Origin of the sequence: Halobellus inordinatus (genome assembly GCF_024464655.1) — an archaeon.
GTDB lineage: Archaea > Halobacteriota > Halobacteria > Halobacteriales > Haloferacaceae > Haloquadratum > Haloquadratum inordinatus.
This window is the reverse complement of record NZ_JANHAV010000004.1, coordinates 1-56,070: the sequence shown is the minus strand read 5'-3', so window position 1 is coordinate 56,070 and position 56,070 is coordinate 1. Positions and strand designations below refer to the sequence as shown.

57 protein-coding genes and 1 pseudogene (1 of these 58 only partly in view) are annotated in these 56,070 nt (G+C 63.5%); 35 read left to right on the top strand and 23 right to left on the bottom strand.

Annotation, left to right across the window (positions count from 1 at the left end; genetic code table 11):
* The 3 genes from NO347_RS09130 to NO347_RS09120 all read right to left on the bottom strand — a co-directional run.
* Positions 1-593 carry the 5' end (the start) of an aldehyde ferredoxin oxidoreductase family protein gene (locus NO347_RS09130; protein WP_256289305.1) on the bottom strand. 1,225 nt of this gene lie to the left of the window's left edge, so only the first 593 of its 1,818 coding nucleotides appear in the window; the start codon lies at positions 591-593; the stop codon falls past the left edge of the window.
* A 160-nt stretch (positions 594-753) separates the two neighbouring features.
* Complete coding sequence (locus NO347_RS09125) at positions 754-1,134, bottom strand: Rid family detoxifying hydrolase (protein ID WP_121570016.1); 381 nt, start codon at positions 1,132-1,134, stop codon at positions 754-756.
* A gap of 128 nt (positions 1,135-1,262) precedes the next feature.
* On the bottom strand, positions 1,263-1,676 hold the full coding sequence (locus tag NO347_RS09120; protein WP_256289304.1) for an EamA family transporter: 414 nt from the start codon (positions 1,674-1,676) through the stop codon (positions 1,263-1,265).
* Between the two features lie 209 nt (positions 1,677-1,885).
* Here NO347_RS09120 and NO347_RS09115 point away from each other — a divergent pair, with 209 nt between their 5' ends.
* The 13 genes from NO347_RS09115 (at position 1,886) to NO347_RS09055 (ending at position 18,298) form a co-directional block, all read left to right on the top strand.
* Entirely contained in the window at positions 1,886-3,166 is a 1,281-nt protein-coding gene (locus tag NO347_RS09115) for an NAD-binding protein (RefSeq protein WP_256289303.1), read from the top strand.
* Between the two features lie 80 nt (positions 3,167-3,246).
* Entirely contained in the window at positions 3,247-5,112 is a 1,866-nt protein-coding gene (locus NO347_RS09110; protein WP_256289302.1) for a BCCT family transporter, read from the top strand.
* Positions 5,113-5,460: 348 nt separating this feature from the next.
* Complete coding sequence (locus NO347_RS09105; protein ID WP_256289301.1) at positions 5,461-6,354, top strand: bifunctional methylenetetrahydrofolate dehydrogenase/methenyltetrahydrofolate cyclohydrolase; 894 nt, start codon at positions 5,461-5,463, stop codon at positions 6,352-6,354.
* A gap of 220 nt (positions 6,355-6,574) precedes the next feature.
* Entirely contained in the window at positions 6,575-7,000 is a 426-nt protein-coding gene (locus NO347_RS09100) for a VOC family protein (RefSeq protein WP_256289300.1), read from the top strand.
* Positions 7,001-7,179: 179 nt separating this feature from the next.
* Positions 7,180-7,347 (top strand): hypothetical protein, encoded by a 168-nt coding sequence (locus tag NO347_RS09095; protein ID WP_199723065.1) that lies wholly within the window; start codon positions 7,180-7,182, stop codon positions 7,345-7,347.
* Positions 7,348-8,334: 987 nt separating this feature from the next.
* Positions 8,335-9,594 carry an orc1/cdc6 family replication initiation protein gene (locus tag NO347_RS09090; protein WP_121570022.1) on the top strand — a complete coding sequence of 420 codons (1,260 nt, stop codon included), beginning with the start codon at positions 8,335-8,337 and terminating at the stop codon, positions 9,592-9,594.
* A 456-nt stretch (positions 9,595-10,050) separates the two neighbouring features.
* Positions 10,051-11,433 carry a phosphopentomutase/phosphoglucosamine mutase gene (locus NO347_RS09085; protein WP_256289299.1) on the top strand — a complete coding sequence of 461 codons (1,383 nt, stop codon included), beginning with the start codon at positions 10,051-10,053 and terminating at the stop codon, positions 11,431-11,433.
* A 464-nt stretch (positions 11,434-11,897) separates the two neighbouring features.
* The gene (locus NO347_RS09080) at positions 11,898-12,401 is read left to right on the top strand and encodes a hypothetical protein (protein WP_256289298.1); all 504 of its coding nucleotides are present in this window, start codon (positions 11,898-11,900) and stop codon (positions 12,399-12,401) included.
* On the top strand, positions 12,398-14,017 hold the full coding sequence (locus NO347_RS09075; protein ID WP_256289297.1) for a UbiD family decarboxylase: 1,620 nt from the start codon (positions 12,398-12,400) through the stop codon (positions 14,015-14,017). The genes NO347_RS09080 and NO347_RS09075 overlap by 4 nt, the downstream gene beginning before the upstream one ends.
* A complete protein-coding gene (locus tag NO347_RS09070; protein ID WP_256289296.1) occupies positions 14,014-15,558 on the top strand; it encodes a UbiD family decarboxylase in 1,545 nt (514 codons plus the stop codon). Before NO347_RS09075 ends, NO347_RS09070 begins: the two co-directional genes overlap by 4 nt.
* Positions 15,559-15,560: 2 nt before the next feature.
* Positions 15,561-16,607, top strand: coding sequence for an MBL fold metallo-hydrolase (locus NO347_RS09065; protein WP_256289295.1), 1,047 nt, complete (start codon positions 15,561-15,563; stop codon positions 16,605-16,607).
* A gap of 98 nt (positions 16,608-16,705) precedes the next feature.
* Positions 16,706-17,860, top strand: coding sequence for an acyl-CoA dehydrogenase family protein (locus tag NO347_RS09060; protein ID WP_256289294.1), 1,155 nt, complete (start codon positions 16,706-16,708; stop codon positions 17,858-17,860).
* A gap of 6 nt (positions 17,861-17,866) precedes the next feature.
* A complete protein-coding gene (locus NO347_RS09055) occupies positions 17,867-18,298 on the top strand; it encodes a pyridoxamine 5'-phosphate oxidase family protein (protein ID WP_256289293.1) in 432 nt (143 codons plus the stop codon).
* Positions 18,299-18,447: 149 nt separating this feature from the next.
* On the opposite strand, the gene NO347_RS09050 is transcribed toward NO347_RS09055, so the two are convergent.
* The 5 genes from NO347_RS09050 to NO347_RS09030 are packed head-to-tail and all read right to left on the bottom strand — an operon-like array spanning position 18,448 to position 20,989.
* On the bottom strand, positions 18,448-18,720 hold the full coding sequence (locus tag NO347_RS09050; protein ID WP_256289292.1) for a PaaD-like zinc ribbon domain-containing protein: 273 nt from the start codon (positions 18,718-18,720) through the stop codon (positions 18,448-18,450).
* Positions 18,717-19,496, bottom strand: coding sequence for a Phenylacetic acid catabolic protein (locus NO347_RS09045; protein WP_256289291.1), 780 nt, complete (start codon positions 19,494-19,496; stop codon positions 18,717-18,719). Before NO347_RS09045 ends, NO347_RS09050 begins: the two co-directional genes overlap by 4 nt.
* Positions 19,493-19,696, bottom strand: coding sequence for a phenylacetic acid degradation PaaB family protein (locus tag NO347_RS09040; RefSeq protein WP_256289290.1), 204 nt, complete (start codon positions 19,694-19,696; stop codon positions 19,493-19,495). Before NO347_RS09040 ends, NO347_RS09045 begins: the two co-directional genes overlap by 4 nt.
* On the bottom strand, positions 19,693-20,067 hold the full coding sequence (locus NO347_RS09035) for a metal-sulfur cluster assembly factor (protein ID WP_121570034.1): 375 nt from the start codon (positions 20,065-20,067) through the stop codon (positions 19,693-19,695). The genes NO347_RS09040 and NO347_RS09035 overlap by 4 nt, the downstream gene beginning before the upstream one ends.
* A 1-nt stretch (position 20,068) precedes the next feature.
* Positions 20,069-20,989 carry a Phenylacetic acid catabolic protein gene (locus tag NO347_RS09030; protein WP_256289289.1) on the bottom strand — a complete coding sequence of 307 codons (921 nt, stop codon included), beginning with the start codon at positions 20,987-20,989 and terminating at the stop codon, positions 20,069-20,071.
* 260 nt (positions 20,990-21,249) lie between these two features.
* On the opposite strand from NO347_RS09030, the gene NO347_RS09025 reads away from it, so the two are divergent.
* The 4 genes from NO347_RS09025 to NO347_RS09010 all read left to right on the top strand — a co-directional run bounded on the left by NO347_RS09025 (position 21,250) and on the right by NO347_RS09010 (position 23,951).
* The gene (locus tag NO347_RS09025; RefSeq protein ID WP_121570036.1) at positions 21,250-21,735 is read left to right on the top strand and encodes a GNAT family N-acetyltransferase; all 486 of its coding nucleotides are present in this window, start codon (positions 21,250-21,252) and stop codon (positions 21,733-21,735) included.
* Between the two features lies 1 nt (position 21,736).
* Positions 21,737-22,021, top strand: coding sequence for a 2Fe-2S iron-sulfur cluster-binding protein (locus tag NO347_RS09020; RefSeq protein ID WP_256289288.1), 285 nt, complete (start codon positions 21,737-21,739; stop codon positions 22,019-22,021).
* 322 nt (positions 22,022-22,343) lie between these two features.
* Positions 22,344-23,165 (top strand): enoyl-CoA hydratase/isomerase family protein, encoded by an 822-nt coding sequence (locus NO347_RS09015; protein WP_256289287.1) that lies wholly within the window; start codon positions 22,344-22,346, stop codon positions 23,163-23,165.
* 6 nt (positions 23,166-23,171) lie between these two features.
* Positions 23,172-23,951, top strand: coding sequence for an SDR family NAD(P)-dependent oxidoreductase (locus NO347_RS09010; protein WP_256289286.1), 780 nt, complete (start codon positions 23,172-23,174; stop codon positions 23,949-23,951).
* Positions 23,952-24,205: 254 nt separating this feature from the next.
* Here NO347_RS09010 and NO347_RS09005 read toward each other — a convergent pair whose 3' ends face one another.
* Positions 24,206-25,846: an acetate--CoA ligase gene (locus NO347_RS09005; RefSeq protein ID WP_256289285.1), complete on the bottom strand. Its 1,641-nt coding sequence runs from the start codon at positions 25,844-25,846 to the stop codon at positions 24,206-24,208.
* Positions 25,847-26,195: 349 nt separating this feature from the next.
* On the opposite strand from NO347_RS09005, the gene NO347_RS09000 reads away from it, so the two are divergent.
* The 6 genes from NO347_RS09000 (at position 26,196) to NO347_RS08975 (ending at position 31,525) form a co-directional block, all read left to right on the top strand.
* Positions 26,196-27,473 (top strand): ABC transporter substrate-binding protein, encoded by a 1,278-nt coding sequence (locus tag NO347_RS09000; protein WP_256289284.1) that lies wholly within the window; start codon positions 26,196-26,198, stop codon positions 27,471-27,473.
* Positions 27,474-27,630: 157 nt separating this feature from the next.
* Complete coding sequence (locus NO347_RS08995; protein ID WP_256289283.1) at positions 27,631-28,494, top strand: branched-chain amino acid ABC transporter permease; 864 nt, start codon at positions 27,631-27,633, stop codon at positions 28,492-28,494.
* Positions 28,491-29,516, top strand: coding sequence for a branched-chain amino acid ABC transporter permease (locus NO347_RS08990; protein ID WP_256289282.1), 1,026 nt, complete (start codon positions 28,491-28,493; stop codon positions 29,514-29,516). The genes NO347_RS08995 and NO347_RS08990 overlap by 4 nt, the downstream gene beginning before the upstream one ends.
* A gap of 113 nt (positions 29,517-29,629) precedes the next feature.
* A complete protein-coding gene (locus NO347_RS08985; RefSeq protein ID WP_256289281.1) occupies positions 29,630-30,358 on the top strand; it encodes an ABC transporter ATP-binding protein in 729 nt (242 codons plus the stop codon).
* Positions 30,355-31,047 (top strand): ABC transporter ATP-binding protein, encoded by a 693-nt coding sequence (locus NO347_RS08980; protein WP_256289280.1) that lies wholly within the window; start codon positions 30,355-30,357, stop codon positions 31,045-31,047. The genes NO347_RS08985 and NO347_RS08980 overlap by 4 nt, the downstream gene beginning before the upstream one ends.
* A gap of 1 nt (position 31,048) precedes the next feature.
* Positions 31,049-31,525, top strand: coding sequence for a MaoC family dehydratase (locus NO347_RS08975; protein ID WP_256289279.1), 477 nt, complete (start codon positions 31,049-31,051; stop codon positions 31,523-31,525).
* A 57-nt stretch (positions 31,526-31,582) separates the two neighbouring features.
* Here NO347_RS08975 and NO347_RS08970 read toward each other — a convergent pair whose 3' ends face one another.
* A complete protein-coding gene (locus tag NO347_RS08970; protein ID WP_256289278.1) occupies positions 31,583-32,077 on the bottom strand; it encodes a VOC family protein in 495 nt (164 codons plus the stop codon).
* A 182-nt stretch (positions 32,078-32,259) separates the two neighbouring features.
* Complete coding sequence (locus tag NO347_RS08965; RefSeq protein ID WP_256289277.1) at positions 32,260-33,105, bottom strand: acyl-CoA thioesterase; 846 nt, start codon at positions 33,103-33,105, stop codon at positions 32,260-32,262.
* 556 nt (positions 33,106-33,661) lie between these two features.
* Here NO347_RS08965 and NO347_RS08960 point away from each other — a divergent pair.
* The gene (locus tag NO347_RS08960; protein WP_256289276.1) at positions 33,662-33,886 is read left to right on the top strand and encodes a helix-hairpin-helix domain-containing protein; all 225 of its coding nucleotides are present in this window, start codon (positions 33,662-33,664) and stop codon (positions 33,884-33,886) included.
* 245 nt (positions 33,887-34,131) lie between these two features.
* Positions 34,132-34,728, top strand: a complete 597-nt coding sequence (locus NO347_RS08955) for a hypothetical protein (RefSeq protein WP_256289275.1) — start codon at positions 34,132-34,134, stop codon at positions 34,726-34,728.
* 69 nt (positions 34,729-34,797) lie between these two features.
* On the opposite strand, the gene NO347_RS08950 is transcribed toward NO347_RS08955, so the two are convergent.
* Entirely contained in the window at positions 34,798-36,465 is a 1,668-nt protein-coding gene (locus NO347_RS08950; protein WP_256289274.1) for an aldehyde ferredoxin oxidoreductase family protein, read from the bottom strand.
* A gap of 113 nt (positions 36,466-36,578) precedes the next feature.
* Here NO347_RS08950 and NO347_RS08945 point away from each other — a divergent pair, with 113 nt between their 5' ends.
* Complete coding sequence (locus NO347_RS08945) at positions 36,579-36,956, top strand: cupin domain-containing protein (protein WP_256289273.1); 378 nt, start codon at positions 36,579-36,581, stop codon at positions 36,954-36,956.
* 83 nt (positions 36,957-37,039) lie between these two features.
* Here the strand turns inward: NO347_RS08945 and NO347_RS08940 are convergent, their stop codons facing one another.
* From NO347_RS08940 to NO347_RS08930, 3 genes are all read right to left on the bottom strand, one after another.
* Positions 37,040-38,323: an MFS transporter gene (locus NO347_RS08940; RefSeq protein ID WP_256289272.1), complete on the bottom strand. Its 1,284-nt coding sequence runs from the start codon at positions 38,321-38,323 to the stop codon at positions 37,040-37,042.
* Positions 38,324-38,394: 71 nt separating this feature from the next.
* Positions 38,395-38,814 carry an EamA family transporter gene (locus tag NO347_RS08935; RefSeq protein ID WP_256289271.1) on the bottom strand — a complete coding sequence of 140 codons (420 nt, stop codon included), beginning with the start codon at positions 38,812-38,814 and terminating at the stop codon, positions 38,395-38,397.
* Complete coding sequence (locus NO347_RS08930) at positions 38,814-39,233, bottom strand: EamA family transporter (protein WP_256289270.1); 420 nt, start codon at positions 39,231-39,233, stop codon at positions 38,814-38,816. The genes NO347_RS08935 and NO347_RS08930 overlap by 1 nt, the downstream gene beginning before the upstream one ends.
* A 138-nt stretch (positions 39,234-39,371) precedes the next feature.
* Between NO347_RS08930 and NO347_RS08925 the strand changes: the two genes are divergently transcribed.
* On the top strand, positions 39,372-39,596 hold the full coding sequence (locus tag NO347_RS08925) for a hypothetical protein (RefSeq protein ID WP_256289269.1): 225 nt from the start codon (positions 39,372-39,374) through the stop codon (positions 39,594-39,596).
* Between the two features lie 99 nt (positions 39,597-39,695).
* Positions 39,696-40,571: an NAD-dependent epimerase/dehydratase family protein gene (locus NO347_RS08920; protein WP_256289268.1), complete on the top strand. Its 876-nt coding sequence runs from the start codon at positions 39,696-39,698 to the stop codon at positions 40,569-40,571.
* Positions 40,572-40,640: 69 nt separating this feature from the next.
* Here the strand turns inward: NO347_RS08920 and NO347_RS08915 are convergent, their stop codons facing one another.
* The 3 genes from NO347_RS08915 to NO347_RS08905 all read right to left on the bottom strand — a co-directional run bounded on the left by NO347_RS08915 (position 40,641) and on the right by NO347_RS08905 (position 43,203).
* Positions 40,641-40,853 (bottom strand): hypothetical protein, encoded by a 213-nt coding sequence (locus tag NO347_RS08915; protein ID WP_121570056.1) that lies wholly within the window; start codon positions 40,851-40,853, stop codon positions 40,641-40,643.
* Positions 40,854-40,974: 121 nt separating this feature from the next.
* Positions 40,975-41,853 (bottom strand): mechanosensitive ion channel family protein, encoded by an 879-nt coding sequence (locus NO347_RS08910; protein ID WP_256289267.1) that lies wholly within the window; start codon positions 41,851-41,853, stop codon positions 40,975-40,977.
* Positions 41,854-41,952: 99 nt separating this feature from the next.
* The gene (locus tag NO347_RS08905; protein ID WP_256289266.1) at positions 41,953-43,203 is read right to left on the bottom strand and encodes an outer membrane protein assembly factor BamB family protein; all 1,251 of its coding nucleotides are present in this window, start codon (positions 43,201-43,203) and stop codon (positions 41,953-41,955) included.
* Positions 43,204-43,403: 200 nt separating this feature from the next.
* Between NO347_RS08905 and NO347_RS08900 the strand changes: the two genes are divergently transcribed.
* Both NO347_RS08900 and NO347_RS08895 read left to right on the top strand, forming a co-directional pair.
* Positions 43,404-44,846 (top strand): hypothetical protein, encoded by a 1,443-nt coding sequence (locus NO347_RS08900; RefSeq protein ID WP_256289265.1) that lies wholly within the window; start codon positions 43,404-43,406, stop codon positions 44,844-44,846.
* A gap of 109 nt (positions 44,847-44,955) precedes the next feature.
* Positions 44,956-46,032, top strand: a complete 1,077-nt coding sequence (locus NO347_RS08895; protein WP_256289264.1) for a DUF7350 domain-containing protein — start codon at positions 44,956-44,958, stop codon at positions 46,030-46,032.
* Between the two features lie 123 nt (positions 46,033-46,155).
* Here NO347_RS08895 and NO347_RS08890 read toward each other — a convergent pair whose 3' ends face one another.
* A complete protein-coding gene (locus tag NO347_RS08890) occupies positions 46,156-46,953 on the bottom strand; it encodes a LolA-like protein (protein ID WP_256289263.1) in 798 nt (265 codons plus the stop codon).
* 180 nt (positions 46,954-47,133) lie between these two features.
* Here NO347_RS08890 and NO347_RS08885 point away from each other — a divergent pair, with 180 nt between their 5' ends.
* The 3 genes from NO347_RS08885 to NO347_RS08875 all read left to right on the top strand — a co-directional run bounded on the left by NO347_RS08885 (position 47,134) and on the right by NO347_RS08875 (position 50,842).
* On the top strand, positions 47,134-47,280 hold the full coding sequence (locus NO347_RS08885; protein WP_158599356.1) for a hypothetical protein: 147 nt from the start codon (positions 47,134-47,136) through the stop codon (positions 47,278-47,280).
* A 281-nt stretch (positions 47,281-47,561) separates the two neighbouring features.
* Positions 47,562-48,674: an NAD(P)-dependent alcohol dehydrogenase gene (locus NO347_RS08880; protein ID WP_256289262.1), complete on the top strand. Its 1,113-nt coding sequence runs from the start codon at positions 47,562-47,564 to the stop codon at positions 48,672-48,674.
* 248 nt (positions 48,675-48,922) lie between these two features.
* Positions 48,923-50,842, top strand: coding sequence for a beta-CASP ribonuclease aCPSF1 (locus NO347_RS08875; protein WP_121570078.1), 1,920 nt, complete (start codon positions 48,923-48,925; stop codon positions 50,840-50,842).
* 152 nt (positions 50,843-50,994) lie between these two features.
* Here the strand turns inward: NO347_RS08875 and NO347_RS08870 are convergent, their stop codons facing one another.
* Entirely contained in the window at positions 50,995-51,396 is a 402-nt protein-coding gene (locus tag NO347_RS08870; protein ID WP_121570079.1) for a helix-turn-helix domain-containing protein, read from the bottom strand.
* Between the two features lie 737 nt (positions 51,397-52,133).
* Between NO347_RS08870 and NO347_RS08865 the strand changes: the two genes are divergently transcribed.
* Positions 52,134-52,283: a DUF7512 family protein gene (locus NO347_RS08865; RefSeq protein ID WP_256289261.1), complete on the top strand. Its 150-nt coding sequence runs from the start codon at positions 52,134-52,136 to the stop codon at positions 52,281-52,283.
* A gap of 3 nt (positions 52,284-52,286) precedes the next feature.
* Positions 52,287-53,327 carry a sulfite exporter TauE/SafE family protein gene (locus tag NO347_RS08860; protein WP_256289260.1) on the top strand — a complete coding sequence of 347 codons (1,041 nt, stop codon included), beginning with the start codon at positions 52,287-52,289 and terminating at the stop codon, positions 53,325-53,327.
* 337 nt (positions 53,328-53,664) lie between these two features.
* On the opposite strand, the gene NO347_RS08855 is transcribed toward NO347_RS08860, so the two are convergent.
* The 3 genes and pseudogenes from NO347_RS08855 to NO347_RS08845 all read right to left on the bottom strand — a co-directional run.
* Positions 53,665-53,958 carry a DUF7967 family protein gene (locus tag NO347_RS08855; RefSeq protein WP_343217979.1) on the bottom strand — a complete coding sequence of 98 codons (294 nt, stop codon included), beginning with the start codon at positions 53,956-53,958 and terminating at the stop codon, positions 53,665-53,667.
* A 455-nt stretch (positions 53,959-54,413) separates the two neighbouring features.
* Positions 54,414-55,589, bottom strand: a complete 1,176-nt coding sequence (locus NO347_RS08850) for an inorganic phosphate transporter (protein WP_256289258.1) — start codon at positions 55,587-55,589, stop codon at positions 54,414-54,416.
* Positions 55,590-55,811: 222 nt separating this feature from the next.
* A pseudogene (locus tag NO347_RS08845) lies at positions 55,812-56,070 on the bottom strand (MBL fold metallo-hydrolase); the annotation flags it as partial.

Below are 56,070 nucleotides of genomic sequence, written 5' to 3'. Positions count from 1 at the left end.
ACGACGGCTTTCAGCCCCTTTGCCCCCATCACCGCGCCCGCCCCGCCGCGACCGGCGTGGTGGTCCCCGCCGTTGGAGGCGATCGTCGCGTATCGCACGCGGTTCTCGCCCGCGGGGCCGACGCAGGCGACCGAGCTTTCGAAGGCGTCGCAGGTCTCGACGACGTCGCGGCCCCAGAGATCGGGTTCCGGCGAGAGCGTCGCCTCGCCGTCGTCGAGTTCGAGCACGGTGGGCTCTTCGGCCTGCCCGGTGATCGCGACGCCGAGCGCGCCATCGAGCGCGCCGACGAGGTTGGCAGCGAAGTCGCCGCCGCTGTAGGAATCGAGGAACGTACCCGTCAGCGGTGAGCGGGTGATCGCCGCAAACTGCGGTTCGCCGGGAAGGAGGCCGCTCAGCGGCCCGATCATAAACAGAAGGTAGTTGTCCGGGCCGAGCGGATCGGTCCCGGGTGCGAGTCGCTCGTAGAGATAGCGGGCACCGAGCCCTTTGCCGCCCACGTACTCGGCCAGCCACCGCTCCGGGATCGGGTCGCGCTCGACCGTGCCGGCGCTCAGGTCGACCCGGAGAAGATCGGTGGGAGCCGCGTCGCTCATACGAGAGACCGTAGCAGGGCGAGATTCATTAAGCGTTTGCTATGGGTAGGTTCGTGTCAGCCGCTGGACCGGGTGAGGTGTGTCGAGCGGTTCAGCGGGCGAGGTGTGTCGAGCGATTCGACAGGTGTTCGGTGCGGCTCGGCGGGTGCTTCGGAACGCCTCACTCGGTCGTCGCGATCGCTTCGATCTCGACGGCCGCACCCTTCGGGACGGCGCCGGCTCCAACAGCGCTGCGTGCGGGCGGTTCCTCGTCGAAGAACTCGCTGTACGCCTCGTTGAACTCGTCGAAGTCGTCGATGTCGTCGAGGAAGACGGTCGTCTTCAGCACGTCCGAGAGCGAGAGCCCCTCGGATTCGAGAATGGCTTCGACGTTGCGCAGGCACTGTCGCGTCTGGTCCGCGACCGACTCGTCGTCGAGGAGTTCGCCGTCGGTCGTCAACGGGAGCTGTCCGGCGGTGATCAGAATGCTACCGTTCGTCGTTGCCTGGCTGTACGCGCCGACTGCGGCGGGTGCGTCGTCCGTGCTGATGGTTCGCTTCATACGCAGTCGACTACCTCAGCGGGCGTCTTAAAAGTCGGTAGAGTGGCCACGACGGGCACATCGTGACAGTCTGAAAATATGTTGTGTCTTCGTCGGTTGCGTCGATAGCTCAGTGCCTCGGGAATTCACTACCCCTGATTGATGATGACGATAGCGACGAGCGCGAGACCGATGCCGATCGCCTTCTGGAACGACAGCGGTTCACCGAGCGCGGCGACGCTGATCACGGCGGCCGTGACGAAGTACATCCCACCGATCGTCGAGACGACGGCGGTCGATCCAACCGTGACGCCGACGAACGTCGAGACGACGCCGACCGCGGCCGCGACACCCGCGACAGCGGAGTAGAGCAGTCCGCGCTGCGTCACCGCCAGCGACGCGTCGGAGTATACTACGTAGAGGCCTGTGACCACTGTCGCGGTCAGGTACGACGCGAACGCGGCCATCTCGGGGTCGATCGTGTTCGAGGCGACGTCGCCGAAGATGATCCAAAAACCCCACGCGAGCATCGTACCCATACCGAACAGGATCGCAGGGTTCACACGGGCACACCTCCGCGTGAGCGGATCCAGCAGAAGGAGACTCGTCTCCGAATTGAGACGCCGATCGGCAGACAAGCCAGTCGGAGTACTACCTGTTTTCGTGACATATCCGGTGCTACATCGCTGAGGGTGTTTAGCCTGCCGGTGGGACACAAAAGGACAACGAGACAACAGTACAGTTTTTATCTCCGATACTCGAAGGTATGATAGTGGTTGACTCACGCGACGAGGCCGGCGAGCGGCCGTTCGAGGAGGTGTTCTATCCGACGGATCGCGTCCCGTTCGTCGAGTGGCGGGAGTTTTCGGGGGCAAAGCCGACGGTCGCGCTGACTGCCGCGGTGACGGTACTCGCGTTCGTAACCGGGCTCTCGAACCTGAGCCAGGCGCAGCCCGTCGTCGCCGGGCCGCTCGCGGGCGTCCTGCCGATGGCGGAGACGTTCGTCCGCTTTGCGGGCGTCCTGTTCGCGTTTCCACTGGGGATCGTAACGTTCGGGCTCCGACGACGGAAGCGACTCGCGTGGCTGGCAGCGACAGCGCTGCTCCCGGGCCTCGCGCTGCTGCCGCTGACGACGGGGCGAACGACCGAAATCCCGCTGTTGCTCCTTATCCTCGTCACCTTCCCGCTCCTCGTCTGGAACCGAGAGCGGTTCGAGCAGACGCTCGACCTCTCGTCGTTCCAGATCGCGTCGCTGACCTCGATCTTGGGCGTCGGCCTCTACGGAACCGTCGGCTCCTACGGTCTCCGCGGACAGTTCATAGGTCTCGACGGCTGGGGCGACGCGATCTACTACGTCATCGTCACCATCGCGACGGTCGGCTACGGCGACATCACGCCAACGACGGCGGAAGCGAAACTGTTCTCGCTATCGGTGATCCTGTTCGGCACGGGCGCGTTCACCGTCGCAATCGGCGCGCTCATCGGCCCCGCGATCGAATCCCGGATGGCGGCTGCCTTCGGAACTATGACCGCATCAGAACTCTCACTCCTCGAGGATCACGTGGTGGTCCTCGGATACGGCGACGTGACAGAATCGTTCCTCGAACGGGTCGGCGACGAGACTGACCTCGTCGTCGTCACGCCCGACGCCGACGCCGCGTCCCGGTTGACCGATCAGGGAATCGAAGTCCTGACCGACGATGCCACGGACGAGTCGGCGCTCGAAGACGCACGAGTGGACGTCGCGAGCGGCGTCGCTGTCGCGGGCGACGACGACGCCGAGAACGTCTTAGCCGTCCTCGCGGCGCGAAACGTGAATCCCGACGTTCGGATCGTCGCCGTCGCCAACGAGGAGACGCACGTCGGCAAACTGGACGCCGTCGGAGCCGACGAAGTGATCGATCTACGGGCGATCGGCGGGCAACTCCTCGGAGCGTCCGTGTTGAATGGAAGCGCGGACGGGACCGCCCGCGACGACTTGCTGGGAGTTTCGGTGACAGGGGACCGCTCCGATGGATCGGACGACGCAGCGCGCAATGCGGAGGGGACGTGACCACCGTGTCCAGAGCGGCGCCGAACTCGGCTGCAGTGACAGGCAACAGAATGATAGTGCCTCCTGCTAACAGATAACGTATGAGTACGACTGACGGCACGGGTTCCCAACAGATGCTGGCGAGCGCCCTTCTATTGGCGTTCGTCGGATCTGGCGGGGTCGTCTTGGTCGGGTTCTTCTTCCCCTCCTTCGTCGGTCAGGCGCTCGGAGGGCAGACGTGGCTCGTACTCGCACTCGTGTTTTTCGGCTCCGGTCTCGGGTATCTCGCCGCGCTGCCGTACGAGCGGATTCGCCCGGACGTCTCCAGCGAGTCGTCGCTGCTCCGCATCCGACGCGGTTCCGTGCGTGCGGTGCTCTCAGATATCGTCTCAGTCCACGATCCGGTGACACTCGGGCTACCGATACTCGTCTTCACGCTCTACTTCGGATTCCAATTCACGTTTCCCGGAACCACGGCGGCGGTCGTCGACGGCCTGACGAACTCCGTGCTTCGAGGGCTGGGACCGGTGCTGTTGGGGACCGTGCTCCTGTCGGTCGGCTACTGCGCAGTGCTGCTGTTCAGCGCCTGGGGCGACGTCAAGCTCGGCGGCGAGGACGTCGAACCCACCTACACGTACCCGACGTACTTCGCGCTCGTGTTCACTGCGGGAATCGCTGCCGGCATCGTCTTCTGGGGGCCCGCAGAGGCGCTCTTTCACTATCGACAGCCGCCGCCGTACTTCGACGTGGCCGCGGGCTCTGAGGCCGCGATCGGGGCGGCGCTCGTGTACGCGCTCTTTCACTGGGGGATCTCGGCGTGGAGCGCCTACGCGGTCGTCGGGATTCCGATCGCCTACTTCGTGTTCGAGCGCGGGGCGCCCCTCCGGGTGTCGGCGATTCTGACGCCGTTCCTCGGCGTCGACGGACTGGACTCCTCGTGGAGTCGCCTCGTCGACACGCTCGCGGTGTTCGCGACGATCGGTGGCGTCGCGACCTCGATCGCGCTCGTCTCCCAGCAGTTCCTAGCGGGCGTCGAGTACCAGTGGGGCGTCCCACCGGGCGGGCTCGGTCCAGTGCTGTTCGTCGGAGGGCTGGCCGCGGTCTACGTCCTCTCTGCGGTTTCCGGGTTGCATCGGGGCATCCGCCGGATCGCGGGCCTCACTGTCGTCTTGTTCGGCCTGTTCGCGCTCTTGCTCCTCGTCGTCGGCCCGCGCTCGTTCATCGCAGAGCGCGCGCCGACCGCACTCGGGGCGTACGTCGTCAACTTCGTGCCAATGAGCCTGTACGCGACCGGGTCGTGGGTCACCGAGTGGACCGTCTGGAACTGGGCGTGGTGGTTCTCGTGGGCTCCGTTCGCGGGAATGTTCCTGGCTGCTCTGTCTCGCGGACGACGGCTGCGAACCGTCGCATTCACGAGCGTCGTGGCCACGTCGGCGGCGACCGGCGTGTGGTTCCTCGTTTTCGGCGGGACGTCGCTGTCGATCCAGCACTCCGGACGGGCTGACGTCCTCGCGGCCATCGCGGAACGCGGCGGTTCGGAGGCGGTTGCGGGCTTTCCCCTGCTGTCGGCGCTGCCGCTCGGCGACCTCCTCTTGTTCTTGTTCCTGGCGCTCATCGTCGTGTTTATGGTAACCTCGGCGGACACGTCGACGCTGATCGCCGCGATTCTCGCGTCGCGGCGAGGTGTCGCTCCGTCCCGAGGAAGCATCGCGATCTGGGGTGCGTTTCAGGCCGCCGTGGCTCTTGCCGTGCTTCTCGTCGGAGGGGCGGAGACGCTCCAGGCGCTGGCCGTGCTCACGGGCGCTCCGTTCGCTATTCTGGCGCTCCTCTCGTTGTCGGGGCTGTCGCTCGCGCTCTATCGTGAGGAACGCGGCCAGGACCACACCTCGATCGTGCGGCAGGCGTTCGATCGACTGCCGGAGGTTCAAACCCACCACGACGTCGAACCGCCGGATCGGAAACAGTGAGGGAGCCGCCGGTGCGTTCTCACCGCCGATCGACAGAGGACGAGCCTCGGGTGACGTCGCTCCCACCGTCTCGACGAACAGTTCATACGCGCGGTGACGACGTTAGATCACGCTCGGTGACAACGTTAGATCACGCATCTGATACGGAATCCGCCAGCGGGGTAACGACGGGTCGCCAGAGACGTCGACGCCGGCCAATCAGAGAAAACCGAAATACCCGCGTGAAAGCGGCTTTCATTGTGTTGACTATTCCTCACAGCTAAATATCCGGTTCGAGAAGAAAGTACATTTCAGAGGATTCGTGGGACCGCACGATACCGAACGCGCGTGCCCGCGGACTACGAACATATGACAACTACGATAGACGGCAACGAGGTCGGGAATGGGATTCGAGCGGACGTATCGGACTCAGTCGAGGCGCTTCGAGACGAAGGGGTCACACCCGGACTGGCGACGGTTCTGATGAGCGACGACGGAGCGAGCAAGACGTACGTCTCGATGAAGCAGCAAGCGTGCGACGAACTCGGCATCGAGAGTTATCACCACGAGATCGACCCGGGGGCTCCGGCGGAAGTGTTGTTCGACCGCATCGACGAACTGAACGCCGATCCCGACGTGCACGGAATTCTCGTCCAGATGCCCGTGCCGGACCACGTCGACGAGCGGGCCGTGTTGAACCGAATCGAACCGGAGAAAGACGTCGACGGGTTCCACCCCGAAAACGTCGGTCGCCTCGTCGCGGGGAACGCGCGGTACAAGCCCTGCACCCCCCACGGCGTACAGAAGTTGTTGGAGGCCTACGACATCGAAACCGAAGGGAAAGACGCCGTCGTCGTCGGCCGCTCGGACATCGTCGGCAAACCGATGGCGAATCTGCTCATCCAGCGCGGCACGGGCGGGAACGCGACGACGACAGTGTGTCACTCACGGACACAGGACCTCGCCGAAAAGACGCGGAACGCGGACATCGTCGTCGCGGCCGCCGGCGTTCCGGAGATGATCGACGCCGAGATGCTGAGCGAGGGCGCGGTCGTGATCGACGTCGGGATCAATCGCGTCGACGCCAACACCGAGAAAGGGTACCAACTCGTCGGCGACGTCGACTTCGAGAGTGCCAAAGAGAAAGCGAGCGCGATCACGCCCGTCCCGGGCGGCGTCGGCCCACTCACGATTGCGATGCTGATGTACAACACCGTCAAAGCTGCGAGCATGCAGTCAGGCGTCGACGTCGACCTGCCGTAGGGAAATATAGTAACGTTTGCAAGTCTTCACTCACCTAATCGCACGCAGCCGTGCGATTGGCTGTGTGATCAGTTGCAAACGCTACTATAGGGCGGTGGGTGTTCGGGGAAATCGAGAGCAGTTCAGTGGGTGTTCGGGGAAATCGAGAGCGGTCCGATGGTTGCTCGGCGAGTCGAGAGCAGTCCGGTGGCTCTTTCAGCCCCCCAGTCCGAGACGCGGTATGGCCGAACCCGCCGCACACCACGTCGGCATCACTGTCTCGGATCTCGACCGCGCCGTCGCGTTCTATCGCGACGTACTGGGATTCGACGTCCTGACCCGGTTTTCCGTCGGTGGCGACGCGTTCGCGAGGGGCGTCGACGTCGACGGCGCGAGTGCCGATTTCGCTCACCTCGATGGCGGCGGCGTTCGGATCGAACTCGTGGCTTACGAGCCAACCGACGAGACGCAGGCCGAATCCGAAATACACCTGAACGCGCAGGGCGCAACGCACGTCGGCCTCTCTGTCGACGACGTAGCGGAGTTCTACGCCGAACTCCCTGAGCGCGTCGAGACGCTATCGGAACCCCAAACGACCGAAAGCGGAACGACCATTTTCTTCCTCAAGGACCCCGAAGGAAATCTGATCGAGATACTCTCGACCTGAGGAATTTTTTCGTCGAGACCGACCACGGAACCATCACGATCGATAGGCAAGTATCCGGGATTCGAGGAAAATATTAAATGATTCTTCAATACGGATCCGGATACGTGGATGAGAAATAAAAATACCCGAATGAGTACTGACGAAGCCTCATAACGATCCGGATACTACGAGGAAATACAATGGCTACTGCAAGCAAAAAGAACCACGCCCGCGGTGAATCGACCGAGACCGACTTCTATCTGCCTGCCGCGTCGATTTCGACGGCCCTCGACAAAGCCGGTTCTATCGTCAGCCGGCTCACGGGCGGTCACGGCGTAGTGTTGATCCCCGACTCGTACAACAAGTAATTGGACGCTCCCGCTTCGCGGGTGACGCGATGACCTATAGTGAGGCGGGAGACCCCCTCTCCCCCCTCCCTCCACTATGTCCGCTGTTCTCCGTCGATAGACGGGACGGTTCTGTCCGGATAGCGCATACGTCTCCAACGTGGATCGGTCACGATTCGCAGAGAGACGATGCTACAGGGCGCTCTGACTGATTGGGCATCCTCACGACGATGCCGAGCGGGCACACCACTATGTCCGCTGTTCTAGGTAGGATTCCGATGGGGGAAGCATCCGAGTCCAAGACACATTTTACCAGAAATAGAGCAGAGACGAGTTCAACGAACCCTCCCCCTCCACTATGTCCGCTGTTCTGCCGTACCCCTTGGTCGTGTTTGCGGTGTCACTTGCAGACGAGGGGGGCACACACCCCCTCCACTGTGTCCGCAGTTCTGGCGTCCAGAGGTGGTGAGAGGTGAGATTGAGATTGGAGATCGTCGTGCAAACCCAAACGTCGCAGATTTGCTCAAAACCGTCATAAGACGCGTTTTCAGGGAAGAAAGAGTAACTGGAACGGAGACGCTAATTGAGAACAGACGAGCGGAACCCCCGACGAGGCAGCTGACGTCAGTACGATACTGCCGTCGAGGATACCCACCACGATGTCCGCTGTTCTGTCTATTAGCCCGTAGTCAGGTCAGTGTCGGTTCGTAGGAACCACGAACTCAACAGTTCAGTAGGTGGCGTACGGCCAACCGCATCTATCGTGCGATCGGGACGCTAGCGACTACTAGGTCAAGTAGTCGCTGCGTTTCACCACTACGGACCTCGTCATCTGCAGCTATAATAAAACCAACGAAAATAATACACCAATTATTTCCTTCCCTTCTTCGTGCCCTGAACAGCGGACATAGTGGAGGGGGTGTGTTCCCCGAGATACTTATAAAGAACGAGAACAGCGGACACTGCGGACACGGTGGTTTTATTATCCTCGTGGCATATCAACGACGTATGGTCCTCTTCGAGCGGGACAACGAAATCTATCGCGACCGGGACGCCTTGCGGGAGGACTACCAGCCCGACGAGCTCGTGGGCCGGGACGAGGAGCTCCAGACGTACCAGGCAGCGCTCCAGCCCGTGATCAACGGTGAGCAGCCGAACAACATCTTCCTCTACGGGAAGACCGGTGTCGGGAAGACAGCGGCGACGAAGTACCTCCTTTCACACCTTCGGGAGGACGCCGCACAGTACGACGACATCGACCTCTCGGTCATCTTTCTGAACTGCGACGGTCTCACGAGCTCCTATCAGATTGCGACACGTCTCGTCAATAGCCTCCGCTCGGAAGCGAACCAGATCTCCACGACCGGATACCCGCTCGCATCCGTCTACGAGATGCTCTGGGAAGACCTTGACGCCCGCGGAGGGACTGTCCTCGTCGTCCTCGACGAGATCGACCACGTCAACGACGACAGCATCCTGTATCAACTGCCACGGGCTCGGGCGAACGGTGATCTCGAAACAGCGAAGATCGGGCTCATCGGTATCTCGAACGACTTCTCCTTCCGGGACGACCTCTCCCCGAAAGTCAAGAGCTCGCTGTGTGAACAGGAGATCCACTTCCCCGCGTACAACGCGGAGAATTTGCGTGCGATCCTCGAACAGCGCGGCGACGTCGCGTTCCACGACGATGTCCTCAGCGACGAGGTCATCCCGCTCTGTGCGGCCTACGGCGCGAAAGACGCCGGTGACGCGCGCCAGTCGATCGACCTCCTGATGAAAGCGGGCGACCTCGCCCGCGACGAGGAGACCTCGGTCGTGACCGAAGAACACGTGCGGCGTGGCCGCCGTGCACTCGAACGCGGCCGCATTAAGGAGGGGATCAACGGATTGACCGAGCACGGACATCTCGTTCTGTACGCGCTCTTGACGCTGGATCTCGACGGCGAGGCGCCGGTCCGCTCCCGCGACGTGCGTCCGCGCTACACGCGCTTCGCGGAACTCGCGAATCGTGACCCGCTCGTCCCGCGTCGGATGCGGGATCACCTGAGCGAACTCGCGATGCTCGGGATCGTCTCCGTCTCCGAACGCAACGAGGGTCGCCGCGGCGGGACGTACCGAGAGTACGCGCTCGATATGGACGTCGAACTCATTCTCTCGGCGATGATGGAGACGGTGGAACTCGTCGGCGTTCACGATTCCATCGCGTCCTACGTCGAGGAGGACGACGCCGACGGGAGCCCCACGCTCGAAGACTTCACGGAAGTCTGAGGTTACTGTCGATTGCCGCCGGCTCGTCTTTTCTGCGCCGCCTGCCACACCACTATGTCCGCTGTTCGGACCCGTTCGCCGCTGTTGCCGACCATTTCTCGGGATCCGCCAGTCTGCACCCCACCGTGTCCGCTGTTCGAATCCGATCGCCACTGTGTCTGGCCCTCTGGTTCGCGGATAACAGCGGACACAGGGGTGTGGGGGTGTTGGTATACGAGCCGAGTCCGTAGCTTTCGTTTAAATTCTGCTCACGCGTAACAACAGTTCGACGTACCCAGCACTCGACAGTTGTGTTCCTCCTTCTCATATCTATTCAGTAATTGTGTTCTCCAGTTTTGTTCATTAATTGTGTTCACTAACTACATTTGCTGTTTTTATTTACCGGTCACGTTTTGTTACCCACCTAAAAGCGATCCCGCTGTTTATAACGAGTTACCCGCATTGTGTACCCAGTGTATGTTCGGGACGAGTGGGATTCGCGGCCCAGTTGGAGACGTCGTCACGGCCGACCTCGCTCTCGACGTCGGGAGAGCGGTCGCAGCAGACACTCGGACGGTCGTCGTCGGCCGCGACGCGCGGACGACGGGCGCGGTTCTCGCCGACGCCCTTTCGGCCGGCCTGCGCGAGTGCGGTACAGACGTGATTCGCCTCGGCGTCGTTTCGACGCCGACACTCGCGCGAAGCGTCGAGTGGTTCGACGCCGACGCTGGAGTCGGAATCACGGCATCGCACAACCCCGCACCGGACAACGGAATCAAACTTTGGACACGCTCTGGGCAGTCGTTCCCTCCCGACCAGACGGCCGCTATCGAGGATCGACTCGCGTCGGACGTGGTCGACCACGCTGCCTGGGATGGCTTCGGTACTGAGACGAACGCCGCCGCCGACCCCTCCCAGCGTCACGTCGACCGCCTCGTCGACGTGTTCGACTCGGACGGGGATCAGCCTCTCACCGATCTCTCGGTCGTCGTCGATCTGGGCAACGGTACCGGACGCGCCACCGTCGATGCGCTCTACGAACTCGGCGCGACGGTTCACACGCTCGACGGGCAACGCGACGGTCGCTTCCCGGCGCGAAAGAGCGAACCGAACGCCGATACCCTGACCGCTCTCGCGGCCGCGGTACCGGCGCTGGATGCCGATTTCGGGATCGCACACGACGGCGATTCGGACCGAATGATGGCCGTCACGGGCAGTGGCGAGTTCGTCCCTGGCGACCTCCTCTTGGCACTGTTCGCACGCGACGCTGTCGAACGCGCGAGGACGAACGCCGAGTTCGCTGACACGGCCCCGCACGTCGCGGTCCCGGTAGACACGAGCCTCGTCGTCGCCGACGCCGTCACCGGCGCCGGGGGCGACGTGGAGTACACCCCAGTCGGCGACGTCCACGTCGCCGAAGCGGCCAGCGACGAGGCGTTCGTCTTCGGCGGTGAGCCGTCGGGTGCGTGGATCTGGCCGGGCGAGACGCTCGCTCCCGATGGCCACCACGCGGCGCTCAGTCTCGCGGTGCTCGTCCAGCAGCGAGGCCCACTCGCTGCGCTCGTCGATTCCCTGCCGGCTGAACAGTTTACGACTCGCCGTGCGAACGTCGAAGTCGACGACCGGGCCGAATCGATGGCCGCAATCGAATCGGTCTTTCGTGATCGCTTCGACGAGATCGATACGATCGACGGACTGCGCGTCGAGACCCACGAGGGATGGTTCCTCGTCAGGCCGAGCGGGACAGAACCGCTCGTTCGAGTGACTGCGGAAGCACGCGAGGAGAGCCACGCCGACGAACTTCTCGAGCTGGCGCTGGAAGTTGTGAACGCGGAGTCAGTCGGGACAGCAGACGCGTAGTCGTCGCGTGGCCGCTGTCTGTACCCGACGCTTGGGCCATTGCCAACGCGACTTGTAGCTCTCTTCACTCCCTCGTATGCCTTGCCTGAACAGCGGACATTGTGGTGTCCCTGGACGGTAGTATACTAAGCCGAATATCTATATAGTAAATAAAATAATCGAATATTTCGAAACAATTCCAATTAATATATTATATCCTAATTATCTGTAGAAGTATACATTGCCGCTCTCATACGGCTCAAAATCTATTTTCAGAAATTGGTACAAAATATATTTATTCTAAGTAACTGTCGACGCGGCGTCGGTCAATTCGGGTCGTCGTTTCACCAGATGATGGATTCTGGTAGTGTGTACATCCGAGTGTTTCGGCGATCGAAGTTCGACCGCACCGGGAAGGCTTTATGTTGGCCCGCATCCGGAGTATCTGGTATGAATACGGTGGCCGGCCACGGCGGGGATGTCGCGTGAGCGACCAATACATCACCTCCGAGGATCACCTGCCCGCCGACACCGACGGCGAACTCACGTTGCAGGTGATGGACCAGGAGACGAAACATATCTTCACCACGCGGGCCCGCATCGCTCGCGACCCAGCGGAGCTAACCGATCCAGACCCGCTTACCATCCTCCGAGGCCCTCACGAGAACCGTGAGGAGCAGTGGTACATCCAGATCATCGAGACGGACGTCGGCGAAGCCAGTGTCGACGAGACGGTGCTGAAAGAGTGTTTCGAGGAGAGTCAGGAGGGCTCGAACGTCTTGACCGCCCGGGGCGAAGACGTCAAGACGTTGGTCTCGTACCTGGTCGAGACCGGAGAGTACGATTCGGTCTCGACCGCAGTCCGGTCGCTGCTGCGCGATCACCTCTCCGAGACGCGCCCCGAGCTCGTGGAACGCTACGTCGACCTCCGAACCGAACGCGAACGCGAGGAGATGGAACTCAAACTCGGCGGCGGCGAGAAGGAATGAGCCGGCCGAATAGAGATGCTGGACGACCGCCGCGTCCGGACGGAGGCACTGTCGCTGCACCGGGACCCGAGGAACCGGCCAGCAGTCTCCGAACCTACCTGGCCGGGCTGGAAGCCGTCGGCGAACTCAACCGCATCGAGACCTCAGTCTCCTGGAATCTGGAAGCGAGCGCGATCACAATGCTCGCGAACGACCGCGACGACCGCGTGCCGGTCTTCGAGTCGGTCACCGAAAGCGAAATTCCGGCCCGGCTGGTCGGTGATCCCTACCGCGGCCCACGGAACCGGCCGTGGGCCCGCCCGGCACGGGCGCTGGGGCTCCCCCCATATCTCGACGGCGAGGAGTACTACGAACGCGTCATCGATCGACTCCGACGGCCGATCGAACCGACGATCGTCGACGACGAGACGGCGCCGTGTAAGGCTGTGATCCGGCGCGGGAGCGACGCGGACCTCTTCGCGCTCCCGTGGCCGTATATCCACGCCGCCGACGGCGGCCGCTACTCGAATCTCCACACGATGGTGGCTCCCGACCCCGACTCGACGTGGACTGACTGGTCGTCCCATCGCGCGATGATTCAGGACGGCGACCGCGCGAGCGTCCTCCTGCTGGCGGGCGAGCAGACGCCAAATCTGTTCTACTACCGGTACGAGCGCCGCGAGGAACCGATGCCCGTCGCGATCGCGGTGGGCGTCGAACCCGCCGCGCAGTTCACCGCGTCGATGTGGATCCCGACCGGAAGCGACGAGGCGGCCTTCGCCGGCGGGCTGAAAGGCGAACCAATCGAACTCGTCGAGTGTACGACCAACGACCTCAAAGTGCCCGCCAGCGCGGAGCTCGTCATCGAGGGGCAGATCCTCCCAGGCGAGCGGCTGGACGAAGGCCCGTTCGGCGATTACTTCGGCTATATGCACGGTCCGCGGCGCTCGATGCCGGTCCTGGAAGTCGAGGCCGTGACTCACCGCGAGCAGCCGCTGATTCCCTTCTGCGTCGAGGGATCGGGCGTCGGCTACTCCCAGAACACGAGTTCGACGACCGAAGTCGCGTGCGTCGGTCCGGACGCGACGCTCGGTCTCCGGGCCGCTGGCTACGACGTCGACCGGTGCGTTCCGTGGCGCTTCACCCCTCGAACGGTCTACGTCGTCTCGACGGACGTCCCGCGGCCGGGCTATCTCCACGAACTGGCGAACTTCATCTTCACTACCTGGGGAATGCTGCACGTCGACTTCTTCGTCTTCGTCGATCCCGACGTCGATCCCCTGTCGACGCGCGAAGTGCTCGAAGCCCTCGCGCTCTATGCCGACCCCGAAGAGGATTTCCACCAGTTCGGAGCCGAAGCGATGCCGAAAGTCCCACTGAACATCTATCAGACGCCCGAAGAGAAGGGGGACGCCGAGACCGGCACCTCCAAATCGAAGACGGCGAAAGCGTACATCGACGCCACCGCGGGTACAGATGCCGCCGCGCGCGACGGGGCGAGATCGGTTCCCGACGAGCAACTCCGCGAGCGCGCCCGCGAGATCCTCTCGGGTGCCGGTGTCGACCTGTCTACTGCCGACCTCGCCGGCGGGCCGAACGCCGATGTGGACTCCGCAAGCGGAGGTACCGAGCGATGACAGACTTTCGGACCCACCTCGATTCGCTCCGGGCGGCCGACGACCTCGTCGAGATCGGCGACCGCGTCCACTGGGCGGACACTGCCGCGGCGGTCGCCGGAGAAGCAGCCAGAGAGAACGGTCCAGCGGTCCTTCTGGGCAACACCGGCGGCACGGCGCGCCTCGTCAGTGGCGCACTCGGCGGGCCGGATCGCCTCGCAGTCCGTTCCCGCGAGCCGTGGTCCCGCGTCGGCGCAGCCCTGGACCTTGGCCTCGAAGCCGACTACCTCGACGTTCTCGATGCGCTGGTGGCTGCCCGGCGAGGAGGGCCGACTCCGGACACTGCACCGGCGTCAGCAACGGAGACGGGAGCCGACGTCAGATCTCTCGGCTTACCCGCCATCGACGGTGCGGACGTGCCAGTCGTCACGCTCGGTCTCGCGGCCATTCCAGCAGCGAGTCCCGACGACGGGCCGGACGCAGACGATTCGGCTGGACCCACCGTCGAGCAGACACACTGGCTCCCCGTTCGCGGGTCGATCCACGGGAGCGATACGCTTCGGCTGTCGGTGCCGTCGGACCCCGTTCAGCACGTCACGGACGACACGCCGATCACGGTCCTGTTGGGTGCCCCGCCGGCGGCGCTCGTCGGGGCCACGATGCGGTGGGTCGGCGACTCGCACGTCGCGGGCGCGCCGCACGTCGCGAGCGCTCTCGGGTCCATCTCGGTCGCAGCGACGCCAGCCGGCGCGGTTCCGGCCGCCAGTGAGGTGGTCGTCGAAGCAACGGTCGGTGACGATCCACCGACGGTCGGTGCGGACCAACGGGCGACGTCTGGTCGAGTGACTGACGCCCAGCCGACGAGTGAATCCGGCCCCGCCGGCCCGCGAGCCCCGTGGGAAGACGCCGTCGCGACCACGACGTTCGAGGCGCGCGTCGAGACCGTACGAACCCGCGAGGAGCCGCTGGTCCCCTTCTCGCCGACGGGCGCGCCGATGTCAGACGGGCGGACGCTTCTCTCGGTCATCGAGTCCGCGCGACTGTACGGCCGCGTGAACAACTACTGGGGCGTCGCGCCCGTCGAGTGGCTCGCGTTGCCGGCGGAGGCCGGCCTCGGAATCTGCCTCGTCGCGAGCGAGATTCTCTACGCCGGGTTCGAGTGGCAACTGGCGAACACCCTCTTTTCGTTCTCGCGCCTGTTCGACAAGGTCGTCGTCCTCGACACCGAGACGGCGCCGATGGATCTCGGGCGGGCCTTCGACGACATCTGGGTGAAAGCCCACCCCGCGAACGACTGGGAGTTCTCCGACTCGGAGGCGCCTGCCGCGACCGCGACCCACTACCGACGCGACGGGTCGACGGGTGCGAACGTCTACGTCAACGCCGCCTGGGACCCCCGCTGGGACGAAGAGTACATCGCACCGCGAGTCACGTTCGAGACGACGTACCCCGAGGACCTCCGTGAAGCCGTACGCACGGACTGGATGGACCTCGGATTCGACAACGGTCCCGAACACGAACCCGGCCACACAGAACGCGCGGACGAATCCCGTGAGAACTGACGATGTCTGAAGAACCCCCCGCTGTCGAACGTATCGCTCACACCGCGGCCAGTCCCGAAGGCGCAAACAGCACGTACGTCGTTCCCGACCGCGGCCTCGTGGTCGATCCCGGACCACCGGGAGACGACTCGTGGCAGACGCTCACCGAGGGGTTGTCTGCAGTGGGTCTGCCGCTCGGCGCCGTCGAGACGGTCGTCGTGAGCCACTGGCACGCGGACCACTCGGGGCTGGCTCCGCGCCTGGCTGCTGCCGCAGATGCGGAGTTGGTCCTCCACGAGGCGGACGCCCCGCTAGTCGCCGACTACGCGGTCGAGCGAACGCGCCGCGTCGACCGCGACGCCCGTCGGCTCTGCGAGTGGGGCGTCCCCGACGAGACGGTCGAGACGATCAAATCGGGGGACGACCCCTCGCCGATGCCCGATCAGTGTCCGGTGCGAGCCGTTTCCGACGGGGACCGCATCGCCGGGTTCGAAGCCTTCCACACGCCGGGCCACACGAGCGGGCACCTCTCGCTCGCCGCGTCCGACGCGCTCTTTCTCGGCGACGCCGTGCTCCCGACGTACACGCCCAACGTCGGCGGATCGGACACGCGGATGGACGCGGCGCTCGCCGTGTATCTCGACACGCTCGACCGCATCGAATCGCGCGCTCGCAGCGTCGGAGTTTCGAGCGACGGGACCGGGGATGTTTCGAGCGACGCGACCGGCGAATCCTCTCTCCGCGCGTTCCCCGGCCACGGCTCGTCGGTCGATCTCTTGGCTCGGATCGGCGTTATTCGCGAGCACCACGCCGAACGCGTCCGGGGGATGGTGCGCGCGCTCCCGGACTCCGGCCCCGGACGAACACCCTGGGAGGTTGCGGGGGACTGCTTCGGCGAGATGACGGGAATCCACGCGAAGATGGGCGCGGGCGAGGCCGCGGCGCATCTCGCGTTTGCTGCCGACCGCGGACTCGCCGCCCGCGATGACGATTCTTCAGTCCCCGGTGCTCCAGTTCGGTACGTCGCCGCCGACGCGGACCTGTCAGATCCGCTCGCGGACTGTCACTGAGGACGTGCTCGTCCCACGTCTGGGCACCGAGACGGGCGCGGGTCTTTCCACGAGAGAGTCACGTTACAGATAAGTCCCCTCACCGTCCAGAGGTAGGTATGACGCTACTGGAGCGCGCTCTTTCGGAAGAGCACCACGACGTTCTCGACCGTGCAGAGACGTTCGCGACGGAGACGCTCGCCCCCCGTGCCGAGGAGATCGAAAAGACGCGGGAGTTCCCGCGCGACGTCGTCGAGGCCGCTGGCGACGCCGGCCTGCTCGGGATCTTGATCCCCGAGGAGTACGGTGGTCTGGGCGGCGACTTCGTCTCGTACTGCCTGGCGCTCGAACGGATCGCCGAGGAGAGCGGGGCGGTCGCCGAGATCATTCAGGGCCACACGTTCGCGATGCTGCCGATTCTGAACTTCGGCAGCGACGAACAGCGCGAGCGCCTGCTGCCGAAGATGGTCGCCGGCGAGTCCGTCGGTGCGATGCTCCTGACCGAACCCGGCGCGGGGTCCTCGCCGACCGAACTCCAGACGGTCGCCGAAGCGACCGACGACGGCTACCACATCTCCGGTGAGAAGTCCTTCGGGACGAACGCGGGCGTCGCAGACGTTCACCTCGTCGTCGCGCGCAAGCGCCCCCAGCCCGAGGATTCCCACGGCGTGAGCGTCTTCATCGTTCCGAGCCCCGAGGACGTCGAGGGCTTCACCTTCGAGCGCGGCGAGTACCTCGGAATGCACGGCCACGTGACCGGCGACGCCACCTTCGAGGACGTCGCGGTCGACGCCGACGCCCTCCTCGGTCAGATCGGCGGCGGCTTCCGGATCGCGATGGGAACGATCGATATGGCGCGCACCGGCCTCGGAGCGATCGGCCTCGGCATCGGGCGGGCAGCGTTCGACGAAGCCGTCGACTACGCGGGCGACCGCGAGCAGGGCGGCAAAGCCGTCGGCGAGTATCAGGCCGTCCAGGTGCTCGTCGCCGAGATGGACTCGAAACTGGAGTCGGCCCGCAACCTCGTCTACGACTCCGCGATCCGCATCGCCGACGGCGAGGGCGACACCCGCGTCTCCTCGCGGGCGAAGTTCACCGCTAGCGACGCCGCGGAGTTCTGTGCCCGGAACGCGATGCAGATCTTCGGCGGGAAGGGCTACCGGACGGACTACCCGCTGGAGCGCTACTACCGCGACGCCCGCATCCTTTCGATCATCGGCGGCACCTCGGAGATCCAGAAGACGACCGTCGCGAGTGAGGCGCTGGGGCTCTGAGCGACGATGCCACGCAACTACGACAAGATCGCACTCACCGAGGACGAACAGGCGGACCTCTTTGAGGCGGCCGACGTCGCCCGCTTCGCCAGCGTCGGCCCCGACGGCCTCCCGCACGTCGTCCCGGTTGCGTTCACGATCGTCGACGGCCAACTCTGCTTCGAGACCGACGCCGACTCGGTGAAGGTCAAGAACGTCGAGGCGACTGGTAAAGCCGCCGCCGTCGTCGACGCGGGCGAGGCAGAGTTCAATCAGCACCGCGGAATCCAGTGGCGCGGGTCGGCGCGGGTCGTCGACGACCGGGAATTCGAAAAGGAGATCGAACGCGGGCTGTTCGGGACCGTCAAGTCCGTCCCGGACGCGGGCCGACACCAGCGCGTCAAGATCGCGCTCACGCCCGAACGGACGGTTTCCTGGGACTTCCGAAAAATCGGCTAACGGTTGCTGTAGCGACCACCGAACAACGAGAGTATTTTTCCGGTGATCGCCGGCTCGTGAGAGCGATCACCGGCGGACGGTCGCCCGCCCGTACGAAAACGGTATGGGATGACAGCAGGGTGAACGGTTGGGGAGTCGGCTGATACTGCTCAGCGCGTTCCGTCGCGCTCGCGCCCGGTGTCGGGCATCGCGCCGTCGTACTTGATCCGCTCGAAGATCGTGTGGCAGCCGTTGCAGTAGAACTGGCTCTTCGAGACCTCCGAGCCGAACGTCGATTCCAGTTCGGTGTCGGCAGACCCACAGAACGGGCAGACCGCCTCGACCTTCGCGCTCTCTTTTTGATGCTTGTCGCCGGCGGTGTCGTCGCTGCCGGGATCGGCGCGGCCACCGTCCGCGTTCGGGGTAGCGTTCGATGAACTCATTCGATCACGTACTCCTGGTTGGAGATTCCCTGTAGCTGTTCGACGACGCTCGGTTCGACGTGACCCTCGCCGCTGCGGCGGCGCGTTTCGTCCCACGCTTCGGGCTCGGGAACGTCCTCCTCGAGCGGGGGCACCGAGACGTCAGTTCCTGCGAACAGTTCCTCGTAGTGTTCGTGGAACGCGCCGCGGATCTCCGCGATCGACCGGTCCGTGAAGTCGGCGGAGACGAGCGGGTCCTCCGAGGAGCCGTAGCTCGACGGGCCGATGAACGCGAGGATGCCCGGGAAGTACCGCTCCAGCGCCGCTTCGACGGCCTCGGGCTGGTCTTCGGCCAGCGTCTCCAGACGGGCGTCGTGGTGTTCGAGGTGGAAGTACTCGTCTTCGCCCATCTTCTGGACCATTCCGGTGAAGTCGTCGTGGACGATCGCATCGAGCAGCAGCCACGCTGCGCGGTCGGCCAGCGCGACCTGCACGATGAAGGTCGGCCAGTTTTCGGCCTCCTCGTCGAGGATCGACGCGTTCGCGTACTCCTCTGCGCTGCGACTGGATTCGAGCCAGTCGTCTTCGACGCCCTGCTGCGTGAGCAGGCGGAACAGCTGTCGGACCTGCCCGATCTCGTCTTGGGCGTTACTGGCGCCCGAGATGTCGTCTTCGAGGTTCGGGCCCTTCAGCATCCACTCGCCGTAGCGCTGACCGAGCAGGAGTTTCGTGTCGGCGATGGCCTTCACGTAGTCGACTGCCGCCTCGGGCCAGGCGTTCTCGGCTTCGGCGCTCATCGCGCCCTCCCGCCCACGATGGGCTGTTCGTCGACTTCGAGCAGGTGTTCCTCACGGACGACGCCCATAAATTCCCAGTCCTCCTCGTCGTAGGTTCGGTGCGCGTAGATCCGTGCTAGACGGTCCGAATCGGCCTGGACTGTCCCAGCGTGAATCATATCGTCGCCGGCTTTGTGCCGGGTGAACACGTGGTATTTCATATTGCGATCCCCGCGTCTTTGAGTTCTTCGTGTGCCTTCTCGGTGAGCATATCCTTCGACCAGACGGGATCCCAGGTGATCTCGATTTCGACGTCGCTGACGCCGCGAACCGTTCGCAGCGCAGCACGAACGTCGTCTTGGATCATATCGTACGCCGGGCATCCCATACACGGGTAGGTCATCGTCACCGTGACGTCCCCGCCGTCGGCCTCGATGTCGTAGATCATCGCCATATCGACGAGGCTGACCGGGATGTGTGGGTCCGGGACGGTGTCGAGGGTGTCCCAGAGTTCCTGTTCGAACTCGTCGGCGTCCTCACCGGGGCCGATGTCGAAACCGACGGTTCCAGCGTCTGCGGCGTTCGTGCTCATCTCAGACACCCACTTTGATCTCTCCGGCCTGCAGCATATTGACGTACTTGTCGTTGGCCGGACCGCGGTCCCGCCAGCGGTCGAGTACGTCGTCCCAGCCGATCGGCTCCTCGAAGCGCCAGTCTTTGTTCTCGGCGTCGAAGGCGACGGGAGCGTCGTATTCGAGGACGTACTCGTCGGCTTCCTCGTCGTAGTGAGCGGGCACGTCGAGACCCAGGTCGTTGGCCAGCGGGACGGTGTGGCTCATCCACTCCTGGCGGAGTTCGTCGTTCGTCTTGCCCTTAATGCGGTAGTCGAGCTGGTCGGTGTTGTGCTTTTGATCGTCCGGAAGGCCGAACCACTCGATACCCATCGGGAACATCCAGTCGACGGCGTCCTGGACGAGCTGCTTGGTCTTGTCGGACTTGTTGGTAAGCCGACGCATCCAGGTCTCACCGTGACGGAGGTGGAACTGCTCTTCCTTGCCGACTTTTCGCAGGGCGCGCTTCCAGGGCGCATACGATGTGTTCTCCTCGATGTCGCTCAGGAGCACCATCCCGGCGCGGTCGAACATCCCGTGGGCGCTGACGAGTTCGGCGAAGGTGTCGAGGTGCTGGTCGAAGCCGTAGGTGTTGCGGAACTCGTGGGGCTCACGCTCGTAGATGAGTTCCTCGCGGTCCTCCCCGAGGTCTTCCAGGAGCCGGTAGGCGATGTGGCCGTGACCGAGTTCGTCCTGAATGACGCTGACACAGGAGGCGCGGGCGTCGAGCGTCGGCGCGTTCATCGATTGCTCGTAGTACGCCGGCGCACTCATCAGCTCGGTGTCCGCCGAGACTTTGAGCGTCGCCTTCAGCGCCTTCTTGTAGCCCTCTGTCATTTCGGACTCGTCTTCGATCATCCGACCGTTCTGGATCTGCTGTTTGAATCGTTTTTCCGTTGGCATGGCTTGTGAAACGCCTTCACTCCTGGGTTAGTGTGGATCGTTATTAAGGTTTCTCCCCAACGACGTATCGAGGACTCAATCTTTCGTGTGCCCCCGCGCATAGCCGCAGGCGCGCCTCCGCGCCCTGCCCAGGTCCTCGCCCGCCACGGGAAGGTCCTCCATCCCTTCCCTTCGACGGTCCGATCGTCGAGTCAACCGCCAATCAGCTCCCGCCGACCTGGACGCGAATCTTTTAGGAGGACCGGTTCGGTACGGAGAGTATGGGAATCCAAACACGATATGCCACTGAAGCGGATGGCGAGGAAATCTTGGACCTCTGGCACGGCTTCACCAGTCATCTCTCGGAGTACGACGAGCGATACAGCCACAGCGAAGAGGCCAACGAACGCTGGCTCCAGTACTTCGAAAATCAGCTCGTCGACTCGAAGTACGGCATCGTCCTGCTGGCCGAAAGCGACGACGCCGACGAACCGATCGGCGTTCTCGAAGCCCGCGTGATGGGTGATCACCCCATCTTCCAACTGGACAACCACGGATACGTCAACGGCCTGTTCGTTCGCGAGGACTACCGCCGACAAGGTGCGGCCGCGAAGATGCTCGAAGCAGCGGCCGAGTGGTTCTCCGAGGAACCGCGCGACGTCGATTACTACCGCATCGATGTCCTGGCGGGCGACGAAGGCGCCAAAGAGATGCTCGAAGCCCACGGGCTCGAACCGGTCGAACACGTCTACGAACAGCGTCTCTAATATGGTCGAATACTACGACGTCGAGTTCGTCGACGAGGGGCGGACCATCCAGGTCGCAGAGGACAAACCTATCTTGGAGGCCGCCGAGGAAGCCGGGCTCGACCTCCCCTACCAGTGTCGGATGGGCGTCTGTGGGGTCTGCTCGGCGATGCGCGTCGAGGAGGGCGAGGTCGAGCAGGTCGAGGGGATGTTCCTTTCCGATTCGGAGAAAGAGGAAGGATACGTTCTCACTTGCGTGGCCAAACCGCGGTCAGACCTGAAACTGCGCTCGCACGACAGCCCCTGAAACCGCATCGTCCCCCTGGCTGTTTTCTGTCCCGCTTCGTTCCTGACGATTTGCCATCACGTCGTGACCCCGGTCCGCGTATCGGAGCTGTATACAAAGATGTATACATCACTGTTTTCGGATCCTCTACGATTGTTTGACTGACTCCGACTCTCGGCATTACACACGTAAAGCTGTAATGTACTGCGCGCCGAACTACCGCGATCTTGCGCCGATCGGTCAGAGCTGCCGCTTATGTATACGCTTCTGTATACGCCGGTATCGGCGGCAATCGACGGCATCGTCGTTAAGTATTAATGGACCGACGGTGAATCGACGGACGATGTCAGACACCGACTTCGAAACCATCGAATGGTCTTACGACGAGGAGACCGGTCTCGGCCGCATCACGCTCGATCGACCCGAGGCGATGAACGCCATCAACATCCAGATGCAGCACGACCTCATCGACGCCTTCGACGCCTTCCAGGCGCTCGACGACGAGGGCGACGGCATCGCCGTACGAGCCGTCATCGTCGATTCCGCGGGCGAGAAGGCCTTCTGTTCCGGCCTCGACGTCGGCGAGATGAGCGACTTCTCGACGTACCACGAGAAAAAGCGCGTCCCGGATCTGTTCTGCGAGATGTGTGCGGCCTTCGAGGAGTACCACGCTCCGGTCATCGCGGCTGTCGACGGCCTCTGTCTCGGCGGCGGCTTCGAGATCGTGATGTCTTCGGACTTCCGCTTCGCCGTCGAAGAGGCCACGTTCGGCCAGCCTGAGGTCAACTTCGGCGTCCTCCCCGGCGGCGCAGCGGCCCAGCGCCTCACGACGATCGTCGGCGCGATGCGCGCGAAAGAGATCACGATGACCGGCGAACGAATCGGTGCGATCGAGGCGGCTGACGAGGGAATCCTCACAGATGCCGTTGCCGACGTAGACGAACTCGAAGAGCGGGTCGACGAGTTGGCGTCCGAACTCGCGAGTAAGCCCCCGCTCGCGGTCCGCTCGATCAAGCAGGCCTCGAACATCACCCGAAACGTCGGCTACGACGCCGGGATCGAGTTCGCCAGCCACGCGTGGCCCGCTCTGGCGCAGTCAGACGACTACGCGAAGGCGATCGACGCCTTCGGCACCGACGAACAGCCCGAATTCGAGGGGAAGTGAGCACTCGTGGCGGCTCCCTCCCCCGACATCCGTGAGTCGTTCGACTTCACGGATCAGACCGTCTGTGTGACCGGGGCGGCCCAGGGCATCGGCGAGGCCGTCGCTGAGGCTTTCGCCGCGCTCGGCGCGAACGTCGTCATCGCGGACCTCGACGGCGACGGCGCCCAAGACGTCGCAGACCGTCTCGCCGACGAGCACGACGTTCGCGCGATCGGCCTGGAAACCGACGTTTCGGAGTACGACGCCGCCGTCGCGATGGTTGAAGCCACCGTCGAGGAGTTCGGCGCGCTGGACGTCCTCGTCAACAACGCCGGTCTGATGGGAACGCAGCGGTTTCTCGATTCCGAGCCCGAAGACTGGCAGGCGAAACTCGGCGTGTCGCTCTTCGGCACGCTCAACTGCACCCACGCTGCGCTGCCCGGAATGGTCGAGCGCGGCGAGGGATCGGTCATCAACTACTCCAGCGCCTCCTACCGAGGTAACGACCCCGGTCTGGCCGTATACGGGGCTGCGAAGGCCGCCAACCGCTCGTTCACGAAGACGATGGCGGCCGAAGTGGGCGACTCCGGCGTCCGCGTGAACTGCGTCTCGCCCGGAACTGTCGAGACGCCCGCAACCGCTGGATTCGTCGAGAAGTACCGCGAGAAACTCGGCGAATCCTACGCGCTCGGCCGCGTCGGCCAACCCGAGGAGGTCGCACGCGGGGTCGTGTTCCTCGCGAGCGACGCCGCGAGCTGGATCACCGGCGAGACGCTCCACATCGACGGCGGCTATATGCGTCGCTGAGGGTCCCTCGGCTTTCGACGATTACTCGCCACGTTCTCCCGCGGCTGCACTCGCGGCTGCGGTGAAAACTTATGAGTCAGTCTGCACCGATAATCGAACACCCACGGGTATAGTTCCCGCCCTGTAGGTGGCCGTATACTCCAGATCGAGCTTACCTGAGAACTATTCTGAGATATAATAACTGTGGGGGGCGGGTGTGACGATGGCCGGTGTCCGCCCCTTACTGCGCTGCAGCCTATTTCCCGGTTGCCTGCCTACTGCTCGTACTGTTCGCGCGCTCGCTCCCGGAGCTTGACGCGCTGGATCTTGCCCGTCTCGGTCCGCGGGAGCTCGTCGACGTACTCGACCCGGCGCGGGTACTTGTACGGCGCCAGCGTGTTCTTGACGTGATTCTGGAGCGTCTCGGTCAGTTCCTCGCCCGCTTCAGCCCCGTCTGCGACGACGACGTAGGCCTTCACGACCTGACCGCGCTCTTCGTCCGGGGCGCCGATGACGGCGACCTCGGAGACCTCCTCGCGCTCTTCGAGTACGGCCTCGACTTCGGGACCGGGGATGTTGTAGCCGCTTGAGATGATGAGGTCGTCCTCGCGGGACTTGTACTCCAGGCGACCGTCCTCGCGGTGGACGTAGATGTCGCCCGGGAGGCTCCAGCCGTCGACGAGCGCTTCGTCCTGTTTCTCCGGCCGATTCCAGTAGGAGATACCCGTGGGGCCGCGCACGGCGAGCATCCCGGCTTCACCGCGGGGGAGTTCCTCGCCCGTGTCGGGGTCGATGACCTTGCACTCGTATCCGGGCACCGGATAGCCCGTCGCGCCGGGGTCGATCTCTTGGCCCTCGCGGTGGCTCACGAAGATGTGGAGCATCTCCGTCGTGCCGATCCCGTCGTAAATCTCGACACCGTAGCTGTCTTTGAAGTTGTTGAACGTGCTGTGGGTCAGCGGTTCGCCGGCGCTCATCGCCATCCGCAGCGAGGACGTATCGTACTCCTCGGGCCCGTCGGGGTGCTTCGAGAGCATCTGGTTGTACGCGGTCGGGATGGAGCACAGGATCGTGATCCCGTGGTTCTCGACGGCTTCGAGGAGGTCACCCGGCGAGGCGTTCTCGACGAGACTCGACGTGGCACCGAAACGCAGCGGGAACGTCACCAGGTCCCCGTAGCCGTAGGCGAAGGGTAGGGGTGGATTACCCCCGAAGACGTCGTCTTCGGTCGCGTTGAGACAGTAGCGGGCGTACGCGTCGGCGGTCGAGAGCACCTGTCGGTGCGTGTGCGTCGCGCCTTTCGGCTGGCCGGTCGTCCCGGACGTGTACAGCATCAGCGCGAGGTCGTCGCGCTCGGTCGCGTAGGCGTCGAGCTCGTCGCTGGCTGCCTCGGTCAGTTCGTCGTAGTCGGCGTGCTCGTGTTCGACCCCGTTTCGCTGGACGACGATGACGTTCTCGACGGTGTCGAGGTCCGGCAGCGCCTTGTTGATCTCCTCGAGGAGGTCGTCGTAGACGACTACCGTCGACGCCTCCGCGTTGTTGATGATGTGTACCAGTTCTTTCGCGCGCAAGAGTTTCATCGACGGCAGCGCCACCGCGCCGACCTTCTGAGCCGCGAGACAGGAGATGACGGCTTCCGGACGGTTGGTGAAGCGGACGACGACGCGATCGCCGGGCTCGACGCCCTGATCTAGGAAGGCGTTCCCCAAGCGGTTGACGCGCTCTTGCAGCTCTGCGTACGTGATTTCTCGATCCTCGAAGCGGATGGCGACGTTGTCGCCGCGCCCCTCCTCGACGTGGCGGTCGACCAACTGCTCGGCGACGTTGATCTCTTCGGGATAGTGCAGTTCCGGTAACGCGTGAACGAGCTGTGGCCCGTTGTCGGGAAGATACGACTCCGGTATATTCTCTTGCATCGCTTACTTCGAGTATCAGAATTTATCAGCAAATAGTTTGCGGTTGACTGTCACGGACGCCCCGTCATTTTACGCCGTTACAGTCTTTCTCGGTCCGCCTGTTCGGGGGCCTCGAAACTGACTGACGGCCCGTGTACGCCGACGCAGTCCCAGCGCGCGTGAGCAACCGGCGAGCGTCGTAGCGGCTATTTTTGCTTCTCGATTGCCACGTCGACCGTATTTCTCGCCGCTGTCTCGGCATTTGCCCCGATTTACCGTCCGTAACACCCCCTCTTAGGTGTCGATAACATTTGGTATATGATACGAACCGTCACATTCAAATCCCGTTACACAGTGAATGATGATGACAATGTCAAGGAAGACCTTCGACAGGCGGGCGGTTCTGAAAGCGACCGGCGGGGCTGCGACGATCGGACTGCTCGCTGGGTGTTCGAGCAACGGTGGCGACAACGGTGGAGGCGGCACCGAGACCGACGACTCGGGCGGCGGCGATACCACGACGACGACCTCCGGAGGCAGCGGCGACTCGGACGCTATCAACATCGGGTCGGTCCAGCCGCTCTCGGGTGGCTTCGCTCCGTGGGGACAGGCGCACTCTGCTGGCCTCGCGTTCGCTGTCCAGGAGATCAACGCCGACGGCGGCGTCCTCGGCGGCCGAAACCTGAACATCGTGGAGGCGAACTCCGAGAGCGACCCGGCCGAGGCGTCTTCGATCTTCGATCGCTTCGCCGAGCAGAACGATATCGTGGCCGCCACCGGCCCGGTGAGTTCCGACGTCGGGATCCGAACGTCCCGAACGGCGCAGGAACTCGGCGTCCCGATGATTATGCATATGGCCGGCTCGGACGAGACGATCACGCCCGAGACGCTTCACTCGTTCCGACTGGGGCTTCTTCCGGCGGCCACGACTATGCAGGCGCAGGCACAGTTCGTCGACGACGCCGGGTATCAGTCGGTCGGTGCCATCGTCGGTGACTACGCGTGGGGACAGTCGGTGAAGACCGGCATCGAGGAGAACTTCGGCATCGACGTCAACGTCCAGGTCGCACCCGTCGGTGCCAGCGACTTCTCGTCGTACATCCGCCGGATGCCCCAGGACGTCGAGATGGTCGTCGCGACGGGACACCCGCCGGGCTCGCTGACGATTACTCAACAGCTCTACGAGCTGGGGTACGAGCCAGAGATCATCACCGGCCCCGGTCTCCCGCCGGCCGTCATTCGCTCCGCGCTGGGTGAGAACGCGAGCCGCGGCTTCACGCACCTGCATATGAGCGACGTCTACACGGACGAGTACGCCGAAGTCGCACAGCGCTTCGGCGAGGAGGTCGGGAGCCAGTTCGACACGCACACGTCTTACGGCTACGTCACGGGCAAGATGATCGCCCAGGCGATCGAAGACGCCGGCGAAGCCAACCCCGAGGCCGTCACCGAGGCGATCCGGGCCATCGAGTTCGACACGCTGTTCCCCGAACCCATCCAGTACTCGGAGTACGGCGAACTCAAGAATCAGGTGCAACTCTACAGCACGTTCTCGCTGGACGCTCCGTCGTACTACCCCGACGGCAACTACAGCCTGCAAGAGAGCTTCCGGACCGACCCGCTTCCGGCACTCCCGCCCGAAGCCTGAGCTGACTCGGGGGCACCCTCCACGAGGGTACGTCCCTCCCCGCAGTGCGCTGCCGCGCTCGGCGCTGCACGCCTCTCGCTATTATGAATCCAATCTCACACGAAAATGCATCCGAAGTCGAAAAGTATACACTGGTATCCGTAATCTGGGGCAATAGATGGTAACAGTTAGCACATTGGCGGCACTCGCCGTCGACGGGCTCGCGTTCGGCGCGTCCTTGGCGCTTCTCGGCGTCGGGATCACGCTAGTCTACGGTCTGGGTGAGGTGTTGAACCTCGCGATCGGCGCGTTCGCGGTTATCGCCGCGATCACGGCCGCGCTCTTGGTCGATGGGGGTATGTCCCTCCCGATCGCTATCCTCGCGGGGCTCGCGTTCGTCGGCGTGTTCGGCTTACTCGTCGACCGGACGCTCCTCTCGTTGGTCTACCGCTCGGAGGGCGAAGAGCGGATCCTGCTGGGCATCTTCACGACGCTCGGCCTCACGGTGTTGCTGGAAGGGATTATGGTTAACTACGTCTCCTCGCGATACTCGCTCCCGCTCAATATCTCGCCGATCGACGTGGGCGCGACGGTCGTCACCGGCACGTCGGCCGTGAGTATCGTCGTCACTGCCGTGATAATCGCCGTCCTGTTCCTATTCCTGAATCGGACGTTCCTCGGGAAGGCAACGCGGACGATCTTCCAGGACGAGCGCGGCGCACGGCTGGTGGGCATCGATCCCCGAAAGCTCCGCACGCTGGTGTTCGTGCTCTCGGCAGTCGTCGCCGGGCTGGCGGGAATCCTCGCTGCGGCGCGCTCGAACGTCAGCGTGGCGAACAGTTTCCAGTTCACGACCTTCGCGCTCATCGTCTCGATCGTCGGCGGAATCCGAAGCCTCGTGGGAGCGGTCGTCGCCGGCCTCGTGCTCGGCTTGATCAACACGTACGCGAACTTCTTCGTCGGTTCGTACTTCGCGACGATCATCCTCTTCGGCGCGGCGATCGTTTTCCTCCTCGTTCGTCCGGAGGTGATGTCGTCGTGAACACCGATCGGCTTCCGGGCGCCCGCAGCCTCGCGCTCGTCGGCATCCTGTTCGTGATCGCTCCCCTGCCAGTGCTCGGCAGCGGCTACTACATCGGCGTCCTCTCGCGGATCCTCCTGTTCGCGCTGTTCGCGCTCGCGCTGAACATCGTGTTCGGGCACAACGACCAGCTGTTCCTCTTTATGGGGGGACTCGGTGGCGTCGGTGCGTATACCACTGCTCTGGTCGCGGACTCGTTCGGCGTGACGCCGTGGATCGGGCTGCCGGTGGCCGCGCTGCTCTGCGGTGTCATCGCGATGTCGGTGAGTTGGGTGTCCGCGCGGCGGCGCTTCACGGTCATCCTGATCTCGATCCTGACGCTGAACCTCCAGTTGGTGTTCTCGGAGGCGTTCATCGGCGCTCGGGACCTCACGGGCGGCTCGACGGGCTTCCCGTACGAACTGTTCTCGCTGTCGGGCGTAGCCGACGCGGTCGGCGTCCCCACGGCAGTGGTGCTGTACTATCTCATTCTGGCGTTCCTGCTCGCCGGGATGGTGCTGTACCTCTGGCTCATCAAGTCCTCTCGGTACGGGATCGCCTTCGAGGCCATCCGCGAGGACGAGCTGGCGGCCGAATCCATCGGGATCGACGTGGTCCGCTACAAGGCCATCGCGGGCTTCATCGCGGGCGTGCTCATCGCGATCGCCGGCACGCTGCTGGCCCGCGAGGCGTCCTACATCACGCCCTCGATCTTCACGTTCCTCGCGGTCGACGTGATCGCACTGATCGTCCTCATCGTCGGGGGTATCCGGCGGACCTACGGCCCGATCGTGGGCGCGATCATCGTCGAAGTCATCGAGGCGGCGCTCGGGACCTACGCGGCCAACTGGCGGACGGCCATCTTCGGCGGCCTGCTGATCATCCTGTTCCTGTACTTCCGCAGCGGCGTCATCGTCGCCGCCGAGGACCTCCTCGAAGACTGGGACATCTCGCTCGGTGGCGGCAACGGCGGAACGCCCACAGAGGCCGACGCAGAGAGCTAATCTCTCGCGTCGCTTCTGCGCTCTCTTTCTGTAATCGCCCGACGAGATCGCCTTTGTGTTGTTCGATAAGGCAAAACCGTTATTACACAAAGGCGGTCTGTATATAGGTACCAATGCTTAAGGCCGCGAACATCCGCAAGAAGTTCGGCGGTCTCGTCGCCATCGACGGGGTAGACCTGGAGATCGGACGTGGCGAGATCGTCGCACTCATCGGCCCGAACGGTGCTGGGAAGACCACGCTGTTCAACACCATCACGGGCGTCCTCGATCCCGAGGAGGACACCGAGATCACGTTCAACGGCGAGGACATCGTCGCGCTCGACACCCACGAGATCGCTCGCTCGGGACTGCTTCGCACCTTCCAGATCGTCCGCGTCTTCGGCGAGATGACCGTCTTCGAGAACGCGCTCGCCGGCGCGCTGTTCGGCAGCGACGAGTCGATCTCACAGGAGGAAGCAGAGGAACGCGCCCGCGAGGCGCTCGCGTTCGTCGGTCTCGAAGAGAAAGCGGAGATGGAAGCCGGGAACCTCCCGATCGCACAGCAGAAACAACTCGAACTCGCCCGCACAGTGGCGTCGGACCCGGATCTCGTCCTGCTCGACGAGATCGCGAGCGGACTCACGCCGGGAGAGATCAGTGAACTCTCGAATACGATCCGTCGCCTCCGCGACGAGCGTGGCATCTCGGTCTTCTGGATCGAACACATTATGGACGCAATTATGGGAACTGCAGATCGCATCATCGTACTGAAGAGCGGCCGGAAAATCGCCGAAGGAACGCCAGAAGAGATCCAAAACGACGAGGCCGTCGCCGAGGCGTACCTCGGGGAGGACCACTCGTGATCGAACTCGACGGCATCGACGTCTCCTACGGCAACATCCAGGTCATCTGGGACCTCGACTTCCAGGTCACCGAGGACGACGGCGTCGTCTCGATCGTCGGCCCCAACGGCGCGGGGAAGTCGACGCTGCTCCGCGTGATGTCGGGTCTGCACCCGGTCGATGACGGCACCGTCAACGTCTGGGGTGAGGACGCGGCGACGCTCAGCCCGTCCGACATCGTCCGCAGGGGCTTCGTCCACGTCTCCGAGGAGCGGAACCTCTTCGGCGATATGACGGTTCGCGAGAACCTGGAGATGGGGGCGTACACGAAACGCGACGACCTCGAAGCGACGATGCAGGAGGTGTTCGAGCTGTTCCCGATCCTCGAAGAACGCGCAGATCAGCGCGCGGAGTCGATGAGCGGCGGCCAACAGCAGATGCTCGCGATCGGCAGGGGGCTGATGGCCCAGCCGAAGATCCTCGCGTTGGACGAGCCCTCCGAGGGGCTCGCGCCACAGATCACCGACCGCGTCTTCGAGAAGATCGAAGAGATCAGCGAAGACATTACGGTCCTCTTGGTCGAGCAGCACGTCAACCGTGCGCTCGCGATGGCCGAACGGGCATATCTCTTAGAGAACGGCCGCGTCGTCCGCGAGGACACCGGACAGGGACTCTTAGAGAGCGACCACGTCAAGGACGCGTATCTGTAAGATGGTCCGGTATTTCGAGGAGATCTCGGCGGACGAAACGCACGACCTCGGATCCTACAGAGCTGACCGCGAGGAGTTGCTGTCGTTCGCCCGCCGATACGACCCACAGCTCATCCACACCGACCCAGAAGTGGCCAAAGAGACGATGTACGGCGGGCTCATCGCCAGCGGCTGGCACACCGCGAGTGCCTGTATGGCCCTCCTCGTCGAGGAGTTCCTCCGGGAGACGGCGACGCTCGGCTCGTTCGGGCTCGAAGAGCTCCGCTGGCGAACGCCCGTCCGTCCCGGCGACACCGTCTCCGTCGAACTCGACGTGTTGGACACGACGCCGTCGAGCAGCCGTGAGGACCGCGGGTACGTCGAACTCGAAGTCAGCGCCGAGAACGGCGACGGCGAGGAAGTCATCTACTGGCGGTCGACCAACATCTTCCTCACCCGCGCCGCCGGCGACGCGTGGCCTCTCGGTGCGGACGGATAGGCCCGCCACAGAGACGTCGACCCAACAGCGCTACGTCTGCCGTCGTGACCAGCCCCCTCACTTCTCGCTGCTGAGCCGTTCGCCACCGACGTAGAGCGACTCTGGGTCGTGCTCCGTATTCTCCGTGTACGCTTCGTGGTACTCCATCAGTTGGAACAGCGTTCCCGTCGCGTTCCGCGGCGACACGAACGCTTCTGTCCACTCCCCGTAGGATTTCCGATCGACGACGTCGACGCCGGCGGTGTCGAGTTGCTCGATCGTCGCGTCGATGTCGGCTACTTCGAGGGTCACGTGATGGAGGCCGGGCCCGTGCCGCTCTAAGAACGCCGTGAGGAACGACTCCTCGGCGATCGGTTCGATCAACTCGATCCGCGACGCGTTCCCTAGGCTGTAGTAGACCCAGCGGAACTCTCCGTCGACCGTGTCGTCGAGCAGTCGCTCACAGCCCAGCGCGTCCAATACGGGCGCTGCGTCCTCGACGGATTCGACTGCGATGCCGACGTGATCGACGTGGATGGGCGTCTCGTGGTTTGGGGTATCGTCGCCTGTCATTGCTGTGTTTCTGTGCGCGAGCCGAGGTTACAAAAGCGTCACTGGCGACGACCGCCTTCGTCACCGATTCGGTCTGCACCGGCCCGTCCAGGTCCTCCGCTTATACTTTCGGACAGAACGATGTGAAGCGTATCGGCACCCCGCGGGGGACAACACGATTCACGGACTTCTGTCCGACAGTATTACTCCTGCCGGAACGGCGCCAACATCTCGTCGGTGAACTGGGTGGGCTCGCCCTCGCGATCGAAGCACCCGTACTCGGAGACGCCCTCGATACGCGTCTCGTCGTCGGTTCGGAACGTATGTGCGATCCGCACCGTCTCCTCGTCGACCGCTTCGACGTCGCACTCGACTTCGAGTAGCGAGTCGAAGAGCACGGGGGATTTGAAGTCCCAGTGCCAATCACGCAGGCGGAACGGCTGTCGTTCGCCGGCGAGTTCGCTCAGCCGGGGGCCATCGTTCGAGACGAACGATTCGAGCGCGATATCGGCGAATCGGGGATACTCCTCGAAGTAGGCCAGTTCGGAGCCTTCGATGTGTGGGCTGTGCACTCGGAAGTACTCCTCGAAGGTCGGATAGGCATCGGCGTCGTGGGCTCCCCCCGTGGGGCCTATGTCAACCTCCCGGTCGGCCTGGAGTTCGCGGAGCCGTTCCCGCGTCGCTTCCGGGAGACGCAGCGCGCCGCCTTCCGGTGCGATCGTCACGTGGGTCATTCGCGCTGTCGAATAAGGGTCGCCGTCGGCGTCGATCGCTTCGTAGAGGAGTTCCACGCTGGAGTTGCCGACGCTGAGCGGCGTGACTTCCACCGACACGGTGTCGCCGAACGTCGGATACCGGTGGATCGTCGCGTCGAGTCCGACCGGCGCGTACGGGATGGCGTCGTCGGCGACGAGGGCCTCGAACGGATACTCGACCTCGTAGGCGATCTCCTGCGTCGAGATGAGCTGCCAATCGAAGAACATCGCGTGGTGTACCAGCGGTCCCGCAAGCTCGCCGAAGCGAACAGAGTGATTGTCGATAGTTCGCATACCTCGGGGGTAGATAGCCGGTGACAACATAGTTTAGGTGCCGGCAAGAACCCGGGACGGTTCGGGGAGGAAGGCTCGCTACCCGGACACCACTCGGATTTCGGTCACCCCGCCCGCCTGAAAAACTGTCTCGTCTCACTGTGACTCCGTCCAGCAGCTAGAAATATTTGCTTACCAGAAGAAACACCGTTGTACAAAACTGGTACGAGGGACGGTCTACCGGGCGCTCGAACAGGTCCGCAAGCGCGCCCAGCAGTTCCAACAACTGTCCCCTGCCGAGTTCGAGACCGGAGCGCAAGTACCGTCGACGACCGATACCAATACCAGCGATCCCGAAGAAACGGAAGCCAAAGAATCGATCGGCGAGTCGCCCCCCACAACGGAGGAATTCGGTTCGCCCGAGATAGACGAACGAATATCACAAATCGAATAGCAATTAGAAGAACTCATAGAAGTAATACGTATATCTGGCGGGGACGAAGCGGAGTCCACGACGGATACGGTCGCAGAAACAGAGCGAGAGGTATCCGAACAGACCGACGCAGTGGGATCCGAAATGACGGACCCGGAATCGGATCCTGCCGAACAGGAAATAGAAGGTATCAGCGGCCTCGGACCGACGTACCACGACCGTCTGGAAGCGGCCGGTATCGACACGCTCGGTAGCCTCGAAGACAGTGATCCGACCGACGTTGCAGCGGCGAACGTGACCGAAGGCAAGGCACAGGACTGGATTGACCGCGCCAACGAACTCGTGCGCGAACAGCGTTCGACACCATAGGGGCTCCATCGTGTCATTTCTACAGGTATTTACGGATTCATATCTGTTCTCTGGACAGATTTTCGACTGTCCACTGGGACGCTGCGCAACTGACTCCCAACAGACGCTCCACCGCAGACCGACCCTCTCGTCGGCAAGGCGGTTCCTGCTCCGACTCGTCGCGAAAGCAACATCGAAGTACGACACGGTCGAAGTCTGGGCTGTGATACTTGACGCGCGCCGTGTGATACCTGGAGGGCACCGTGATGGCTGAGTCCGGCCCGATCGAGATCAATACGTTCTCGCCGGTGTGGACCGCTGGGTGGCAGTGGCCGTGGGTAGTCGTGATGGCGCTCATCGTCGCGGGGAACTTCCTCTTCGTGAGCGATCAGATCTACCTCGGTACTGGCCTGCTGATCGGTGGATTGGCGCTGACCGGCCTCGGCGTGCGTGCCGTCGTGAACGGGGCGGCGGACGCGCTTGCCGACGGAACGAACAAGCTCTGTCGGGCCGCGGCGGGGATCGACAGCGAGGTGGACGAAGCGTCGGTGTACGCCGTGACTGCCGCGAAAGGCTCCGTCCTCGGTCTCGACGTCGCGAAGCGCTACCGGGCGACCGTCCTGACGGTTGGCGAGGACGCCGTGACGGTCTACGACGAGGCTATGGTGAATTTATTCAACACCAAATGGTCGCTTGCGACGGACTCCGAGGAGATTCCCTACGAGGGGATCGACGGGATCGCGTACGCTGATGGGTCGGTGCAACTCCGTCTTCCCGACGGTGAGCGGTCGTACCCGGCGGACAAACGGCCGGCGGACCTGATCGCGGCGATCGAGCAGCGTCTCTCGGCTGGTGGGACCTAACTACCATTTCAGCGCTTCCGGCGGACTACGGACGCCGTAGACCGAGCCAGGACAGTCGATTTGGTCGGTCTACGCGGGGAGTTCCGCCCTCGGGACGGTCCCGTCTCCATTCCAGTTACGGGACTGGTAGTACTCTCTGATCGCGTCTTCGAGGCCGGGCAGTTCGTCGGCGTACGGTAGGCTGTCGTCGTCGCTGTCGAATCCGCGCTGGTTGTTGAAGTGCCGTTCCAGCGTCACCGTTCGGCTGCCGACGGACAGCAACTCCTCGAAGTCGGCACCGAAGAGCATCTCGTACCGTTCCGGCGTCATATAATCGCGCGAGAATTTACAGATAATTCCGCTGTCGTTGAGCGCCATCAGGTTCTCGCGTTCGACGAGCCGTTCGGCCTTGCCCTCGAACCCGACGGGATCCATCGCTTCCTCGTCGGGGACGAGCGGGTACTCGACCGAATAAAACGTGGCGTACATATGATCTGCGCCCCGGTTCGCCACCGCGTACGAGAGCGCCTGCCCGTGCAGAACGCGTCCCTCGTGTGCGGCGAAGTCCATATTCTTCACCGACCAGTTCTCGACGCCCAACTCACCGTGGATGCGACCGATACCCTCTGCGAGCGTGTCGCCGACGCCCTCGCGGTGAGCGATCTTATCCAGCAAGTCGAGGATCAACTCGGTGTCTCCGAAGGCGTCGTTGGCCGCCAGGTACGCCGCGACCGTGTTCCCCGCGGAGATCGCATCGAGGCCGTACACGTCACAGCGCTCGTTCGATTGCATCACGTCCACGATGTCGTCGACGCCGGAGTTCGATCCGAACGCCATCGCCACCTCGAACTCGGGGCCCTCGGTCTCGACGCCTCGCGCTTCGTCTCTCGTCGGCAGTTTGCACGCGAACGCGCACGACGAGCACGTTCCTTTCTTGTATTTCTTCTCGGCTACCGCATCCCCGTTGATTCCTTCGACGCCCGCAAACGACTGCTCGGAGAAATAATACGAGGGCAGTCCGTTCACCTCGTTCGCGAGGTCCATCACCGCGACCGTGCCCTGCTGTTTCATAATGTGGTCGTCGGTGGCGGCCTCGCGATGGATCTCCATCTGGCCCGCTGGGACGTCGATCTCCGGCGCCGCGTCCCCGTCGAAGGTGATCGCTTTGACGTTCTTCGAGCCGAGGACGGCACCGAGCCCTCCGCGTCCGAACGCCCGCTCTTCGGTCGTCATCACCGACGCGAAGCGAACCTCGTTCTCCCCGGCCGGACCGATGCACGCGACGTGGTCCGAATCGAGGCCGTGCTCCTCGCGAATGTACGCACACGTCTCGGGCACGGTCGCGGCTGCAAGATCCGGCACTTCCTCGAATTCGATGCCATCGTCCCTGACGTGGACGATCAGGAGCGTATCGCTCGCGCCCGTGAGTTCGACGACGCTGTAGCCCGTGTCCGCGAAGTGTCGCGACATAAACCCGCCCGCGTTCGAGGACAGGAGCCCGTCGGTCAGCGGTGACACCGCAGTGGCGTTCATCCGCCCGGTGAAACTCATCTGTGAGGCCTGCATCGGCCCGGTACTGAGAAAGAGGCGGTTCTCGGCACCCAGCGGATCAGCGTCGAACGGGACACGGTCGTGGGCGAGTTTCGTGCCGACCGCTCGGCCGCCGATGTACGATTCCAGGACGTCGTCGATCGATTCGGTCGTCGTCTCTCGCGACGTGAGGTCCACCGATAGCAACGGACCAGAACTGTGCAGCATTACCGGTAGACGGATTCCTATCGGTATAAAACTCAGTATCGGATTCGCTCCGGGTGCCGAGCGGGAGACGCCCGTGGATAGAACCAAGTTGTGTCTCTCCGATATCCAAGTCGATGGCAGAAACGAATCCTGCACCTCTGGTTCGACGCGCCGCAGACATCGAGTACGAGGCGGTCGAGTTGGCTGATGGACTCGAAAAGGGCGTTCTGCTGGGAAACGACCAACAGACGCCGAACTTCAATATGCGCCGGTTCGTATTGGAACCGGGTGCCCGCGTCCCACGTCACACCAACGAAGTCGAACACGAACAGTACGTTCTCGAAGGCGAGTACGTGGTCGGCATCGGCGAGGAGACGTACTCCGTCTCCGCAGGCGACTCGCTGCTGATCCCCGCGGGTGTCGAGCACTGGTACCACAACGAAAGCGACGAACAGGGGTCGTTTCTCTGTCTCGTGCCGAAGGCTGCAGACGACATCACGATCCTCGACTGAGTTCGTTGAGGGGGGTCTCACACCGCAGCGTCGCCAGTCGAATCGCGTTCTCGCACTGGGGCGGCACCACTACGGACCGTCTCTCACGTCCATTCGGAGGCGTCACTCGTCGCTGACGCATCCGTCTGCACCGGCCGAAGGGAGAGTGCGCCGATCCCCGCGCCCACCACCAGCACGGCACCGATGTAGAAGGCGGTCGACCACCCCACCGTCGCGATGAGCACGCCGGTCACCGTGCCGCCGAAGACTCCGCCGGGGACCTTCGCGGTATAGATCGCGGCGTAGTTCTCCGAGGAGCGTGCCTCACCGTAGTAGCGGCCGACGAGGCTCGGGAAGATCGCGAACACCGGGCTCCGGAAGAACGCCGCCGCGCCCACGAACGCGACGAACAGCGACGCGTACCCGCGAGCCCCGCTCGCGACGGCCCCAGCGAGTGCCACCCCGCAGAGCACGAGCGACGCGCCGGCGGTCCGTTCTTCGCCGATACGATCCGACAGGCCAGCGAGCACCAGCAGCCCGCCCCCGTCGGCCAGCGCGATGATCGAGGCGACTGTCGTCGCAGTCGCCGGCGAGAGACCGAGGCCGGTCGTGAAGCCGACTGACTGCCCGATCAACATCAATCCAACGCCGTTGACGACGACCATCACCCCGTAGAACACCCAGAACTGCCAGGTTCGCGCGGCAGTTCGCCAGCCGACCGCGTCGTCCGCGTCGTCGGAACCCCTCAGGGAACCATCCGTCTCCGAGGGACCCGTCTCGCTGGAGTCCGTCGTCGTAGACGATTCCGGACTCGACGGCCCCACCGACGGATCACGGAGCAACCCCGCAGCGAACAGTCCGACGATCCCGACAGCGACGCCCAACAGGAGCAGGGTTCGCGTGAAGGCGGCGTCGATCGCCCCCCTGACCAGCGGGATCACCACGAAACTCACCCCGCCGTAGGCCATCGAGACGATGCCGGTCGCTAGACCGCGGTACTCGTCGAACCACTTGACGGGCGTGTTGACCGCGACCGTATAGGCGATGCCCGCGCCGAGACCGCCGATCGCGTAGGACGCATACACCACAGGGAGCGTGGGGGCGACCCCCAAGCCGGCGTAGCCCGCGAACATCAACGCGGCCGCCGCAAAGAGCAGTTTTCGCGGGCCGTACCGATCCCGGATGCTTCCGGCTGGCAACTGGACGAGCGTCTGGGCCACCACGAAGAGGGTGAACACCGTCCCCAAGGCAGTCTGTGAAGCGGGAATGCGCGCGCCGACGGCCGCACTGAGCGACGACCAGACGAACTGGTAGGTGCCGGCACCGCCCATCACGGCCGCCCCCAGCGCCACGAACAGCCACCGACGCGTCGATCGCTTCCGACTCATCGTACTCACTACGACGCTGGGTCAACGGCTTATAGTGGTCGATCTGCGGAACGGAACGGCAACGAGTACCGTCACATCGAAATCAGCACGATCGCCAGGATGCTGAAGAAGATTCCCGCCAGCTTCCGCGGCGTGAGCGCTTCGTCGAAGGCGACGATGCCGATGACCGAACTCACGACGATAAAGAGCCCGTAGATCGGCACGACGATGCTCACTGGTCCCAGTGCGAGCGCTCGATAGTACGTCAGCAAGCCGACGGTAAGCAGGATGCCGAGGGCGACGACGTGTGGCGTATATCGGTGCCGCAGATACGGCAGGGGTGACTGCCCGCGATAGAGCAACACACCGCCGACAACGACGAGCAGCACGAAGTTCGAGAGGAAGACGGTGGGCGTACTCGGGATCACCTCCATCGCGATTTTCAAAAGCGGCGCGACCAGACTGTAGGCCACGAACGCGAGGATCGAGAACTGCAGGTACTGCCGCGCCATCATTCGGCCCCCGAACTCAGATAGACCGCGAGAATCGCGGACGTGATGCCACCGATCCGCGTGAGCGTGATGGCCTCGTCGAGAAAGAGAATCCCGATGATCGAACTCCCGACGATGAACATCCCGTAGATCGGCACGACGACGCTCACCGGGCCGCGTTGCAACGCGATGTAGTACGAGAGGATCCCGATCCCGAGAAACACTCCGCCGACGTAGATGTACCCCGCCGCCGGCAGGAACACGTAGGACAACAGGTTCGTGTCCGTTACGGCCATCACACCGAGCGTGAGCACGAGGAAGACGACAGTAGCGACGAACAGCGACACTGTCGGGGGAACCTCCTGTGTCACCTTGCTGGTCAGCGGTGCGAGCATCCCGTACGATACGAGCGCGACGATCACCCACGGAAGGTACTCCATACGGTATCGTAGTATGTGCACGTCTTCACTCACCCGATCGCACGCAGTCGTGCGGTCGGGTACGCAATCGGTTGCAACTGCTCCGATAGTTCATATCCCGACAGTACAAGTGGCTCCCGATCGGACCGCAATGGCACGATGGACGAACCCCTCGAAGTCGTCGACGTCGTCGCCGACTCGGGATTTGAGGGCGTCGTCACCTGGCTGCTCCGTCTGGTCGGCCTGCTCGCCCTCTTCGGAGGGCTCGGGCTCTGGCTCGGCACCGAACTGGGCCTGCTCTGGCTGCCGGCGGTTCTCATCCTCGTCGGGTTCGTCCTCCTGGTGGCGCCCAGTGTGCTCTTGCTGCTCGCGGAGTTCGCGTGAGACGGTCGCAGACGCGACTCTCGACCGAGTAGACATCTCCGGTACTGCACGCTGTCGTGCGACCGACCGAGTGAAGAGGTGGAACCGAGACGCTATCGTATGGACGTTGTCGTTACTGGCGGACGCGGAGAGACCGGGCGCTGGATCGTCGACCGACTCACCGAAGAGCACGCGGTGACGTGTCTCGATCGGCGTCTCCCGGAGGACGACGGCCACCCGGACGTCGCATATCGTGCGCTCGATCTCACAGATGCGGGGAGCGTTTTCGACGTGCTCACCGAGCTGCGTCCGGATGCCGTCGTTCACTGGGCCGCGGTTCCGACGGCTGGAACCAGACCGAGAGTCGACACCTACCGAAACAACACTCTTGCGGCACACAGCGTCCTGACTGCCGCCGGACGCATCGGGGCGCGAATCGTGCAAGCGTCCTCCGATGGGGCGTACGGCTTTTTCTTCGCCGAGGAGACGCCCATCCCGGACGAACTCCCGATCACCGAAGCGCACGCTCGCCGCCCGGAGGACGAGTACGGACTCTCGAAGGTCGTGACTGAAGAAATCGGGAAAACCATCGCCCGCCGCGACGACGTGCCGGTCGTCTCCCTCCGCCCGTCGTGGATACAAACTCCCGGCGAGTACGCGTGTCGCGACGACGAGTACACCACTGACTTGGCGGCCGGCGCCGGGAACTACTGGTCGTACGTAGACGTCCGCGACGTTGCAGATCTCGTCGCGGCAGCCCTCGTCGGCGACGTCGACGGCCACGAGGCGTTCAACTGCGTCGCCGCAGACAACGCGCTCGGTCGACCGCTCCGCGAACTGATGGCCGAGTACTACGGTGACGTCCCGGAAGCGTGCTCTGTGGTTGGTGACGCAGCCGCCTACGACACGACGAAGGCCAGCCGGGTCTTCGATTGGGAACCGACGCGGTCCTGGCGCATTGCCGCTACCGAAGCGGTTCCCGAGCCACAGGTGTAAGGAGGTCTCAGGGGTGGCGTCTCGACTCTGGAGGGGACGTCGCTACAACAGTAGTCGCCGTCGACTCCGCTAGCGACGTTGGTCGGTCGCGGTATCCGGAATCCGGTGCTGGGTGAGCCCCGACAGGAGGTCGCCCGTCATCTGCGCGAAGGTCGCGACGACAGTGACGGCGAAGACGCCGACGGCGGCTGTCAGCAGCGGTTCGCTGGCGAGCAGTTCCCCGACGAACGCGGCCACGATCGAGATGATCTGCAGCCCGAACAGGCGGTCTAGGCGTTTCATTACTCATCCTATGCTACTGTCTCGAAGGTAATAGGTCGTGCGCGAGACGTGTCACCAGGGGAATTGGTGACGTGCGCTGCGGGCTTCGGTGTCGCAGCTGCGCCTGCCGAACACGGACGAGTCAGTCGTCGGCGACTCCCCCGCTCTCGACGTTCGTGACTTCGATGCCGCCGGAGAGTTCGGTGTTGGGATACGGCATATCGATTCCCTCGGCATCGAGTCGCTCCTTGACTGCTTCGAGGAACTGCGCGCGGACCGCACCGTAACTGCTCTCGTTCGGGTCGATCCAGATCCGGCCCGAGAGCACGACCGCCGAGTCACCGAGCGACGTCACGGGAGCGCTCGGTTCGGGGTCGCTCAGGACGCCTTCGAGCCGTGACCCCTCGTCGATGATGGCCTCTCGTGCCTGTTCGATGTCGTCTTCGTAGCCGATTCCGAAGCCGACCGTCACCCGACGTTGATCGTTCGCCACGTTGTTGACCACGGCCGCGCCGGCGAGGTCGCTGTTCGGGACGGTGACGAGTTCGTTGTCGAACGTATCCAACTTCGTCACCCGGAGTTGGATCTCCCGGACGACACCCTCGTTCCCGTCCCACTCGATCCAGTCGCCGACCGTGAACGGTTCGTCTTGGATGATGAACACACCGGCGACGAAGTTGGCGATGAGGTCCTGGGCGGCGAAGCCGACGGCGAGCGCGAGCGCGCCACCGAGGGTCGCGAACGCGGCCAGGACGACCCCGAAGCCAGCAACCGTTGCGGCCAACGCCACCGCCACGACGCCGACGATTACGACGGTCGTGTTCACCGCCAGCCCAACGAGCGTCTCGTCGAAATCCCGGTATCTGAGGCTCCGCTCTACCGCCCGGGTCACGAAGTACTTCCCGAGTAGGTAGATGATCAAGAACGCGACGACGAACAACACGACTGTCGTGACTGCACCGACGAGCGCGGGGACGTACTGCTGTGGATCGACCGACACGCCTTGTTGTAAAAGTAACATATTTCGTCCTCTCAGAGATCTACCAGATACTTAATATCTCGTTCGGAGACGGTGCCGTAGCGGCGCTTTAGCCGTATGAGCTCCCCGCCCCGTCCCCGCTCAACTGCGTGTGACGTCGAATGCGACGACGCGCCCCCGACCGTACATCACGAACACCTCGGCGTCGCGATCACCGTCGACGTCGGCGAGCGCCGGACGGGTGTAGATGGCGTCCTCGCGCTCGTACGTGGACACGACTTCACCGGAGCGCGGATCGACGAGCGAGACGATCCCGTCGTTCGTCGGGGCGACGAGTTCGATCGCTCCGTCGCCATCGACGTCCCCGGCTGACGGCGGCGGCATCATCTGAATGTCCCCGGTCGTAAGCGTCGTCTGCCACTCTGTCGTCCCGTCACTCGCGGCGAGGCTGTATAGCACCCCGTCTCGGGCGACCGCGTAGACCTCCGCAGCTCCATCGCTGTCGCCGTCTACGACCGCGTTGACTGCCGCGAACGATCCCAGATCTCGCTCCCAGACGATGCTGCCATCTCCATCGACCATCGCAACGCGACCGCCCTGAGCGGTCGCGACGACAACCTCCGCGTCGTCGTCGCCGTCAGCCTGGCCCGTCGCCATCCACGTGATCGAGCTATCGAACGAGACTGGGTCGTCCCAGACCGGCGTTCCGTCGTGCTCGAAGAGGTGGAGTTCGCCCGAGCCCCCCGCCCCGACGGCGACTTCCAGTCGGTCATCGCCGTCGAAGTCCTCGACGGCGGGCTGGCCCCACGTGTACGAACCGAGCTGTCGGGTCCAGACCGTCGTCCCGTCCCCGCGGACGACGGAGACCGTCCCGCGAACGTCGACGACAACGATTTCGGACCGGTCGTCACCCACGAGATCGGCGACAATCGGTTGCGTGTATCCGTACGACGTGAGTTCGTACTCGAATTCGACGTCGCCCGATCGTGGGTCGAACGCTATGAGCTTGTTTTCCGTGGTCGCCGCGAGGACCTCCTCGACACCGTCGGCGTCGTAGTCGGCGACAGTCGGATCGGCAACGGAGTGAATCGCACAGTCCGACGCCGGAATCTGGTAGTGCCAGCGGGGATCGCCGGTCGTCGCGTCCAGCGCGGCGAGCTCACAGTCGTCCGTGCCGGTCGTCCCGCTGATCGGCAAATACACGAGTTTCTCGCCGTCGACTTCTCCTACTGCCGGCGCGTGATGATTCCCGCTCACCTCGCGTGCCGTGTCACTCACCCACGAGACCGTCAACTCGCCGCCGGACTGGCCGTTCTGTACGACTGCTCCGGCGACGAGGCTCGCGAGAGCGACGAGGAGGAGCGCGAGAGCCAGCAGCGTTCGACGGCGCATTCGACTCGGGATTTCGGGACGAGTCTAAATAAATCGACCTCACGGGCCGACTGGTTCGAGCGGCGACCCCTATAGTAGCATTTGCAAGTCTTCACGCATCCGATCATACCCTGTCGTGCGATCGGGTGCGCAATCAGTTGCAAATGCTACTATAGTTTCACCCCCGGCGTTTTTCGTCGCTCCTTTCGTAGGTTTCGGCGATGGAGCGTCGTCAGTCCGTCCGAGTGGCGAGCGTCGCACTCCTCAGCCTCGGGGCGCTCACGCTCGTTCCCGACGGGGCGAGCGCCCACGACGTGACCGGCTCACGCTTCGATGCGCCGCTCCCGCTCTCGCTGCTCCTCGCGGGCGCTGGCGGCACGGTCGCACTCACTGCACTGTGGCTCGCGTTCACGAGCCACTCGCCCACGACGACAGAGGGGCGCACGCTCGCGACGATCGATGCCTCGACGGCTCGCTGGCTTCGATCTTCTGGTCGCGTCCTGTTCTTCCTCGGCGTCCTCACGTCGCTCGCGTTCGGCTACGCCGGGCGCCAGGTCGCCGCCGAGAACTTCGCCACCGTGTTCACCTGGCCGGTCTGGTTTCGCGGCCTCGGCCTGCTCGCGATCCTGGCCGGCTCCCCGTGGCAGACGCTCTCCCCGTGGCGGACCGTCTATCGTGGCCTCTGCCGACTCGAAGGTCGACAGCTAGCCGTCTGGGGCGCGTATCCATCTTGGCTCGGCGCGTGGCCCGCGCTGGCCGGCTTTCTGGTGCTCGTCGGCGTCGTCGAGAATCTGACCGTCATTCCGCGGTCACCGCTTCTCACGACCGTCGTAATTTCCGTCTACGCGATCGCGATGCTCACGGGAGCGGTACTTTTCGGCCCGATCTGGTTCGAGCGGGCCGACCCGCTCGGCGTACTGTACCGACTGTTTGGTCGGGCCGCTGGCGTCTCTCTCGACCGATCTCGGAACGGCGCTGTCGAACTCTCGTTCCGTGCCCCCTGGCACGGGTGCACCAGCGCCGTCTCGGGGCCGGCCATCGTCGTGTTCGTCGTCGCCGCCGTCTACACCGTCAGTTTCGACGGCTTCACCAACACACGACTGTATCAAACCGTCTTGTTCGGCGTTCGGAAGGCACTCGAAACCGGCCCGCCGACGAGCGTTTTCCTCTACGGCTTCGGGCTTGCACTGTTCGTCGGGACGTTCGTCGTCACCGTGCGACTCGGCGACGCGCTCGGGTTCTCGACGGATGCGGCCGCCGGGACCGTGGCGGGCGGTTCGGGGAAGATAGCCTGGCGGGGGGCCACCCGGGCGTTCGCGCCGACGGTCCTCCCGATCGCAGCGGCGTACGACATCGCTCACAACTACCCCTACGTCTTGCGGAGCACGGCCCGACTGTTCGAGATCAGCGTCGACCCACTCGGTATCGGGAGCGCCCCGGTCGACCCGCTGGGGTGGCTCTCGCTGCCGGCGTTCTGGGGGTCACAACTCCTGCTGATCGTCGTCGGCCACGTCGTTGCGGTCGTCGCGGCACACCACGTCGCCGTCGAGCGCTATCCGTCGGTCTCGGCCGCCCGACGGGGACATTTCCCGCTCGTCGTCCTGATGGTGGGGTATACGGTCCTCTCGCTGTGGATCATCTCACAGCCGGTGATCGGAGGATGAGATCATCTTTCAGTCAGCGGGTCGATTCACGCAATTGTCGCCGATTTCTCGCGCCCGATTCGAGGCCTAGACCACAATAGGCATTTTTCGGGGCGTCGAACGGTCGGCTATGAACCGACGGACGTTGCTCCGGCGCGGTGCGGCCCTCGGAGGGACGGTCGCCCTCGCGGGCTGTACGGGGTTGTTCGAGACTCGAACGGCCGGGATTCCGCCGATCCCGGAGGACCGCCCGGACGCGATATACGTCCCGAGTCACGTCGAGGGAATGAAGATGGCTGGCACGGCCACCGACGGCGACTACGCGTTCGGTCTGCTGTACAGCTATCCACACCGGTTTTGGAACGTCAACGGCGACGCCGTCTCACTCACTCAGATTGCTGACGAAGACGACGTTCACCTGATGGCGAGCGTCTGGGATCCCGAGAGTATGACGGTCCTCCCTGACACGGGGCTCACTGCGGAGATCTATCAGGACGGTTCGCTGGTCTCACAGGAGGTCATCTATCCGATGCTCTCACAGCCGATGGGCTTTCACTACGGGGCGAACTTCGGGCTGGACGGCGATGGAACGTACACCGTCGAACTGAGCGTCGGCGCGGTGTCCACCCGACGGACGGGTGCATTCCAAGGGCGGTTCTCGGAGGCGGCCTCGGTGGAACTGCCCTTCGAGTACAGCCGACAGGAGCGAGACGACATCGGGATTCGCCGACTGGGCGACGAGACCGCGACGCCCGGAGCGGTGGACCCGATGGAAATGGAGATGCTGCCCGCTTCGCTCGCGCCCCCCGAGAGCGACCTCCCGGGGGCGGTCGTCGGCACCGGGACGAGCAACGACGCGAGGTTCGTCGTGTCCGTCCTTGATACGCCGCCGGCCGGTATCGACGGCGACGGGCAGTACATCGCGGTCTCCGCACGGACCCGGTACAATCGGAGTATCCTCCCCGCGATGGGCCTGGAGGGCGTCCTCTCGCGAGGCGGCGAGCCAGTCTACGAGGGGCCGTTCACGCCGACGCTCGATCCCGACTTAGACTACCACTACGGCGCCGTCGTCGACGGTGTCGAGTCCGGCGACGAACTCTCGTTGCGGGTCGTCGTCCAGCCGCAAACTGCGCGGCACGAAGGCTACGAGACCGCCTTCGGCGGACTCGACGGCGGAATGCCGGACGTGACGCTCACTGTTCGATAGCGGGAATCGAGCGCCGATTCTGCGGAAATTTGAATCCGATCAAGGACGTCGCCGCGAACCTCTCGGGTCGAAAACGTCGGTGCCTCCGTGTCGACACTGTATAAACGCCGCACGGGTCGAAACTCACGTTGTACCTGGACATCCCAGCTGCCAGATCTCGTCCTCGTCGAATTCGGGTCGGCGTACCGACGTCGGTTCGTCATATCCGGCGAAGTCGAACGTCACTGTCGCCGTCGCTGTCGCCCCACTATCCGCGACTTCGATCTCGCGTTGTGCCTGCACCGGTCGATGGGTCTCGCTGTCGAGCCAGAGGGTCACCGTCGCGTTCTCGATATTCGCGTCCTGGACCTCGGTTGCGCTCGCCCCCCGAACGTCGGGCACTGCCCGCAGGGCCTGCTTCGAGGGATACCCGACGACGACGACGGTCTCGGTCCCGTCGATGACCTCCGTTCCGCGCCAGTAGACGTTCGTTTCGTTCAATACCGCCAGTTGCTGACCGACGGGCGTATACGTCAGCCAGGACCGCGACTCCGAAAGGTTCTGGCGCTCCCACCCCATCCGAGCGCATTCGGTGTACGCCGTGTATCCGGAGATATAGGCCCGTTTGGGCGCTGTTTGTCGCGTTCGGATCGTGCCGTCGACGTCTTCGATTCCCGTCGTCGCGTTCATTCGCCGTCCGGCGACGTCGACGGCGACGTTTCCGGTCACCTCGAGCGTGACGGAGTCGTCGCTTTCGGACGCCGACAGTGTTCCATCGACTGTCGTCCGATACGACGTGACGTCGGCGGTGGCGTTCTGACTTCGATTCAGCGCGTCCAGGGCACGTTGGTCGCTGGATGGCTGATCGGGTGCCGTCAGTCCGAGACAGCCGCTCGTGAGGATGAGGAATCCGACGAGTGCGGCGGCGAGTGGAGGGCGCATCGACACGGCGTTCGAACAAGAGCGCTAAAAGTTTTGCATTGACAGGTTGCTTCCGACTGGGGCGACTGCGTGCGCGTGACCAGCGGACGAGCGGGCGAACGCTATGATAGCTCTCTCGCCGCTTCACCTCGCAGTGAGAACCGGCGAAAGGGATTTTTACACCAGCGTCAGATTCCGCGTATGAACAGCATCTTGCACACCGGACGGGAGGTGATCGGTGTTGGACCGATGACCGGAACACCCAGTGAACTCTTCCTCTCGCTGGTGGCCGTTTTGCTCGTCATCGGTGTCCTCGGATTCGTGCTCAAGCAGCAACTGGCGACCTGATCGCTATCGGGTGGCGCTCGTTTCTCGAACGGAACGGAAACGTCGGACGGACGCGGTTGCCACCTACGTTCCCGACGCCGACCCGACCACAACGGAACTGTGACTGTGAGTACTCATACTGTCGGACAGAACTATGTGAAGCGTATCGCCACCCCGTGGGTGCCAACCGACTTCACGAACTTCTGTCCGACAGTATCAGCCACTGCTTCGATCAGTCCGCCCGAACGGTTTTCCCCTATACGCTAACGTTTACCATAAATCACTACGTAATGGTATTCACGATGCAGATACAGGCTGCCGTCGTAAACGAGGAGGAAGGACCGTTCACCATCGAGGAGGTCGAACTAGAAGACCCGCAGGACAACGAGGTGCTCGTCCGCGTCGTCGGCGTCGGCGTCTGTCACACGGATATGATCGTCCGTGATCAGCTGTATCCGACACCGCTGCCGGCCGTGCTGGGCCACGAGGGATCCGGCGTCGTCGAAGCCGTCGGCGAGAACGTCACCGATGTGGAGCCGGGTGACCGCGTGGTAATGAGCTTCGATTACGACGACGAGTGCCCGAGCTGTCACGCCGGCCACCCGGCGTACTGCGCGGACTTCTTCGCGCACAACTTCTCGGGACGGCGACCCGAGGACGGAACGTCGCCCCTCTCTCGCAACGGCGAGGAGGTAAGCGGCCGCTTCTTCGGTCAGTCGTCGTTCGCGACACACGCGATCGCGACAGAGCGGAACGTCGTGGCCGTCGACGACGACGTCCCGCTCGAACTGCTCGGCCCGCTCGGATGTGGGATCCAGACGGGCGCGGGCGCAGTGATCAATTCACTGAACCCGCAGGCTGGCTCGTCGATCGCTATCTTCGGGGCCGGTTCCGTCGGCCTCTCGGCGGTGCTCGCCGCGGACCTCAAAGGTTGTACGGACATCGTCTCGATCGATCTCAAACCGAACCGACTGGAGAAAGCCGAAGAACTCGGCGCGACGGCGACGGTCAATCCCGAGGACGTCGACGACGTGGTCGAAGCCGTCCAAGCGGCGACTGGCGGCGGTGCCGACTACGCGGTCGAATCGACGGGCGTCCCGGACGTCGCCGAACAGGCCGTCGACGTACTCACCCAGCGCGGCACGCTCGGCGTCGTCGGCGCGCCCGCACTCGGCACCCGAGCGAGCTACGACGTCAACGACCTCATCCTGAACGGCCGGTCGATCACGGGCGTCGTCGAGGGCGACAGCAACCCCAAGGAGTTCATTCCGGATCTGATCGAACTGTACCGACAGGGAAAGTTCCCGTTCGACGAACTCGTGACCTACTACGACTTCGAGGACATCGAACAGGCGGTCGAGGACTCAGAGCAGGGTGATACGATCAAACCGATCCTGCGCGTCAGCGAGCCTTAAACGGCCCCGCTTCCGCATTTCCAACTTTTTTGAGCGTCGTCTCGAGTCGCACGGAACGGCTCCCCGCAGTGAGCGCCCCGGCCCCCGCTCTGACAGCGAAAAACGTTTATATACTCTGTCGGATAGACGTAACTGAACGATTTCGTCCGTTCGGTCGTGTCGACGTTTCCGGCGCGCCCCATCAACAGACTTCCGGTGGTACGGGCCACGGATTTTGGTGGCTCTTGCCCACGGCTTTCCAGATATGTATGAGCACTAACGACACTACGGATCCGCTCGAAGCAGTTCGAACGCAACTCGAAAACGAGATTCCAGACGACCTCGTCGTCTCGCGCGTCGCCTACGAAGGCCCGGAACTGGTCATCTACACGGAGACGCCGCGAAAGTTCGCCGAGCGGGACGGCCTGATTCGCCGCCTCGCCAGCACGCTCCGTAAGCGGATTACGGTCCGCCCCGCCGCGGGCACCCAGCTAGATCCCGCGGAGGCGAAACCGAAGATTCTCGAACTGATCCCCGAGGAAGCGGGAATCACGAACCTTCAGTTCTATCCCGCGACCGGTGAGGTCCTGATCGAAGCCGAAAAGCCGGGTCTGGTCATCGGACGCCGCGCGAGCACCCTTCGTGAGATCACTCAGGAAGTCGGCTGGACGCCGGACGTCCTCCGTACGCCGCCGATGGAGTCCTCGACGGTCGACAACGTCCGCAACTTCCTGATGCAAGAGCGCGACGACCGTCGCGACTTCCTCGAACGCGTCGGCACGAGCATCCACCGCGAGCAGACGAAAGACACCGACTGGGTTCGTGTGACTACGCTCGGATGTTGTCGAGAAGTCGGCCGTGCGAGTTTCGTTCTCAGCACGCCCGAAACGCGCGTCCTCATCGACTGCGGGGACAAACCCGGCGCGGAGGGCGAGGTCCCGTATCTGCAGGTCCCCGAGGCGAATCCCATCGCCGACCTCGACGCGGTCGTGCTGACGCACGCCCACCTCGACCACAGTGCCCTGCTGCCGCTACTCTTCAAGTACGGCTACGACGGGCCGGTCTACACCACCGAACCGACGCGGGACCTGATGGGCCTGCTCCAACTGGACTACCTCGACGTCGCCGCCAAAGAGGGGCGAACGCCGCCGTACGACTCCGAAATGGTCCGCGAGGAACTCAAACACACCATCACCCTCGATTACGGCGACGTCACCGACATCGCGCCTGACATCAAACTCACGTTCCACAACGCGGGCCACATTCTCGGCTCGGCAGTCTCACACTTCCACATCGGGGACGGATTCCACAACGTCGTCTTCTCCGGCGACGTTCACTACACCGACACGCGCCTGTTCAACGGCGCCTCGAACGACTTCCCGCGCGTGGAGACGCTCGTGATGGAGTCGACGTACGGCCGCCGCGACGACTACCAGACCGACCAGGAAGACTCCGAGCGAAACCTCCTCGAGATCATCAGAGAGACCCACGACCGCGGCGGTAAAGTCGTCATCCCGGCGTTCGCCGTCGGGCGCTCCCAAGAGTTGATGCTCGTCCTCGAAGAGGCGATGCGCGAGGGCGACCTCCCGACGATGCCGATCTACCTCGACGGGATGATCCGCGAGGCGACGGCCATCCACACGGCCTACCCCGAGTTCCTCCGTGACGGACTCCGCGATCGGATTCTCCACGAGGACGAAAATCCCTTCCTCGCAGAACAGTTCCAGCAGGTCGACGGCGGCCAGGAGATGCGCGAGGAAGTCGCCGGCGGCGAACCCTGTATCGTCCTCTCTACGTCGGGGATGGTCACCGGCGGCCCGATTATGTCCTGGCTCGAACTCCTCGGCAGCGAGCCCGAAAATCAGCTCATCTTCGTCGGCTACCAGGCGCAGGGCACGCTCGGCCGGCGCATCCAGAGTGGGCGACGCGAGATCCCGTTCAGCGACCGCGGCGGTCGGAGCGAGCAGTTGACGCTTCGTCTCGGCGTCGAGTCGGTGAGCGGCTTCTCGGGCCACGCCGACCGCAACGGCCTCGAGAACTTCGTCGGCACGATGAACCCGCGTCCCGAGGAGATCATCTGCGTCCACGGCGACGAGGCGTCGACGGACCAGCTCTCGTCGGGACTCTATCAGAAGTTCGACGTGCGCACGTACGCGCCTCGGAACCTCGAAACGTTCCGGTTCGACTGAGGACTCACCGTTCGGAAGCGATCACACGCCTGGTGGTGCCGTGTCGGTTCGGCGCTTCCCGTGGGCGCGCACTCCATCTATAGCGGTCTTACAAACGCGGTAGCGACGACAGAGAGTCGAGACGGATAGAGAGTAGACGGTCGGCCGTCCGGCTAGCTCTCGACGGCCATCTCGGAGTCCTGGCGCTCGTATTTGTCCTCGAACTCCTGGATGAGTTGGCCCATCTTCGCGTACCAGTCGTTGAGCATCCGCTGCATACTGTCGGAGATCTGCTCTGCGTTCGCCGGCGAGTAGACGTGGTAGTAGCCGCCCTGCTCGTAGTTCACCTGCTCTTTCTTGATGAATCCGGACTGGAGCAGCCGCTGAATCGAGCGGTACGCCGTCGAGCGCTCGCGGTCGACGATCTCGGCGATTTCGTCGACGGTGAGGGGTTCGTCAGCCTGTACGAGGACCTGGAAGCACTCTTTGTCGAGTTGCTTGAGGCCGTGGAAGCATTCTAGCAGTCCCTCGCACTCCATATCCTGTCGAAGTTGTTCAGACATCGAGTCGGGCATTGTCACTATCCTGCATTACGCGCTGCGTGCATAAAAGATTTGTTTAGGTTCTCCACAATTCTGTGTGCGCAGACAATCGGTACAGATTGCCTAGGTCTCTCTTTCAACTCAAATACAAATACGCCAGCAAAAGAGTTCAGGATGGCCTAAAACAGTAGATCTACGTAATCGGTATCCACGTAGATAGGTGCAAAATTTGCACAAATTGGTAAATATATTGATGTTTCTACTGCCAGTGTTGAGAATGACCTGTGCATTTCCGTCCGCACTCGGCGTCGAGTAATTCGTGGTAGAGACACGGATGCCTCCGAACATATGACGATCGAACGACTATTCCCCGCTCCGAAAGAACCCGCAATAATTGGTTTTAAATTCAGCATAGGTGCAATATCGGCGCAATATTTTGCACCTTCTGTGCACGACTCTCGACCGGCCGGACGAGTGCGGCTCTGTTGTCTTTCGGTTTCCCTTCCCCCGATTAGGTCGAATAATTACTTTGGGTCATTGGGATTCACTGCGCGATCACGCGCGTAACGACGCACGCCATAAGACGCCGTGTTGACAACGAGACTGGCGGTTTTCGGGCGCATAGCTACCCATAACTTATCACCAACCACACGTGGGTTAGCTAGATATAGTATTGTATCTAGATCCCAATACCGTTAAGTGCACGCACCGGTTATCACCAGTTGCGCAGAAATCCATGAAATTCGCAAGATTCCACGAGGTGGCTCTCAATGTTCGGGCTTGAGAACGCTGCCGGCCCCACGGGCGCAGCGATTCTGATCGGCATTGTGCTCGTCGAGGCCCTCCTGCTGTATGTTGGGTATGGTGTACTCGAAAGTGTCCTCGGGCCGACGATTGCCCGCGCCCTGCGGGGTGACTAACCAATGGAGCTGCTAGGTGTCGCCGTGAGTATGCTGGCAATGTTCGCCGGCTTCGGGGTACTGATCGGTCTCCTGTTCGGCTTCTTCGGAATGGGGGGTTCGTTCCTGGTCACGCCGGCCCTGCTCGTTATGGGCTACAGGACAGACGTCGCAGTCGCGTCCGGCCTGGCGTTCGTCTTCGGGACGTCCGTCATCGCCACACTGAAGCACCGCGACCTGGGTCAGGTCGACTACAAGCTCGGCGTGCTGATGATCGCCGGGACGACTGCCGGCATCGAAGTCGGGAAGATCGGGTTGCACTGGCTCCAGGACATCGGACTGGCTAACACCGTTGTGAGCATCGCGTACGTGGGGCTCCTCGGTGGCATCGGTGTCTTCATCACCTACAACGCGCTGAAAAGCGACGGTGAAGGCGGCGTCAGCCACGACGCCGAAGATATGGACGTCGAAGAAGCGGCCGAAGACATCCCCGACATCGCCAAGAAGATTCAGTCGTACAACATTCCCCCGATGATGGGGATCAAGGGCGGCCTCAAGGTCTCGCTGTGGATGATCCTCGGCGTCGCGTTCGCGACGGGGTTGCTCTCGGGCTTCCTGGGCGTCGGTGGCGGTTTCATCCGGATGCCCGCGCTGTTCTACCTGATCGGCGTGCCCGTCCCGGTCGCCGTCGGGACCGACCTGTTCGAGATCGTCTTCTCGGGCGGGATCGGGAGCTTCCTGTACGCGATGGACGGCGCGGTCGACCTCGCGATCGTCGCCCCGCTTCTAGCGGGTAGTGCGCTCGGTGCCCGGCTCGGTGCCGCGGCGACGAGCCTGGTCGAGGAGGACGACATCAAGGTCTACTTCGGTATTATGCTGCTGCTCGGCTCGATCGCTGTTGCGGTCCGCGAGATCGGCGGCGTTATCGAGATGCCCGTCCTCGACGTCGTGTCGCTGGCGATCATCGTCGGCGCTGCGATGCTCGTGAGCGGTGCAGTCGTCGTCAGCTCCATCCGCGAGCTCCGCGCTCAGGGCCCCACGGCGACGGCACAATCTGCTGACTAACGTCTGAGGACTCCTTCTGTTTCGCCTCTGCTGAGCGGCTTCTGTTTTCTCTGTTCTCCGACCTGCTGTTACACACGGAGGGGAGCCTCGCGTAATTGCGACATTCTCCCGCGGACTGTCTCTACTTCTTCTCGCTCTGTTTCGGCTCTCGCTCTGTTTCGGCTCTCGCTCTGTTTCGAACGCCGTTTCGTTCGCGCCCCGCTTTTCGGTCTCCAAGACGGGCATAGATGAGCAGGGCGAGATACCTCCGGTCCCGGTCCGGGATGACTTCGCGTCGCTTGTCGCCGGGGCTCACATTCCTGCACCTCGTCGGACCCGTCCGGTTCGACGGAGCCACTCACACGGCGTCGTCGGGGGCGTGGCGTTCCCGCATCCGTTCGGTCTCTTTCGCGTATCGGTCGCGCGTCTCGGCGTCGTCGACCGTGCTGAGTTCGTCGGCTTCGACCTCGATCGCTGCGGTGACTTCCGGGACCGTTCCACTGAAGCGGTTGAACGCACGCTCCTTCTGGTGGTACTGTGCACCGTCGGTCGTCGCGTAGACGAGCACCAGGATGTGGGGCGCGTCGGCGGAGAACGTCCGCTCGACCATCCAGACGCGTTCCGTTTCGGTTGTGGATTCTGTGTGGCTCATATGTAGATGTACGGCAACTGAACGATCAGCGGTTGTGGTCAATCCCGACGAGTGAGAATCTGCACTACTGCTCTCGGCCGCCGGCCTCCGACAAACAGTTCAACCGACTGATATTGTCTCCGCTCTCGTTCGCCTCTCGACTCCCCCGGTGCCACACTTCGTCTGGCGTAGGCGACGTCTCCGTCCCGCTGTCACACGCTATTCTGGCTCGTCGGCTGTGTCTCGGTGCGTTCGCTCTTCCTGTGCTGTTCGACGCCTCATCAGTCAGTTCCACCTTCGCCTGCATTTGGAGGGCGACCGCCCGCTATTGACATCCCGTCGCTTGCCCGTCTACGTCACATCCCGCCGGACTACGCTGTACACCTTGGCCTGGCCGTGTGGCAGTCGCTCTCCGTCGGATAGGTGGTTCTCTGCGAATGGACCGCAGGTGGGCGCGGATAGACCCTTGGTCGGCGTTACAGGGCTGCGACCGCCGTTAGATAGGCAACGACGAACGCGAGCACTAGCGATCCGATCCAGGCACCTACCGTGAGGAGGATCTTTCGCAGATCGACGACGTCACCACCGCCGACGGCTGCACCGCTCCCGACGATCCCGCTGACGATGATCTCGTTGAACGAGACCGGGACGCCGAGTAACACGGCAGTCTGGGCGATCAGAAACGACGGGATCAGCGTCGCGATCGAGCGCCGCGGCCCGAGCGAGGAGTAGTCCTGCGACAGCGACTTGATCATCCGGGGCGCGCCGGTCCACGACCCAACGAGGATTCCGAGACCACCACCGACGAGCACGGCGAACGTCGAGACGAATTCGATCTCGTCGGCGAGCGGTAACAGCGGGCCGACGGCGAGACCGACCTGGCTCCCACCCGCGGAGAACGCCACGAGCGATCCGAGCGCCAACAGGACGCGTCTGAGCCCGCCGTCGCGGTCGCGATTCACGTCCCAGTGGACGACGAGCGCGGTGGCGAGGGCCACGGCGAGCGTCGCGCCGCCGACGGCGATGGCACGGTCTACCGGGAGCGCCCGCGCCGTTGCCCCGGCGATCGACCCGGGGGCTCCGTGCGGGCCGAGTGTGGGAAATTCGAGGTTCGTGATCACTGCGCCGACGAGCGCCGTCAGGATCGGGACGCTGAATCGCTCGGGAACGTCCTCTCGGGGCAGGACGCTCGCGATGGCGTACGCGATTCCGCCACCGACGACCGGCGTCGCGACCCAGACCAGCCCGATCTGCTGGTACTTCGCCCACGCGGGCGCGCCGCCGAGCGCGAGTCCGACGCCGACGACGGACCCGGCGACGGTGAACGCGGTCGCGATCGGGTAGCCCGTGTAGATCCCGATCGCCATCAGTCCCGCGCCGATCAACAGCACGAGGATCACACCCGTCGCGGGGAGGGAAACGCCCTCGATGAGGCCGCTTCCGACCGCTTCCGAGACGTTCGCGCCCTGCGTGACGGCGCCGACGAAGCCGAAGATGCCGACGACGAACGCGGCGCGCATCGTCGAGATCGCGTTGGCTCCGACGGCTGGAGCGAACGGCGTCGCGCCGCTCGATCCCGCACCGACGACCCAGGCCATGAACAGGCTAGCGATACTGGCGACACCGAACAACAGGAGTACAGATACGTCCATCGTATTCGAGGAAAGTGGGGGGAGGGGGAAGGGAGTTAGCGATCGCCGACGGGAGGGCGATCGACTCGCGTTGTGTATGAGTCAGCGCCCGCCGACGGCACCGAAGCTGGGCCGACCGGCGAGCGTTAGTTCCACTGACTTATAATGATTACTCTCGTCTCTTACCGCCGACCATCGCCACCGGGAGTGGCGCTCGGCGGTACACAGTGAGAGTAATCACTATTAGTCGTCGGCGAGCGATTCCTGGCTGGCGGCGCAGTTGTTGGGGCCGAGTTCCAGCGAGAAGGCTTCCTCGTCGTCGGCCACGTTCTGCCCGAGGTTCGTCGCGATGATGTCCTCGTAGTTCGCCGGCCGCGGCGGCATATCTGCCAGGATGAGTTCGACGAACGCGTCTTCGGCCATCGACAGCGCGTCCATCCGCTCTTTCAGGTCGCCGATCGGTGCCGTGTACGTGCCGTCCTCGGCGGGCACTGCGGCGTCG

What these genes read in the sequence shown, in the direction of transcription:
- NO347_RS09125 (WP_121570016.1), bottom strand. Translation starts at nt 1,134, where the DNA reads ATGAAGCGAACCATCAGCACGGACGACGCACCCGCCGCAGTCGGCGCG.
- NO347_RS08855 (WP_343217979.1), bottom strand. Translation starts at nt 53,958, where the DNA reads ATGAGCCACACAGAATCCACAACCGAAACGGAACGCGTCTGGATGGTC.
- NO347_RS09005 (WP_256289285.1), bottom strand. Translation starts at nt 25,846, where the DNA reads ATGCAAGAGAATATACCGGAGTCGTATCTTCCCGACAACGGGCCACAG.
- NO347_RS09065 (WP_256289295.1), top strand. Translation starts at nt 15,561, where the DNA reads ATGTCTGAAGAACCCCCCGCTGTCGAACGTATCGCTCACACCGCGGCC.
- NO347_RS08860 (WP_256289260.1), top strand. Translation starts at nt 52,287, where the DNA reads ATGGAGCTGCTAGGTGTCGCCGTGAGTATGCTGGCAATGTTCGCCGGC.
- NO347_RS09020 (WP_256289288.1), top strand. Translation starts at nt 21,737, where the DNA reads ATGGTCGAATACTACGACGTCGAGTTCGTCGACGAGGGGCGGACCATC.
- NO347_RS09040 (WP_256289290.1), bottom strand. Translation starts at nt 19,696, where the DNA reads ATGAAATACCACGTGTTCACCCGGCACAAAGCCGGCGACGATATGATT.
- NO347_RS08930 (WP_256289270.1), bottom strand. Translation starts at nt 39,233, where the DNA reads ATGGAGTACCTTCCGTGGGTGATCGTCGCGCTCGTATCGTACGGGATG.
- NO347_RS09015 (WP_256289287.1), top strand. Translation starts at nt 22,344, where the DNA reads ATGTCAGACACCGACTTCGAAACCATCGAATGGTCTTACGACGAGGAG.
- NO347_RS08875 (WP_121570078.1), top strand. Translation starts at nt 48,923, where the DNA reads ATGAGCACTAACGACACTACGGATCCGCTCGAAGCAGTTCGAACGCAA.
- NO347_RS08965 (WP_256289277.1), bottom strand. Translation starts at nt 33,105, where the DNA reads ATGCGAACTATCGACAATCACTCTGTTCGCTTCGGCGAGCTTGCGGGA.
- NO347_RS09085 (WP_256289299.1), top strand. Translation starts at nt 10,051, where the DNA reads ATGTTCGGGACGAGTGGGATTCGCGGCCCAGTTGGAGACGTCGTCACG.
- NO347_RS08920 (WP_256289268.1), top strand. Translation starts at nt 39,696, where the DNA reads ATGGACGTTGTCGTTACTGGCGGACGCGGAGAGACCGGGCGCTGGATC.
- NO347_RS08955 (WP_256289275.1), top strand. Translation starts at nt 34,132, where the DNA reads ATGGCTGAGTCCGGCCCGATCGAGATCAATACGTTCTCGCCGGTGTGG.
- NO347_RS08960 (WP_256289276.1), top strand. Translation starts at nt 33,662, where the DNA reads ATGACGGACCCGGAATCGGATCCTGCCGAACAGGAAATAGAAGGTATC.
- NO347_RS08915 (WP_121570056.1), bottom strand. Translation starts at nt 40,853, where the DNA reads ATGAAACGCCTAGACCGCCTGTTCGGGCTGCAGATCATCTCGATCGTG.
- NO347_RS08985 (WP_256289281.1), top strand. Translation starts at nt 29,630, where the DNA reads ATGCTTAAGGCCGCGAACATCCGCAAGAAGTTCGGCGGTCTCGTCGCC.
- NO347_RS09060 (WP_256289294.1), top strand. Translation starts at nt 16,706, where the DNA reads ATGACGCTACTGGAGCGCGCTCTTTCGGAAGAGCACCACGACGTTCTC.
- NO347_RS09055 (WP_256289293.1), top strand. Translation starts at nt 17,867, where the DNA reads ATGCCACGCAACTACGACAAGATCGCACTCACCGAGGACGAACAGGCG.
- NO347_RS08900 (WP_256289265.1), top strand. Translation starts at nt 43,404, where the DNA reads ATGGAGCGTCGTCAGTCCGTCCGAGTGGCGAGCGTCGCACTCCTCAGC.
- NO347_RS09045 (WP_256289291.1), bottom strand. Translation starts at nt 19,496, where the DNA reads ATGAGCGCCGAAGCCGAGAACGCCTGGCCCGAGGCGGCAGTCGACTAC.
- NO347_RS08865 (WP_256289261.1), top strand. Translation starts at nt 52,134, where the DNA reads ATGTTCGGGCTTGAGAACGCTGCCGGCCCCACGGGCGCAGCGATTCTG.
- NO347_RS09070 (WP_256289296.1), top strand. Translation starts at nt 14,014, where the DNA reads ATGACAGACTTTCGGACCCACCTCGATTCGCTCCGGGCGGCCGACGAC.
- NO347_RS08910 (WP_256289267.1), bottom strand. Translation starts at nt 41,853, where the DNA reads ATGTTACTTTTACAACAAGGCGTGTCGGTCGATCCACAGCAGTACGTC.
- NO347_RS08950 (WP_256289274.1), bottom strand. Translation starts at nt 36,465, where the DNA reads ATGCTGCACAGTTCTGGTCCGTTGCTATCGGTGGACCTCACGTCGCGA.
- NO347_RS09025 (WP_121570036.1), top strand. Translation starts at nt 21,250, where the DNA reads ATGGGAATCCAAACACGATATGCCACTGAAGCGGATGGCGAGGAAATC.
- NO347_RS09000 (WP_256289284.1), top strand. Translation starts at nt 26,196, where the DNA reads ATGTCAAGGAAGACCTTCGACAGGCGGGCGGTTCTGAAAGCGACCGGC.
- NO347_RS08890 (WP_256289263.1), bottom strand. Translation starts at nt 46,953, where the DNA reads ATGCGCCCTCCACTCGCCGCCGCACTCGTCGGATTCCTCATCCTCACG.
- NO347_RS09035 (WP_121570034.1), bottom strand. Translation starts at nt 20,067, where the DNA reads ATGAGCACGAACGCCGCAGACGCTGGAACCGTCGGTTTCGACATCGGC.
- NO347_RS09090 (WP_121570022.1), top strand. Translation starts at nt 8,335, where the DNA reads ATGGTCCTCTTCGAGCGGGACAACGAAATCTATCGCGACCGGGACGCC.
- NO347_RS08850 (WP_256289258.1), bottom strand. Translation starts at nt 55,589, where the DNA reads ATGGACGTATCTGTACTCCTGTTGTTCGGTGTCGCCAGTATCGCTAGC.
- NO347_RS08995 (WP_256289283.1), top strand. Translation starts at nt 27,631, where the DNA reads ATGGTAACAGTTAGCACATTGGCGGCACTCGCCGTCGACGGGCTCGCG.
- NO347_RS09110 (WP_256289302.1), top strand. Translation starts at nt 3,247, where the DNA reads ATGAGTACGACTGACGGCACGGGTTCCCAACAGATGCTGGCGAGCGCC.
- NO347_RS09075 (WP_256289297.1), top strand. Translation starts at nt 12,398, where the DNA reads ATGAGCCGGCCGAATAGAGATGCTGGACGACCGCCGCGTCCGGACGGA.
- NO347_RS08895 (WP_256289264.1), top strand. Translation starts at nt 44,956, where the DNA reads ATGAACCGACGGACGTTGCTCCGGCGCGGTGCGGCCCTCGGAGGGACG.
- NO347_RS09100 (WP_256289300.1), top strand. Translation starts at nt 6,575, where the DNA reads ATGGCCGAACCCGCCGCACACCACGTCGGCATCACTGTCTCGGATCTC.
- NO347_RS09030 (WP_256289289.1), bottom strand. Translation starts at nt 20,989, where the DNA reads ATGCCAACGGAAAAACGATTCAAACAGCAGATCCAGAACGGTCGGATG.
- NO347_RS08885 (WP_158599356.1), top strand. Translation starts at nt 47,134, where the DNA reads ATGAACAGCATCTTGCACACCGGACGGGAGGTGATCGGTGTTGGACCG.
- NO347_RS08925 (WP_256289269.1), top strand. Translation starts at nt 39,372, where the DNA reads ATGGACGAACCCCTCGAAGTCGTCGACGTCGTCGCCGACTCGGGATTT.
- NO347_RS08945 (WP_256289273.1), top strand. Translation starts at nt 36,579, where the DNA reads ATGGCAGAAACGAATCCTGCACCTCTGGTTCGACGCGCCGCAGACATC.
- NO347_RS08935 (WP_256289271.1), bottom strand. Translation starts at nt 38,814, where the DNA reads ATGGCGCGGCAGTACCTGCAGTTCTCGATCCTCGCGTTCGTGGCCTAC.
- NO347_RS08940 (WP_256289272.1), bottom strand. Translation starts at nt 38,323, where the DNA reads ATGAGTCGGAAGCGATCGACGCGTCGGTGGCTGTTCGTGGCGCTGGGG.
- NO347_RS09105 (WP_256289301.1), top strand. Translation starts at nt 5,461, where the DNA reads ATGACAACTACGATAGACGGCAACGAGGTCGGGAATGGGATTCGAGCG.
- NO347_RS08970 (WP_256289278.1), bottom strand. Translation starts at nt 32,077, where the DNA reads ATGACAGGCGACGATACCCCAAACCACGAGACGCCCATCCACGTCGAT.
- NO347_RS08870 (WP_121570079.1), bottom strand. Translation starts at nt 51,396, where the DNA reads ATGCCCGACTCGATGTCTGAACAACTTCGACAGGATATGGAGTGCGAG.
- NO347_RS08880 (WP_256289262.1), top strand. Translation starts at nt 47,562, where the DNA reads ATGCAGATACAGGCTGCCGTCGTAAACGAGGAGGAAGGACCGTTCACC.
- NO347_RS09095 (WP_199723065.1), top strand. Translation starts at nt 7,180, where the DNA reads ATGGCTACTGCAAGCAAAAAGAACCACGCCCGCGGTGAATCGACCGAG.
- NO347_RS08905 (WP_256289266.1), bottom strand. Translation starts at nt 43,203, where the DNA reads ATGCGCCGTCGAACGCTGCTGGCTCTCGCGCTCCTCCTCGTCGCTCTC.
- NO347_RS09050 (WP_256289292.1), bottom strand. Translation starts at nt 18,720, where the DNA reads ATGAGTTCATCGAACGCTACCCCGAACGCGGACGGTGGCCGCGCCGAT.
- NO347_RS08975 (WP_256289279.1), top strand. Translation starts at nt 31,049, where the DNA reads ATGGTCCGGTATTTCGAGGAGATCTCGGCGGACGAAACGCACGACCTC.